At 44.6% G+C, this 56,369-nt stretch carries 59 protein-coding genes and 3 pseudogenes (1 of these 62 running past the window's edge); 29 read left to right on the plus strand and 33 right to left on the minus strand.

What is annotated here, in order from left to right:
• The 3 genes and pseudogenes from F6K57_RS14625 to F6K57_RS14635 form a co-directional block, all read right to left on the minus strand.
• Positions 1–119 (minus strand): annotated as a pseudogene (locus F6K57_RS14625) (segregation/condensation protein A); the annotation flags it as partial.
• Between the two features lie 427 nt (positions 120–546).
• Positions 547–940, minus strand: a pseudogene (tnpA, locus tag F6K57_RS14630) (IS200/IS605 family transposase).
• A 70-nt stretch (positions 941–1,010) separates the two neighbouring features.
• Positions 1,011–1,370, minus strand: a complete 360-nt coding sequence (locus F6K57_RS14635) for a LapA family protein (RefSeq protein ID WP_293068728.1) — start codon at positions 1,368–1,370, stop codon at positions 1,011–1,013.
• A gap of 324 nt (positions 1,371–1,694) precedes the next feature.
• On the opposite strand from F6K57_RS14635, the gene pdxH reads away from it, so the two are divergent.
• Positions 1,695–2,339 (plus strand): pyridoxamine 5'-phosphate oxidase, encoded by a 645-nt coding sequence (pdxH, locus tag F6K57_RS14640; protein WP_075904156.1) that lies wholly within the window; start codon positions 1,695–1,697, stop codon positions 2,337–2,339.
• Positions 2,340–2,509: 170 nt separating this feature from the next.
• Here the strand turns inward: pdxH and F6K57_RS14645 are convergent, their stop codons facing one another.
• The 3 genes from F6K57_RS14645 to F6K57_RS14655 all read right to left on the minus strand — a co-directional run bounded on the left by F6K57_RS14645 (position 2,510) and on the right by F6K57_RS14655 (position 6,297).
• Positions 2,510–4,570: a DICT sensory domain-containing protein gene (locus tag F6K57_RS14645; protein ID WP_075904158.1), complete on the minus strand. Its 2,061-nt coding sequence runs from the start codon at positions 4,568–4,570 to the stop codon at positions 2,510–2,512.
• 202 nt (positions 4,571–4,772) lie between these two features.
• Positions 4,773–5,552, minus strand: a complete 780-nt coding sequence (locus F6K57_RS14650; protein ID WP_293068734.1) for a photosystem II S4 domain protein — start codon at positions 5,550–5,552, stop codon at positions 4,773–4,775.
• A 238-nt stretch (positions 5,553–5,790) separates the two neighbouring features.
• The gene (locus F6K57_RS14655) at positions 5,791–6,297 is read right to left on the minus strand and encodes a hypothetical protein (protein WP_075904163.1); all 507 of its coding nucleotides are present in this window, start codon (positions 6,295–6,297) and stop codon (positions 5,791–5,793) included.
• A gap of 362 nt (positions 6,298–6,659) precedes the next feature.
• Here F6K57_RS14655 and serA point away from each other — a divergent pair, with 362 nt between their 5' ends.
• Together serA and prmA are read left to right on the plus strand one after the other, a co-directional pair.
• Positions 6,660–8,240: a phosphoglycerate dehydrogenase gene (serA, locus tag F6K57_RS14660; RefSeq protein ID WP_293068739.1), complete on the plus strand. Its 1,581-nt coding sequence runs from the start codon at positions 6,660–6,662 to the stop codon at positions 8,238–8,240.
• Positions 8,241–8,404: 164 nt separating this feature from the next.
• Complete coding sequence (gene prmA / locus F6K57_RS14665; RefSeq protein WP_293068742.1) at positions 8,405–9,301, plus strand: 50S ribosomal protein L11 methyltransferase; 897 nt, start codon at positions 8,405–8,407, stop codon at positions 9,299–9,301.
• A 15-nt stretch (positions 9,302–9,316) separates the two neighbouring features.
• On the opposite strand, the gene F6K57_RS14670 is transcribed toward prmA, so the two are convergent.
• The 4 genes from F6K57_RS14670 to F6K57_RS14685 form a co-directional block, all read right to left on the minus strand.
• Entirely contained in the window at positions 9,317–9,955 is a 639-nt protein-coding gene (locus tag F6K57_RS14670) for a HEAT repeat domain-containing protein (RefSeq protein ID WP_293068745.1), read from the minus strand.
• Positions 9,956–10,203: 248 nt separating this feature from the next.
• Complete coding sequence (locus F6K57_RS14675; RefSeq protein ID WP_293068748.1) at positions 10,204–11,040, minus strand: HEAT repeat domain-containing protein; 837 nt, start codon at positions 11,038–11,040, stop codon at positions 10,204–10,206.
• 324 nt (positions 11,041–11,364) lie between these two features.
• Entirely contained in the window at positions 11,365–11,853 is a 489-nt protein-coding gene (gene cpcA, locus F6K57_RS14680; protein WP_293068751.1) for a phycocyanin subunit alpha, read from the minus strand.
• A gap of 88 nt (positions 11,854–11,941) precedes the next feature.
• Positions 11,942–12,460: a phycocyanin subunit beta gene (locus F6K57_RS14685; RefSeq protein WP_293068754.1), complete on the minus strand. Its 519-nt coding sequence runs from the start codon at positions 12,458–12,460 to the stop codon at positions 11,942–11,944.
• A gap of 363 nt (positions 12,461–12,823) precedes the next feature.
• Between F6K57_RS14685 and F6K57_RS14690 the strand changes: the two genes are divergently transcribed.
• On the plus strand, positions 12,824–13,021 hold the full coding sequence (locus F6K57_RS14690) for a hypothetical protein (RefSeq protein ID WP_293025452.1): 198 nt from the start codon (positions 12,824–12,826) through the stop codon (positions 13,019–13,021).
• Here the strand turns inward: F6K57_RS14690 and F6K57_RS14695 are convergent.
• Entirely contained in the window at positions 13,011–13,745 is a 735-nt protein-coding gene (locus F6K57_RS14695) for a phycobilisome rod-core linker polypeptide (RefSeq protein WP_293025450.1), read from the minus strand. The two genes, F6K57_RS14690 and F6K57_RS14695, sit on opposite strands and share 11 nt — an antisense overlap.
• Positions 13,746–13,756: 11 nt before the next feature.
• On the opposite strand from F6K57_RS14695, the gene F6K57_RS14700 reads away from it, so the two are divergent.
• On the plus strand, positions 13,757–13,888 hold the full coding sequence (locus F6K57_RS14700) for a hypothetical protein (protein WP_293025448.1): 132 nt from the start codon (positions 13,757–13,759) through the stop codon (positions 13,886–13,888).
• Between the two features lie 29 nt (positions 13,889–13,917).
• On the opposite strand, the gene F6K57_RS14705 is transcribed toward F6K57_RS14700, so the two are convergent.
• Positions 13,918–15,333: a transposase gene (locus tag F6K57_RS14705; RefSeq protein ID WP_293025447.1), complete on the minus strand. Its 1,416-nt coding sequence runs from the start codon at positions 15,331–15,333 to the stop codon at positions 13,918–13,920.
• A gap of 55 nt (positions 15,334–15,388) precedes the next feature.
• On the opposite strand from F6K57_RS14705, the gene F6K57_RS14710 reads away from it, so the two are divergent.
• A complete protein-coding gene (locus tag F6K57_RS14710; protein WP_293025446.1) occupies positions 15,389–15,541 on the plus strand; it encodes a CopG family transcriptional regulator in 153 nt (50 codons plus the stop codon).
• 692 nt (positions 15,542–16,233) lie between these two features.
• On the opposite strand, the gene F6K57_RS14715 is transcribed toward F6K57_RS14710, so the two are convergent.
• From F6K57_RS14715 to F6K57_RS14725, 3 genes are all read right to left on the minus strand, one after another.
• Entirely contained in the window at positions 16,234–16,977 is a 744-nt protein-coding gene (locus F6K57_RS14715) for a phycoerythrobilin:ferredoxin oxidoreductase (RefSeq protein ID WP_293025444.1), read from the minus strand.
• Positions 16,974–17,711 carry a 15,16-dihydrobiliverdin:ferredoxin oxidoreductase gene (locus F6K57_RS14720; protein WP_293025443.1) on the minus strand — a complete coding sequence of 246 codons (738 nt, stop codon included), beginning with the start codon at positions 17,709–17,711 and terminating at the stop codon, positions 16,974–16,976. The genes F6K57_RS14715 and F6K57_RS14720 overlap by 4 nt, the downstream gene beginning before the upstream one ends.
• Before the next feature lie 319 nt (positions 17,712–18,030).
• On the minus strand, positions 18,031–18,291 hold the full coding sequence (locus F6K57_RS14725) for a hypothetical protein (RefSeq protein WP_293025441.1): 261 nt from the start codon (positions 18,289–18,291) through the stop codon (positions 18,031–18,033).
• A 398-nt stretch (positions 18,292–18,689) separates the two neighbouring features.
• Between F6K57_RS14725 and F6K57_RS14730 the strand changes: the two genes are divergently transcribed.
• The 3 genes from F6K57_RS14730 to F6K57_RS14740 all read left to right on the plus strand — a co-directional run bounded on the left by F6K57_RS14730 (position 18,690) and on the right by F6K57_RS14740 (position 21,698).
• Positions 18,690–19,937, plus strand: coding sequence for an RNA-guided endonuclease TnpB family protein (locus tag F6K57_RS14730; protein WP_293068761.1), 1,248 nt, complete (start codon positions 18,690–18,692; stop codon positions 19,935–19,937).
• A gap of 168 nt (positions 19,938–20,105) precedes the next feature.
• Positions 20,106–21,386: a nucleotidyltransferase family protein gene (locus tag F6K57_RS14735; protein WP_293068764.1), complete on the plus strand. Its 1,281-nt coding sequence runs from the start codon at positions 20,106–20,108 to the stop codon at positions 21,384–21,386.
• 186 nt (positions 21,387–21,572) lie between these two features.
• The gene (locus F6K57_RS14740) at positions 21,573–21,698 is read left to right on the plus strand and encodes a hypothetical protein (protein WP_293025437.1); all 126 of its coding nucleotides are present in this window, start codon (positions 21,573–21,575) and stop codon (positions 21,696–21,698) included.
• Here F6K57_RS14740 and F6K57_RS14745 read toward each other — a convergent pair.
• The gene (locus F6K57_RS14745) at positions 21,681–22,385 is read right to left on the minus strand and encodes a HEAT repeat domain-containing protein (protein ID WP_364302914.1); all 705 of its coding nucleotides are present in this window, start codon (positions 22,383–22,385) and stop codon (positions 21,681–21,683) included. The two genes, F6K57_RS14740 and F6K57_RS14745, sit on opposite strands and share 18 nt — an antisense overlap.
• Before the next feature lie 459 nt (positions 22,386–22,844).
• On the opposite strand from F6K57_RS14745, the gene F6K57_RS14750 reads away from it, so the two are divergent.
• The 3 genes and pseudogenes from F6K57_RS14750 to F6K57_RS14760 all read left to right on the plus strand — a co-directional run.
• Positions 22,845–23,489: a phycobilisome protein gene (locus F6K57_RS14750; protein ID WP_364302916.1), complete on the plus strand. Its 645-nt coding sequence runs from the start codon at positions 22,845–22,847 to the stop codon at positions 23,487–23,489.
• Positions 23,490–23,794: 305 nt separating this feature from the next.
• Positions 23,795–24,994: an RNA-guided endonuclease TnpB family protein gene (locus tag F6K57_RS14755; protein WP_293068766.1), complete on the plus strand. Its 1,200-nt coding sequence runs from the start codon at positions 23,795–23,797 to the stop codon at positions 24,992–24,994.
• A 119-nt stretch (positions 24,995–25,113) separates the two neighbouring features.
• Positions 25,114–25,632, plus strand: a pseudogene (locus F6K57_RS14760) (phycobiliprotein lyase); the annotation flags it as partial.
• Positions 25,633–25,650: 18 nt separating this feature from the next.
• Here the strand turns inward: F6K57_RS14760 and F6K57_RS14765 are convergent.
• Positions 25,651–25,785: a hypothetical protein gene (locus F6K57_RS14765; RefSeq protein ID WP_293068769.1), complete on the minus strand. Its 135-nt coding sequence runs from the start codon at positions 25,783–25,785 to the stop codon at positions 25,651–25,653.
• Between the two features lie 281 nt (positions 25,786–26,066).
• Between F6K57_RS14765 and F6K57_RS14770 the strand changes: the two genes are divergently transcribed.
• From F6K57_RS14770 to F6K57_RS14780, 3 genes are all read left to right on the plus strand, one after another.
• Positions 26,067–26,603 carry a phycobiliprotein lyase gene (locus F6K57_RS14770; protein WP_293068771.1) on the plus strand — a complete coding sequence of 179 codons (537 nt, stop codon included), beginning with the start codon at positions 26,067–26,069 and terminating at the stop codon, positions 26,601–26,603.
• A gap of 86 nt (positions 26,604–26,689) precedes the next feature.
• Positions 26,690–27,301, plus strand: a complete 612-nt coding sequence (locus F6K57_RS14775; protein ID WP_293068774.1) for a chromophore lyase CpcT/CpeT — start codon at positions 26,690–26,692, stop codon at positions 27,299–27,301.
• 345 nt (positions 27,302–27,646) lie between these two features.
• Complete coding sequence (locus F6K57_RS14780; protein WP_008184573.1) at positions 27,647–27,970, plus strand: hypothetical protein; 324 nt, start codon at positions 27,647–27,649, stop codon at positions 27,968–27,970.
• A 76-nt stretch (positions 27,971–28,046) separates the two neighbouring features.
• Here F6K57_RS14780 and F6K57_RS14785 read toward each other — a convergent pair whose 3' ends face one another.
• Positions 28,047–28,175, minus strand: coding sequence for a hypothetical protein (locus F6K57_RS14785; protein WP_293068777.1), 129 nt, complete (start codon positions 28,173–28,175; stop codon positions 28,047–28,049).
• Between the two features lie 426 nt (positions 28,176–28,601).
• Between F6K57_RS14785 and F6K57_RS14790 the strand changes: the two genes are divergently transcribed.
• The 8 genes from F6K57_RS14790 (at position 28,602) to F6K57_RS14825 (ending at position 34,476) form a co-directional block, all read left to right on the plus strand.
• Positions 28,602–29,135, plus strand: coding sequence for a bleomycin hydrolase (locus F6K57_RS14790; protein WP_293025422.1), 534 nt, complete (start codon positions 28,602–28,604; stop codon positions 29,133–29,135).
• 104 nt (positions 29,136–29,239) lie between these two features.
• The gene (gene cpeA / locus F6K57_RS14795; RefSeq protein ID WP_293025420.1) at positions 29,240–29,734 is read left to right on the plus strand and encodes a class 1 C-phycoerythrin subunit alpha; all 495 of its coding nucleotides are present in this window, start codon (positions 29,240–29,242) and stop codon (positions 29,732–29,734) included.
• A gap of 208 nt (positions 29,735–29,942) precedes the next feature.
• Positions 29,943–31,223 carry a HEAT repeat domain-containing protein gene (locus F6K57_RS14800; protein ID WP_293068781.1) on the plus strand — a complete coding sequence of 427 codons (1,281 nt, stop codon included), beginning with the start codon at positions 29,943–29,945 and terminating at the stop codon, positions 31,221–31,223.
• A gap of 153 nt (positions 31,224–31,376) precedes the next feature.
• On the plus strand, positions 31,377–32,225 hold the full coding sequence (locus tag F6K57_RS14805) for a Uma2 family endonuclease (RefSeq protein WP_293068784.1): 849 nt from the start codon (positions 31,377–31,379) through the stop codon (positions 32,223–32,225).
• Between the two features lie 203 nt (positions 32,226–32,428).
• Entirely contained in the window at positions 32,429–32,962 is a 534-nt protein-coding gene (locus tag F6K57_RS14810) for a phycocyanin subunit beta (protein WP_293025414.1), read from the plus strand.
• Positions 32,963–33,037: 75 nt separating this feature from the next.
• A complete protein-coding gene (locus F6K57_RS14815) occupies positions 33,038–33,526 on the plus strand; it encodes a bleomycin hydrolase (protein WP_287248232.1) in 489 nt (162 codons plus the stop codon).
• A 72-nt stretch (positions 33,527–33,598) separates the two neighbouring features.
• A complete protein-coding gene (locus F6K57_RS14820; protein WP_293068789.1) occupies positions 33,599–33,778 on the plus strand; it encodes a hypothetical protein in 180 nt (59 codons plus the stop codon).
• A 74-nt stretch (positions 33,779–33,852) separates the two neighbouring features.
• Positions 33,853–34,476, plus strand: coding sequence for a HEAT repeat domain-containing protein (locus F6K57_RS14825; protein ID WP_293068792.1), 624 nt, complete (start codon positions 33,853–33,855; stop codon positions 34,474–34,476).
• A gap of 218 nt (positions 34,477–34,694) precedes the next feature.
• Here the strand turns inward: F6K57_RS14825 and F6K57_RS14830 are convergent, their stop codons facing one another.
• From F6K57_RS14830 to F6K57_RS14865, 8 genes are all read right to left on the minus strand, one after another.
• Positions 34,695–35,909: a hypothetical protein gene (locus F6K57_RS14830; RefSeq protein ID WP_293068795.1), complete on the minus strand. Its 1,215-nt coding sequence runs from the start codon at positions 35,907–35,909 to the stop codon at positions 34,695–34,697.
• Positions 35,910–36,139: 230 nt separating this feature from the next.
• Positions 36,140–37,966 (minus strand): phycobilisome rod-core linker polypeptide, encoded by a 1,827-nt coding sequence (locus F6K57_RS14835; RefSeq protein WP_293027881.1) that lies wholly within the window; start codon positions 37,964–37,966, stop codon positions 36,140–36,142.
• Between the two features lie 351 nt (positions 37,967–38,317).
• The gene (locus F6K57_RS14840) at positions 38,318–38,521 is read right to left on the minus strand and encodes a phycobilisome linker polypeptide (protein WP_293027884.1); all 204 of its coding nucleotides are present in this window, start codon (positions 38,519–38,521) and stop codon (positions 38,318–38,320) included.
• Between the two features lie 191 nt (positions 38,522–38,712).
• Positions 38,713–39,474, minus strand: coding sequence for a phycobilisome rod-core linker polypeptide (locus F6K57_RS14845; protein WP_293027887.1), 762 nt, complete (start codon positions 39,472–39,474; stop codon positions 38,713–38,715).
• A gap of 129 nt (positions 39,475–39,603) precedes the next feature.
• A complete protein-coding gene (locus tag F6K57_RS14850; protein WP_293068800.1) occupies positions 39,604–40,398 on the minus strand; it encodes a phycobilisome rod-core linker polypeptide in 795 nt (264 codons plus the stop codon).
• A 156-nt stretch (positions 40,399–40,554) separates the two neighbouring features.
• Positions 40,555–41,349, minus strand: coding sequence for a phycobilisome rod-core linker polypeptide (locus F6K57_RS14855; protein WP_293068803.1), 795 nt, complete (start codon positions 41,347–41,349; stop codon positions 40,555–40,557).
• Positions 41,350–41,391: 42 nt separating this feature from the next.
• Entirely contained in the window at positions 41,392–42,183 is a 792-nt protein-coding gene (locus F6K57_RS14860) for a phycobilisome rod-core linker polypeptide (RefSeq protein ID WP_293068806.1), read from the minus strand.
• Between the two features lie 190 nt (positions 42,184–42,373).
• The gene (locus F6K57_RS14865; protein WP_293027899.1) at positions 42,374–43,243 is read right to left on the minus strand and encodes a phycobilisome linker polypeptide; all 870 of its coding nucleotides are present in this window, start codon (positions 43,241–43,243) and stop codon (positions 42,374–42,376) included.
• A 496-nt stretch (positions 43,244–43,739) separates the two neighbouring features.
• Here F6K57_RS14865 and F6K57_RS14870 point away from each other — a divergent pair, with 496 nt between their 5' ends.
• Complete coding sequence (locus F6K57_RS14870; protein WP_293068809.1) at positions 43,740–44,078, plus strand: hypothetical protein; 339 nt, start codon at positions 43,740–43,742, stop codon at positions 44,076–44,078.
• Here F6K57_RS14870 and F6K57_RS14875 read toward each other — a convergent pair.
• The 3 genes from F6K57_RS14875 to F6K57_RS14885 all read right to left on the minus strand — a co-directional run bounded on the left by F6K57_RS14875 (position 44,010) and on the right by F6K57_RS14885 (position 46,323).
• Positions 44,010–44,873, minus strand: coding sequence for a HEAT repeat domain-containing protein (locus tag F6K57_RS14875; protein ID WP_293068812.1), 864 nt, complete (start codon positions 44,871–44,873; stop codon positions 44,010–44,012). The two genes, F6K57_RS14870 and F6K57_RS14875, sit on opposite strands and share 69 nt — an antisense overlap.
• 29 nt (positions 44,874–44,902) lie before the next feature.
• Positions 44,903–45,133 carry an acetyltransferase gene (locus tag F6K57_RS14880; RefSeq protein WP_293068814.1) on the minus strand — a complete coding sequence of 77 codons (231 nt, stop codon included), beginning with the start codon at positions 45,131–45,133 and terminating at the stop codon, positions 44,903–44,905.
• A 332-nt stretch (positions 45,134–45,465) separates the two neighbouring features.
• A complete protein-coding gene (locus F6K57_RS14885; RefSeq protein WP_293068816.1) occupies positions 45,466–46,323 on the minus strand; it encodes a pentapeptide repeat-containing protein in 858 nt (285 codons plus the stop codon).
• Between the two features lie 139 nt (positions 46,324–46,462).
• Here F6K57_RS14885 and F6K57_RS14890 point away from each other — a divergent pair, with 139 nt between their 5' ends.
• Positions 46,463–47,056, plus strand: a complete 594-nt coding sequence (locus F6K57_RS14890) for a phycobiliprotein lyase (RefSeq protein ID WP_293068819.1) — start codon at positions 46,463–46,465, stop codon at positions 47,054–47,056.
• A gap of 121 nt (positions 47,057–47,177) precedes the next feature.
• On the opposite strand, the gene F6K57_RS14895 is transcribed toward F6K57_RS14890, so the two are convergent.
• Together F6K57_RS14895 and F6K57_RS14900 are read right to left on the minus strand one after the other, a co-directional pair.
• Positions 47,178–48,629, minus strand: coding sequence for a zinc ribbon domain-containing protein (locus F6K57_RS14895; RefSeq protein WP_293068822.1), 1,452 nt, complete (start codon positions 48,627–48,629; stop codon positions 47,178–47,180).
• Between the two features lie 445 nt (positions 48,630–49,074).
• Positions 49,075–49,200, minus strand: a complete 126-nt coding sequence (locus F6K57_RS14900; RefSeq protein ID WP_293068825.1) for a hypothetical protein — start codon at positions 49,198–49,200, stop codon at positions 49,075–49,077.
• Positions 49,201–49,450: 250 nt separating this feature from the next.
• Here F6K57_RS14900 and F6K57_RS14905 point away from each other — a divergent pair, with 250 nt between their 5' ends.
• On the plus strand, positions 49,451–53,341 hold the full coding sequence (locus tag F6K57_RS14905) for a filamentous hemagglutinin N-terminal domain-containing protein (RefSeq protein WP_293068828.1): 3,891 nt from the start codon (positions 49,451–49,453) through the stop codon (positions 53,339–53,341).
• A gap of 126 nt (positions 53,342–53,467) precedes the next feature.
• Here the strand turns inward: F6K57_RS14905 and F6K57_RS14910 are convergent, their stop codons facing one another.
• Positions 53,468–53,608 (minus strand): hypothetical protein, encoded by a 141-nt coding sequence (locus F6K57_RS14910; RefSeq protein ID WP_293029199.1) that lies wholly within the window; start codon positions 53,606–53,608, stop codon positions 53,468–53,470.
• A 362-nt stretch (positions 53,609–53,970) separates the two neighbouring features.
• Positions 53,971–54,138 carry an NblA/ycf18 family protein gene (locus F6K57_RS14915; RefSeq protein WP_293029202.1) on the minus strand — a complete coding sequence of 56 codons (168 nt, stop codon included), beginning with the start codon at positions 54,136–54,138 and terminating at the stop codon, positions 53,971–53,973.
• 504 nt (positions 54,139–54,642) lie between these two features.
• On the opposite strand from F6K57_RS14915, the gene F6K57_RS14920 reads away from it, so the two are divergent.
• The 3 genes from F6K57_RS14920 to F6K57_RS14930 all read left to right on the plus strand — a co-directional run.
• On the plus strand, positions 54,643–55,278 hold the full coding sequence (locus tag F6K57_RS14920; RefSeq protein WP_293029219.1) for a phycobiliprotein lyase: 636 nt from the start codon (positions 54,643–54,645) through the stop codon (positions 55,276–55,278).
• On the plus strand, positions 55,235–55,825 hold the full coding sequence (locus tag F6K57_RS14925; RefSeq protein ID WP_293029205.1) for a hypothetical protein: 591 nt from the start codon (positions 55,235–55,237) through the stop codon (positions 55,823–55,825). The genes F6K57_RS14920 and F6K57_RS14925 overlap by 44 nt, the downstream gene beginning before the upstream one ends.
• Before the next feature lie 365 nt (positions 55,826–56,190).
• Positions 56,191–56,369, plus strand: the 5' portion of a protein-coding gene (locus F6K57_RS14930; RefSeq protein ID WP_293029207.1) for a phycobilisome rod-core linker polypeptide. The gene runs 613 nt beyond the window's last position; the window shows 179 of its 792 coding nt (coding positions 1–179); the start codon lies at positions 56,191–56,193; its stop codon lies beyond the right edge, outside the window.

Genomic DNA, 56,369 nt, shown 5'->3' on the forward strand with positions numbered 1-56,369 from the left:
AGTGTACTTAGATAGCGGTCAATGACATCAATTACCTGAACATCCCATGGGTCAATTTCTCCCCGCTGTGCCACATCAATGAGAATAGCGATCGCTTCGGTAGCAGGTGTTGTAGTCATCTATAGGACCCGTGTCTATTGACTAACGATATATAGCCATGTCTTGTTCGATACTGTTGGTCAATTAACTGACGGCAGGACTTACACAAAACTGGGCACCAAACCCTATAACCTATAAGTACGCTTACTGACCCTACAGGTAGAGTTACTGCAGAAGTCCTGTAAGGGGTGATATCAACTCTGGTAGCATCGGTATTGTATTATTTGGAGGGAGGACAAATAGGACAACGAACATCAGGAAGCGTAAATTTTACCTCTTTAATTTTCACTCTTGTATAGACCTTGAATACAACCTCTGAAACAAAAAGGAATGATATGAACATACACCATAAATTGGCGATTTTTCGAGTTTAACTGGTAGCCTTTATATGCGCTTATGGCCAGGAAAGTTCACTGCTCACATATAAAAATTACTGGCGCTTTTGGTCTATTGGTCTTCTATGTACTTCTTAATAACTTCGATTAGCCCACCGCCAACCGTACAAATCAAATAGCTTTTAGTCCAAAGCGTAGGCAGTCTAGAGCGAAGTTGCGGTAATTATTTTCTGATCTCTTATATATAAGAATACATTTATTTTATATTTGACTGCTTTATAAACTCGAAACTTAGGGTTAACTTCCATAGCTTGATGTACATGGTCTGACATTACTTCCATCTCTAGAATTTATTAGTCCATGTTCGGGCAAGCTTCTATAGTTAACTCTTCGATCCTGGTTTCAAGGTTGCCTGTCAGAACTTTTTGTCTGTACTTAGAGCAAACTATAACAGGGGACTTAGAAGAGTAAACAACATTTTTGTTAGACTTATATTGCTCAGGCATTGAATTATATAGCTTATAGGGTAGATTCAGCTCCTTGACATTTTACCAATCCCCAATAGCGATACCAAAATTAGTCTAATAGTGGATTATCTGACAATGGGTCAGATGCCGATAAAAGCAACTGTTTCTGTTCAATCTCAATTTTGTATTGTTGAATGTCGTCTTCTAATTGTCTAATCTGTTCATCCTTTGAGTGTATCTGCCCAACCATTTTACGAGTTCCTAGAAAATTGATAAATCGCGTCCACAAGCTGAATAACCAGGCTATTACTGCTCCAAGCCACATGGATAGAATCAGTGCAATCGCCAAGGGAGCCTTAACCTGGATACCATCAATAATCCTAATGGAAACAGATTGGGTATTTTCCAAGCCAAATAAGACTAGTGCCAGACATAGAGCGAAAATCAGCAAAAAATTAATCTGTCGCATCAGCTTAATCCAAAACCGTTGCAGTTGCTTCCTACTTCTACAACAGATAACACGAAAATTCGGCTTTTTTAACTTGCCGATTACTGTAAAGTGCACAGGTGTCCCAACGCGCACAGGTCAAGGACATCTAGTTGGCACGGTCATAAAGTGAACTTTTTACCTCTTTTCCCCCCGCTGTTTTGGCGGGCTAGGGGAAGCTTGGATTAGCTCAGGTTATGACTGTGTGCAGTATAGCAGCAGTTGGAGTTCCCTTCAAGCCTACACCTGCTTGCTAGGGAGATCTAAAATATGCCACCAAAACTGGTCAATTGTAAGGCAAGAAACATGAATACTAGAGTAGCTGATTTCCGTAAGGAATACACATTGAAGGGTTTGAGTGAAACCGATGTCCAGCCAAATCCTTTCGAGCAATTCAAAATTTGGTTTGACCAGGCAGTAGCTGCTGAGTTGCCAGAACCGAATGCCATGACTATAGCTACAGCAACACCAGATGGCAAACCTTCCGCCCGGATGGTACTTCTGAAAGGCTACGATCAGCAGGGGTTTGTCTTTTACACTAATTATCAAAGTAACAAAGGGCAGCAGTTAATCGAGAATCCTTGGGCTGCCATCACCTTTTGGTGGGCTGAGTTAGAACGACAGGTAAGGATTGAGGGGCGAGTCGATAAGCTAACAGCCGCTGAGTCTGATGCTTATTTTAACAGTCGTCCCAAGGGTTCTCAGCTGGGGGCTTGGGTGTCAGATCAAAGTCAAGTTATTCCTAGTCGTGAGGTGTTGGAGCAACGGCTACAGCAACTGAACCAAGACTATGAAAATAAAGAGGTATCTCGTCCACCGCACTGGGGAGGGTTCCGGGTAATTCCATCAGAAATTGAGTTTTGGCAGGGACGTCCCAGTCGGCTCCACGATCGGTTGCTCTACAATCGTGGTGAGGATGGGGATTGGGTGATTAAACGATTGTCCCCTTAGTGAGCTGGTCTTCATTGTCTTGATGCAAAGCGCGAGTGGTTTGGGTTCTGTGTACGGAACCTGCGTTGGTAGTGCTAAAGATCTAGTGATTCGGCTAGGGTCTGGTCAAGGTAACAGGAGCTAAAATCACTACTTTTGTACCATCCCAAACTTTCATTATCTCGAATCCCCTAACGTTTACGCCGAGCTTTTGAGTGCTTTGACTTTGGAGTTTGGATAATGGGAACAGTAAAGTAAAACTGAGAACCTTGGTCTTTGCCAGCTGAATTTGCCCAAATTTTACCGCCCCAGCCTTTGACAATTTGGCGACAAATTGCTAAACCTAGCCCTGTTCCCCCAGTAGTTCGCCGCAGAGCACCTTCTTCTTGATAGAAGCGGTCAAAAACAGCTTCCAGCCGATTGGGTTCAATACCACGTCCAGAATCTTCGATAATAACTACTATCATGGAATTGTCCAGTGTTTGGATACTTATAGTTACTTCTCCTTGTGGGCTGGTAAATTTGCAGGCATTATCGAGAAGTCTAGCTAGAGTTTCAACTAGCCACTCCCCGTCGGCTTTGACTAATGGAAGGTTCTCTGGAACTTGAACCGATAAACTAGGTCGTTCATCTTCAGAACGGCGAGCGCAAACATTACTCAGGGAAAGGTCAATGCACTCTCTTAGGGAGAGGGATTCTGGGTGCCATTCCACACGACCACTTTCTAAGCGAGAAAGAGTAAGGAAGTCCTGAATCAGTTTCCGCATTCGTTCGGCGTCAGTGAGGGCAGTATTGAGCATCACCTGACGCAATTCTAGGGACATATCTGGCTCACTAGCTAGACTCTCAAGACATACTTGAATTGTGGAGAGAGGAGTGCGCAGTTCATGACCTGTAATCGCTACTAAATTGCTACGGGTGCGGTCAAGAGCTTCTAGCTGCTGATTCAAATCTTCTAGGTTGGCGTAGGCTTCGGCTTGAATCAAAGCTACACCGACTTGAGTTGCGATCGCATCCACTAAGGCTAACTCATCTTTTTCCCATTGATAAGGTTGGGACCCACAATGATGTATATCTAACATGCCCAATAACTGACCCTGATACAGCACTGGTACTTTCAGCCAAGAGCGAATGGCAAGCTCTTGGACTAGATTGTGCAAGGTTTTTGATCGTCGATTACCAGTTTTATTTCTGGAATTAGTACCGTTAATCCGAGGATCTGTCTGGGTGTCTTCTACATAAATCCGTTCTCCACTCTGGACAACCTCTTGGAATAGGCAATTGTCTTGCAATGGCCATCTCTTTCCTAGTGTGGGCACTAATGGTTCATCCCCCTTACTAGGGGGCTTTAAAAACTCATGATTGATGATAGTAGTGGTATCTGTTGCTTTACAGCGATAAATCAGACACCGTGATGCTTGAAGGGCTTTACCCAACTCTTGCACAGCAACTTCAAGAATGGCATTGGGGTCAAGGGATCGCCTAATGGCGTTGGAAATAGAATTGATCAGAGATTCTTTCTTTCCCTGAGCAGCAATGGAGCGATAGGCTTTGAGCAATTTATACTGACCTGCCTGTAGGTAAGTCACCAAACGCTGGACAAAAGGATCAGAATTGGCGGAACTTTGAGCTTGGTCGAGAAGGGATAGATTACTGGTGGAGTTTTGGGTTAATCGAGCACTAACTACTAATGAATCGTCTAAATACTGAGATTTGGCCTGTTCAATCTTAGCGCCTAGTTCAGGTCGGTAAATTTGAATGCGATTGAGTAATATCTCAGCTGCTTTTTGACTCACCGTCCGGTCAAATGTCCAGATTCCTTCAAAACGTCGGGATGAGTCCATTTCCCCATTGGTAACCTCTAGTATTGGTGTGGGTCGTTCTTGACAAATCAAACAGTTTGTGTAACTTCGCCCAATAACTACCAAATGCCATTCTTGAGAGAGGGTATCGTTGGGTTCAAATGCCACGGTTTCGTGATACTCTGAACTACTCTTAAATTCTGTTTCCGGTGCTGCTAGTACATAGACTTGGGGGGTCTGTTGAGCAATGCGTCGATATCGATGAGCTTCCTGACGGTAGAAACGCTCTCGCTGGAAGCTAGCAATGACCAACGGCTGCTCTGAGCCAGCTAATACCTGATCTTCCATGGCATGGGAAAGTGCGGTCAAAGAAGACTTAAAGTACACCTGTGACCGCAGTATAGGTATAGCTTGCAGTAAGCTTTGCAGCACGGAAGTCGTAATAATCATTAATTAATAAATTTTCATCACAAATCTTAGGTATTGTGGAAACCCCAGCTATGGGCAACGGGGAACGAAAAACCAGTCGGGGTCTTTAGTCCCAGTCAGGGTATTGGGTGCTGACAACCTATAGGCTTTTTATGTCTACCTTTCTCAATTTATCTTATAGACAGGAGATTGAACACAGCGAAAGTTGAAGCCCCACCTTGTTTCAGATGTATCGCGTTAATTCAACCCGATATCGTTGTTTTTTAGTAATACAGACATCCCCAACCTCCAAGCGTCCTTTACCACGAATGGCAATCAAATCTCCAGATTTGACTGTATAGCTAGATTGCTTGACCTCTTTCCAGTTAACCCGCACATCCCCAGTGGTAATGAAATCAACCATCTTGCTGCGGGACATACCAAACCCAGCTGATGCGATCGCATCTAGACGCATGGAAGCTTCTGTTGTTGTTCTGAGTTTCTTTTTCGGTTCCTTAACCTTGAGTTCACTCAAATCAATCCGTTGAGTTTTGACAGGTACCGAACGCACCTGATTTAAATTCAGTTCCAGAAACTCTACCAACTCTGGTACCACAATCACCTGAGCACCTCGCTCTCCCAAGACAATAATGTCCCCAATCTTTTCTCGCACCAATCCAGTTCCCAGAATTGCCCCCAAGAAATCCCGGTGAGTTGCCGTATCAAACAAAAAATTCCCAGCAATATCCAAACCCACCACTTCTACCTGAGATTTATCCAGAGGCAATTCCTCACGGGCGATCCCTAACCGTTGTCGTTCCGCCTGAGGATATCCTCCCCAAGCCAGCAATTGCACCTCTGTCAACCGTTCAAACTGCTGAGCAACCTCTACCAAAACTGGCGGTGATAGAAAATCAGTCAATACCACCTCCCAAGTCTTAATTGCTTGATCAGCTTGGTCAATCACACGAGCCACATCTTCTCGATTCTCTACACTTTTTAAAAGTTCTTCTCTAGGTAGCATTCCTAATAATTTGTTAAAGACGTTTGATTAATGGTCTAAATAATTATTTCCTCAAATTCTAATCAGGATTTAGCAATAGGTAATCAGTTTCGCATACTATCTATTACCCATGACTAACTCTAAAAGTTATCTTTCTTAAATTTTATTTATTTTTATTTACATTTAGTCTTTGTTACTTTGCCCTCTTTGCGCCTTTGGGATTTTTACCCCCAAAATAATTGCGCAACCCTTATATAGTCTAGAGGAACTCATACCTTTGAATAGTCTCCGGCTGAAACTGACGCAGAATTTTAGTCCCTAGCTCTGTCAAACTCTCGGATCCCTGAACAACAATTAAGTATTTTCCCTCATTCAGACGGTTCCGATAAGGCAGTGCATCACCACTACCAACACTCAACCCAACCCCACCTCCAACGAAAACGCTACCCATTGCTGCTGCGATCGCACCAAATACCCCTCCCAGGAGATGATTACCAATTTCACTAGAGAAGCCAAACAGTTTTATTTCAGTTAGCACATTGAACAGATAACCCGCCGCAAATCCAAAGGGAACCAACCAATATGCCATTCGTCGGGCTCCCTTGATTCCCTGTTGTTTGGGGTCAATGAATCCAAACTCATCAGCACTCTTATATCCTCTACCCAAGATACTTACTCGATCCATAGGTAACTCTTCTTTTTCCAAAGCAGTATAAGCTTCTTCTGCCTTAATGCGGTTGGGGAATACAGCAATCACATATTTCATCGCCACTTGTGCTGATTATCTACATTTAAAGTTTACTTGAACTCTTCCTTGAGCTCGTTTTGATCCCCCGCCTCAAGCAAAGGGGTTTTCAACAGTGAGAGTTTTGAGAAATTTTCCATGAAAGATGGGGGAAACTTAAAATCTTTTAGATCAGTAGCTATCCAGGGATACCTTTGCAGTTAAGATAGCATACTGCGGTCAAAGCTACTGAATGTGAACAACATAGACCTGTTCAACTACATTTCCTTGTAGTTAAGTGCTATTGGATGATGGTTCATCTCTAGTACTCTTGGGGTTGATCTTAGTTTTCCATGGAATAGCTCCAGCACCGTTTGTATAGCCCATTAACCTATCTCCTGGTCATGTCTAAGGTTCTTGTTTCTGACTCAATTGATCAAGCTGGCATTGATATCCTTTCCCAAGTTGCTGAGGTTAATTTCAATCCGAATCTATCACCGGAAGAACTATTGACAATTATCCCAGACTATGATGCTCTGATGATTCGTTCTGGCACCCGCGTTACCCAAGAGGTAATTGAGGCGGGCAAGCAACTCAAGATCATCGGTCGTGCTGGTGTTGGGGTTGATAACGTCGATATCCCAGCAGCAACTCGTCATGGGATTGTAGTGGTTAACTCTCCGGAAGGAAATACTATAGCTGCAGCCGAACATGCCCTGGCGATGATGCTAGCCCTATCTCGCCATATCTCCGATGCCAATCAGTCAGTTAAAAGCAATAAGTGGCAGCGTAAGCTTTTTATTGGCACAGAAGTTTACAAAAAAACCCTTGGTGTAGTTGGCTTGGGTAAAATTGGCTCCCATGTAGCAACTGTCGCCCGAGCAATGGGAATGAAGTTGCTGGGCTATGACCCCTTCATTTCGGTAGAACGGGCGGAACAGCTAGGTTGTCGTTTAGTGGAGATGGATTTGCTGTTGCAGGAGTCTGATTACATCACACTCCATATCCCCAAAACTCCAGAAACCGCTCATCTGATTAATGACGAAGCCATTGCTAAGATGAAGCCAACTGCCCGAATTATCAACTGTGCCAGAGGAGGCATTATTGATGAAGAAGCTCTGGCTAAGGCACTAAAAGAGGGTAAAATTGCTGGTGCCGCATTGGATGTTTATGAATCAGAACCACTAGGAGAATCCCCCTTGCGTGAATTGGGGAAAGAAATGGTTCTGACCCCCCACCTAGGGGCATCTACCACAGAAGCCCAAGTTAATGTTGCTGTTGATGTAGCCGAACAAATTCGGGATGTCCTCTTAGGCTTACCCGCCCGTTCAGCAGTTAATATTCCTGGATTGTCACCCAATGTGATTGAAAAACTCAGACCATACATGGAGTTGGCAGAAACTCTGGGTAACCTAGTTGCTCAACTGGCGGGGGGACGCATTGAATTACTTGATGTCCGATTACAGGGAGAGTTAGCTACCAACGAAAGCCAGCCCTTAGTGGTTGCTGCCCTCAAAGGCTTACTTTCCCAGGCACTGCGAGAGCGGGTAAACTATGTCAATGCATCCATTGAAGCAAAAGAGCGGGGCATTCGGGTAATTGAAACCAGGGATGCTTCGATGCGAGACTATTCTGGGTCCCTAGATCTATCAGCTACCGGTTCCATGGGGAAACATTCTGTAACGGGTGCTTTGTTAAATGATGGGGAAATCTACATTACCAGTATCGACGAATTCCCGATTAATGTTCCTCCCACTCACTATATGCTGTTTACCCTACACCGGGATATGCCGGGAATTATTGGTAAAATTGGCTCTCTACTGGGTAGTTTTAATGTCAATATTGCCAGTATGCAGGTGGGCCGCAAAATTGTGCGGGGTGACGCAGTTATGGTGCTTAGTCTAGATGACCCCTTACCGGAGGGAGTTTTGACAGAGATTATGAAGGTGCCAGGGATTAGGGATGCTCACACGGTAACTTTATAAGTTCAGTACTGAATACGTTCAGTACTGAGTGCTGAGTGCTGGGTGCTGAATATGGGGAAAAGGTTATAGGTACAAACAATCTTGCTCCTTAAGTGTAGAGCAGGTACCTCCCCCTGCTGACTCCCCACTCTTAAACTCAGCACTCTTGACCTCGGAACTAAGATATGGCAAACAGCTGGTGGGAAATTCAAATTTTGTGCGACTCTGCCTTAGAGGATTTAATCTTCTGGCGATTGGAGAAGTTTGGTTGTCGAGGAATGTCCACCCAGCTTAAGGGACATTCTCAACTAGTGCTGGCTCACTTACCCCAAATACAAGCACAGCTGTTGGATTTGGCAGCCCTTGCCCTTTGGGTAAATCAGGATGCCCTTACTGTAGGGCTGCCAGTACCGATAACTCGGTGGCACCTGATTGATGAGGAAGATTGGGCAAGTAGTTGGAAACAATACTGGGAACCCCAAGAAGTTGGCGATCGCTTTTTGATCTATCCCGCCTGGCTACCCTTACCAGACCCTTCCGAACGGATCTTGTTACGCCTTGATCCCGGAGCAGCATTTGGCACAGGTACCCATCCCACCACTCAGTTATGCATGGAAGCATTAGAGATGCGTCTAGGCTTCAGCAGTGATCACGACAATGTCGTAGCGGATATTGGCTGTGGTTCCGGCATTCTTTCCATTGCCTCGGTGTTGTTAGGGGCTAAAAAGGTCTATGGCGTGGATATTGACCCATTAGCCGTGGGTGCTGCCCGCAACAACCGCTCTCTTAACAACATGTCTGAGCAGGATCTGGTAATAGAACAGGGTAGTCTAGAAACCTTGTCTAAGCTTACTAATGGTGAACCAGTAGATGGAATCCTCTGCAACATTCTCGCAGAGGTGATTATTGATTTAATTCCACTAATGAATGCTATTGTGAAACCCACCAGCTGGGGAGTTATCAGTGGTGTGTTATTAGATCAGGTGAAACCGATTGCTGATACCCTAGAACAAAATAACTGGATTGTCGCCACCCTCTGGAAGCGTCAAGATTGGTGTTGTTTTAATATTCGGCGTTCCTGATTACTGATTAGTCATTCATGCAAGTTGTTGGATAGCCAGTTGGATACGGGTGCCCACTGTTACATCGGTTTCAGTCTTGAACATTTGCGCTAAATGAGTTTTGATAGTCTCAGCCAGATCCGGATAGGTGACCACTACAGCAGTAGCTAGACCTTGCAATCCTACTACGGAAGAATAACGAACTACCCATTCTGTATCTTGGCAGGTTAGCAGTAGTGTTTTAAAAGCTTGCTCTTGGGCAGCAGGAATTTTATCTTTAGGCATATCCTCCCAGTCCAGGTTGCCCAGACCTTTTGTCGCAGCTCGACGGACGCTCATAGCAAAGTCACTTTCAGCTGCTTCGATTAAGGTATCTAAGGCTCTAGGATCCCCAATTGCTGCTAGTGCGCGGATTGCCCAAGCTCTACCTCCGTAGTTATAGTCATCAATTAGGTTTAGCAATTGCGCTACTGCTGTTTTACCTAATCCCACTAGCCCACCGGCAGCTACTCCTGCTGCACCTGGGTTATTGTAGCTAAGAACTGCAATTAAAGTGGGAATCCCAGCCTCTAAACGGGCATTAGCTAGGGCTTTCACTGCTTTTACTAAGCTATAGGCAGAATCTGCCTCTTTCACAGCTCGAATTAATTCTTGGCCTTGAGTTGTGTTGGTCATGAAGGAGTCTAAGGTTGTTCGCTTAGCGTGGCCTTTTGGCCAAGGTTGTTTGCCCTAGGCGTTCCCTAGTGGTAGATTTAAAGCAAAAGGTAAAACCATCAAAACCCACCAGTGGCAGAGTAATGGTTAGATAAATGGTTAGATAAAATTGTTAGATAAATGATTAGATAAAATTATTTGAAACTTGATCCTTGATTCTTGAAACTTGATCCTTCATCCTTCATCCTTCATGCTTTAAACTTCACACTTCATAGAAGACCATCCATCAAGTTTATAATTTTAATTGCAGTCTCCGATAGGTAGCAACCATCAGTAGGATTGTTTTCTAAGTGATGCTCTAAAATTCCTTTGAGGGCGAGTAGCTTCAGATTATTTTCTGCCGAGGTCTGAGCGATCGCATCTGCTGCTGGTAAATAACCAATTGCCCCGAGATCGGAAAGAGCTGCCCGCCTCAGTAGCACTTGATCAGCTTTCAAAGCTTTGATTAAACGTTCAGCATAAGTAGGGTTTTGAGTTAGCTGGTACATCGCCCGTGCGGCGGCATACTGTTCCAACTCGTTGGGATGTTCTAGGAATACTTCAATTAGGTCAATGGCTTCGGTGGCACCAAGCTCCCCCAAGGCTTCGATGACAGCATTGTAGGGTTGGGCGAGGTGGGGACTTCCGAGTATAGGCTGGGCTGCTTCTAAACCTCCGTCTAGCAGTTTGATCAGCTTGGGAATACAGGCACGATCCCCTAACATCCCTAAAGATCGTACCGCTGCTTCCCTAACATAAAAATCGGAGCAGTCTAAACAATTAATCAGCGCAGGTACAGCTCGATGGTCTCCTAGTTTGCCCAATGCCCTGGCGGCATTTCGGCGCAGAGGATATCCTCCTAATTCTGTCTGGTTCTCCTGATCCTCTAGCGCAGCAATTAGGGCATCAATTGCCACTGGTTCCCGCACTCGGAACTTTCCTAGCCACCATGCTGCATAATAGCGAAGCCCCTGGTCGTTACCTTGTAGATTTGCGATGGCTTGCTCTACAGTTAAAGACTCAGAGTTATCAGTCTCAACATAATTCTCAAGACTAGGCTGCAACATGTTAACTTGCTAATTTAAACTTGTTAATTTAAACTTGTTAATTTTCATTTTACGCACGCTCCTGTCTCCTGTCTCCTCAAAAAACCTACCAATTTCTTACTTTATTCTTCATCATTGATCTGATTACTTGGTAGATATAGGGTACCTAAATCAATGGTGAGCATTTTTGATGCCATATTCCCTACTCCCTGCTCCCTGCTCCCTACTCCCTGCTCCCTGCTCCCTTTGCTATAGACAAACTGTATAGACAAAACAATGCCCGGAAAGGTCAGCAGACGCTAGTTCTTGCTAACACCTGCTGACCTTTCCAGGCCAAAAGAGCAATTAGCTCAGGGCGTTAATAGCGTAGTCAATGTAGTTATTTGCCTCATTAGCAGGCTGACCACTTAAACCATGGTTAGCCTTGATGTACTTGAGGGCTTCGATGTACCAGCTTGGAGAGAGCTCGAAGGTACGGTTGATTTCATCTAAACCAGCAATCAAGTACTCATCCATCGGTCCAGTACCACCAGCAACTAGGCAGTAAGTTACCATACGCAGATAGTAACCGATATCACGGGAGCATTTTGCTTTACCTGTATTGTCAGATGAGTAGTTTGATCCAGGCATGCTAGTGGTGTAAGGGAATTTGTTATACACCGCTTGGGCTGCACCGTCAGTCAAGGTTGAGGCTTTAGCAGTCAAGGCTTTTGCCGCTTCTAAGCAAGCTGTAGCCCGCTGGAATCGACCGAAGGCAGTCTGGATTTCTGTATTACTTAAAAAACGACCTTGAGCGTCAGCAGCAGCGACGGCTTCTGTAAGCGGGGTTTTCATTGTCTAGGTATCTCCCTAATATTTTGTCAAGTTTTCAAAAACGTTTGAAGTTGTGATTGTTAGACAGCAAGTGATATGCCGATACTTTTTAGGCAACCGCACCAGCTGCCTTATCGAAGTAGCTGCCAATTTCAGCCATCAGAGAGCTGCAATCACCAGGGGTGATGCCATTGGAGTCGTTAGCGATCGCAATCGCAGCGTCCTTCATCTTTTCTACACCCACTGCCACTGAAGCACCAGGAGTTCCCAGAGCTAGGTAGGTTTCCCGCAGACCATTCAGGCAGCGGTCTTCCAGCACACTAGCATCACCAGCAAAAATGGCGTAAGTTACATAGCGCAGGATAATTTCCATATCGCGTAAGCAAGCAGCCATCCGACGGCTGGTGTAGGCATTACCACCAGGATTGATCAACTGGGGTTGCTCAGCAAACAGGGAGCGAGCCGCGTTAGCCACAATGGTGGAAGAGTTGCTGGTAATGCGATTAACTGCATCCATCCGCTTGTTGCTGTCCTTCACCATAGCGCTAAGAGCACTTAGTTGGTCAGCACTAATGTATTGACCCTGGGCATCAGCCTGCGAAACAAGCTTAGTAAACGCATCAAACATTGACGGAATCTCCTAGGTTAGTTGGTTTTGTTTCAAAACGGGCTTCAGTTAAACAGACTCAGACTGAATCAAACTGAATCAAGCAGTTTGAAACGGGAAAGGCATAGAACATGCTCCAGCCACAGCTAATACTCCTATCTCTCTTTTTTGGTCTTTGTCCTAGTCTTTGTCCCATGAGTTTGGTAACAAAACGGATCGTTAAGAAAAATTACAAAACTTCACGTTTTGGTGAGAGACCTAGGAATGCTGTGTGTCAACCGGTTGGTTGGCTTTCGCCTGTCACTATTTACCCTTCAGGTAACTTTTATACAATGATGTCGAGCCTTTATTCGTTACATCTTGTTAAGAGTTTAAGATTTTTTGATGTCTGATTGCAATGGCAGATCAGAACTGGCTTGCCATTGCTACCCTGTGGATTTGCTCCACATTGGTGCTGGAAGCCTCTTGGTTGCTGACCTTCTGGTCAAGACACAGGTCAGCTGTTCACTCCTGCTAATTGCTCTAACTGTTAGCAGGTTAGTAACATTTCTTATCAAACCTACACTCAAAGCTACAGGCTGATAATACCCCAGGCGGCTAAGGCGATCGCCATTGTTCCCCCAAGTAAGACTACAGCCCCTGCCTTAGTGAGTACTCCTGCTACAAAGCGCACTGAGGCAGGAGGATAATAGGTTTTGAAACCAATTGGTTGGTATTTGAAGTAACCTAGCTGTTGCAGTTGGGTGCGATAGTCTTCCCCATAACGAGGCATCCGGGCAAAGGGTAGATCCCCTTGAGTACGCTGGGCTATGATCCGTCGCCGCTGATAAGGCACGGTGTGATCACCAAAGTTTTCCAGATACTCGTCGCTACCGAGCAGAGTATCAATAAAGTTTTGTAACCCATTAGTAGCCAGCACTATTGACCAAGCTAACTTCTCCCGCTCGCTGTAGACATCACGCCCCAAGATGCGTTGTACACACATCTGGACAAAACGGTAGTTGTTGTTGGTCTGATAATTGCGCTGCCAAAAAGGTTCAGATGTTGCTAGACCACGAATGAAATCGCGCACGGTGATTTGACCAAATCTCAGCTGTGATTCTAAAAAAGTTTGGCGGTTGCTTTTGAGAATCTGTTGTTCATGAAAAATCTGACCATAGGCTGCCCTAATCAATTCATCCATTTCCGATGGAGAGAGAAGATTAGCTGTAGTGTATAGTTTAGGCTGCTCATCTCCGGACACCTCATATCCAGCGACCCGCTGATTTTGGGTTGAGGGCGGATACTCTAGCAAAGGAATTGTCATTAATCACCTCTATGATCGTAAACCTAAGTCATCTTAGCATTCAGCCGTCAGCCGTCAGCCGTCAGCCGTCAGCCGTCAGTGGTCAGTCGTTGGCCAATGGCCACTCAAGTAGCGTGCGCTATGGGCATAAGCTGTTCATTTGACATCTCCCCCGGCTGAAGCACGGGGGATTCTACAAGGTTGTTACGAGGCGGGTTGAAACCGCGCCTCTATCGGCTTTCGCCGACGCTTCGCGAACACTTCTTGTGCGGTACGATCTATTCAGTGACTTGAAAATTTCATACCGGTGTGGGAGTGTCAAGCTCCCTCTACCCACCTTAGCTAGGTCTATATTTAGCTGTGTGGCTACTTTCCTGGCAATGTTGGCCGCACCATTGCAGTCGGCATTTACCAGGTATCCCTCAGAAGTTTTATACAAACCACGCCTTACCCGACATCCTGACGGAAACCACCCGTTGGGTTTTTCACCATATTTTGGTAATGGATCGTCGTCAAGGAAAGACGCTTTGCTGGTGTACGATTCCTCGGTAATTGTTAGTTTAATGCCGTACTCAGGGCAAAGTTGTTTCAGCCGTTCGATTAGTCTCTTGGTCGGGATGACTACGAAATTCTGATTGCCACGTTTGCCCATATTAGAACGGCTTTTCTGTCCTTCGTTCCAGCCGATAATTAGGTTTCCAATGCGATCATTTAAGCACCGATTGATAATGAATCTAGCAGCTTTGTTGATCGCATCCCGTATCTGGTTGTTTCGTTTCCGCTGCACTCGATCTAGCTTGGAATCCCAGTAAAACTCTGGTTTCCCCTGTTTGTACTTGGCGACTAACCGGCAGTACCCCTGATTCATTGACTTGAGTTTTCGACCGTCAATTATCAGGCTCTTGCCAAGGGTTGAAAGCCCAGTCAGCCAGTTCGTCCCGCCGTGATCAAAACTCCACGCTTGGGAATAGTCGAGGTTGGGGTTATCAGAGATTGGTTGCTTCTCGTCATCAATTACCCAGTCGATCCAAAGTTGCCCAAGGTACGGACGAACAGTTATCTGTTTTACCCAGTCCGGATCTATAAAGTCCGGCGGCTCCAGGGTAATCTCGGTGATCAACTCAGGTTTTGTTTCCTTGCTGATCGAAGGGTAGAACAACCCTGACTTATAACCAAGAGCTTGTCTAGGGAAAGTTACAGCTGCCAATCCGCCTTTCTTTCTGTATCTTGGCAGTTTTGGTCTATCGACTTTTCCCTTGTAATAATGGCCGACTAACTGATTGTAGCTATTGATTGATTCGGCTACAGTCTTGAGAGTTTGTTGTGCCGACTGAGCTGCCATCGCCTTATAGTGAGGATTCTCTTTTAGATTCTTGCAGAGTTCGGCATATTTGACACTGCATTTATAGGTTTTCCACCCATATCTAAGATCATCCTCTCGCCAGTAAGTCGTAAAAGCTTCTTCTTGCTGTTCTAACCAGGTGTAATGTTTTTGTTTGGAGTAATAGATAGCACAATTTACCAGACTATTCGCTTGTTGGCACTGAAATACCCAAAAAGCTTGCTCTTCCTCTGTCAAGTTGGCTTTTACTGGAATCGTCTTGTACATTTGATTGCCTCCTACTATAATCGGAACATTCGTGCGCGCAAATAGTATTCCAAAAATGAAAGACGAACGATTGATGATCCGAATTAATAAATTTGAAAAAATGCAATTAAAGCAAGAAGCAGAACGGCGTGGGATGACTCCATCTGAGTTGGTCAGAAGTCTAATAGCCAAATTTCCTGAACCTAAGCAGAGGGACACGGCGGGTTAAAACCCGTCGCGTCCGTTTCATCCCCTCCTTAAAAGAGAGGGGCTCTCACGTTCCCGGATGTTTTGGTAGCGTGCGCTATGGGCATAAACTCATAGCTAAAAGCTGATAGCTGATAGCTGATAGCTGATAGCTGAATGGTTACTCAGTTATAATCACAGATTTAGGGGATCAGCTTCATACAATCATAACTTTTTTTACGTTTCTTAATCAAAAAACATAATTTGTTATCTTAGGGAAATATAAAGTATGAAGTATCAAGTATTAAGTATGAAGTATTACGTAAGCTGTCGCCCATTTAAATAACCTTGTCTTGATCCAAAGCGCCAGTGGGGAGGGGCTGCATCAAGACAAGGATTTGAGATATTTTAAAAAAATTTGTTTCTGGCTACTGTTGGCCTTTGGCGCGATCGCTGCTATGGAGGAGGCTAAACTCTTGCCCCTTCAATTAAAAGCTCTAAAATTGTAGGAGTATCGAGTCAGGAGCATCGAGTCATAATAAATGGAATCAAGATAAATTATTTCCCAGTTACTTGGCAATTAATCAGAGTTTTATCAACAATAAAATTCTGTATTATTCCCATCAATTCTGTAGTCTTGTCCTGACTTCTGACTCCTGACTTCTGACTCCTGACTCCTGAAAAAACTAACCACTTTCTTACATCGAACTGAGGTTAATTTTTAACATCCTACGCTTAAGCCTTTGCCAGCTTCCGCTCTAGATCAAACAAGAAACCGTGGATGTACTCCTCAGTCCATTCACTGCCATAAAATCTCTGAAACATACCACGAGCTGGGTCTTTCTCAGCACGATAACCCAGATAACGCAGTTGAGCTTCCTTGATGGCTTTGAGATGCTCGGAATCAGTAATTAGTTCTGCCTGATCCACAAAATCTAAGTAAGCTGTCAGATAGTCCTTGAAGGCAGCAAACACCCGATTTTCCACTACTTCGGTTTCCTTAGGGCGTGTCCACAGGAAAGCTGGGGAAAAGAACGGTGTTGCTTCCTCAGGAAAGTCTCCTCCCCAAGGCAAATGCTGTTGATGAGCCTTGAAAATCGGTAGGATAGGTTCCGTGTAACGAGCTTGATAGGCTGGGTCATCTCGGAACAGGGGCTGCATATCCAAGGCAATCAGATGTCCACCAGGTAAGGTCACTAAGTCAGCCCCGAAGAAGGGGAGGTCATAGTTGAGGTGGGGGAAGATTACAAAATTGAGTACCTGTAATGCTGCTCCCCCCTGGACATGAGCAGCTCGAATTTGTCTGATTTTGGGTGCAGCAAAGCCATAACTGGTGGTCAGGACATCTTGCTGCTTTTTCCCTTTCCCCACTGTTGCGAATTTGCTTTCAAACCCAGGGGGAATGGGATAAGGCTGTAGATCAAGGCGCTCTTTTAGATATGCGATCGCGTAGTCTAGAAACGGCTGATAGAGAGTCATGTTTGGCTTTGACTAACGGCTAAAGGCATGGCATTTTCAAATAAGAACTCATATAAGAACTGCTCTGCCCACTCGGGACCAAAGTAGCTGCTGAACAGACCATGGGCTGGGTCTCTGTCGGCACTATACTGGTCGTAGTCTTTCTGTGCCTTAACAATGCGCTCAATATCTTCTGGCTCAGTTAGAGGCTCAGCTTGCTCCACCATTTGCCAATATAACGCCAAGTAGTCTTTGTAAGCCTCAAAGACTTCTGTTTTCACTGTCTCTAGGGAATCGATTTTGGCAAACAGTAGATACTTAGAGAAGTACTGGTTGGCATCATAAAACTTCATTTCTAAGTTTTGTGCCAAGTCCTGATAGCGATCGCGAATGACTCGCATCGGTTCAATATATTTTTCCTGATACGCTTCATCCCTGAACAATGGCTGAAAGTCTAGAACCACCAGGATCTTCTTTTTGCCAAAGGCTAAGAAGTCAATCCCTAGCAAAGGGAGATCGTAACAGTGACTGGGATATATCACACTGTTAAACACTTGAGAGACTGGTCCAACATCCATGTAGGTATAGCGAATCTTTCGCAATTCCGGGCATTGGTAACACCAGCTTTGAATAATTGCCCGATGTTTAGCGCGATCGCTTACCTGGCGTTCTAAGCCTGGGGGAATTGGTTGACTGCTTAAATCAAACCGCTTGAATAGCTCTTTTTCCAGATAGTCCAGGAAAGGCTGATACATTTATATTGCTCGTATACATAGTAAAACCCTTACTGAGCATAGAGTATCGCGATACTTCCTGTCTCATTTCTCCCAGACAAAGAAATAATCGTTAACATTTGGCTGATCTAACCTTTGTCTGAGCTAACCTTTGCCTGACTAAGGCACCCAAATCTACCTAAGGGGAAGCGTAAGCATTCAGCTAATCCACTACGCGCACCCTACTTGAGGTGCTATCAGCTAATCCGCTACGCGCACGCTACTTGAGGTGCTAATCCGCTAGGGGAAGAGTTTTTGAATAAGCGATGCAGCGCCGCCAAAGGGGTTTTCCACGGGGCTTTCAGCGATGCAGCGCGGACGCAGGTTCCGCAGGCAGCCCCTCCCCATGAGCGACTGCATCAAGACAACAGGTAAGCATTGGTTTAATCTCAGTGAAGTCACAGGCTGGAAGCTTATGCCACAAAGCTGACCGCTGACCGCTGACCACTGACCGCTGATCACTGGCCGCTGTTCGCGCAGCGTGCGCGTAGCGCATATGCTTATGGGGAAGCTTTCCTTGCCACCCTGTCAAAGCATTAGCAAGGAAAGCGCTGCCAGTCAATAGGGATTAGGTAAAGACTAATCCCTATTGTGTTATATGGCAAGGTACTTCATCAAAACTTTGCACACTTACTAGTTAAATGTACTGAAAACCCCAGTTTTTTCTGTAAGTAGTAAGTAAATAGTAATCAATTACTGAATAGATTATTTTAACAAAACTCGCGGAATTCCCCACCCTCTTCCAGGGTGTTGAAGTTACCGTAAGTAGAGGGTCGCCTTTATGGTTGGTCAGCTATGAGGAAAAGGGTTAAAACTGTAAGATTCGCGGCTCCACTCTACTAAGGCGCGCGTCTCTAGGATTGATAGCGAGACGATAGCCTAGTTTGAAAGACCCAAGAATTGACATGTTAATACGAAACACATATAATATTAACAAAGGTCGAGAAGCAGGTAAGCGTAGTGAAACACAAAGCCGTCAAAGTCAGAATCTATCCCACTCAAGAACAGGTTCAAATCCTTGCTCAACATTTTGGGTGTGCTCGTTGGTGGTGGAATTATGCGCTAAATCACTGTATAGAAACCTACAAGGAAACTGGCAAAGGTCTGAAACAATCTGCGCTCAACTCCATGCTTCCAAGACTTAAAAAAGAAAAAGAGACTGAATGGCTAAAAGAGTGTTACTCTCAAGTTTTGCAGTCTGTAAGCCTCAATCTTAGTCGCGCTTACCAGAACTTTTTTGAAGGTAGAGCAAAATATCCTAGATTCAAGTCATACCATCAGCGTCAATCAATTCAGTATCCGCAAAAAGTCAAGCAGGTAGGTGATTGTCTTAAATTCCCTGGGAAATTAGGGATTGTAAAAGCAGTAATTCATCGACCACTAGACGGAGAGATTAAGACTGTGACAGTCAGTAGGACTCCTTCTGGCAAATATCATGCTTCTGTGTTGATGGAATACGAGTCTGTTCGCGGAGCGGCTCTGAAAGAGCAAGGTACAAAACCGTCTGCGGATGGAAAAGTGATTGGTATTGATTTAGGTATCAAGGATTTTGCAATCACCTACGATGGCGAAAAGACCTCTAAGTTCAGCAACCCTAAGCACTTAGCGAAATACGAAAAGAAACTAGCCAAGAAACAGCGTATTGCTGCCCGGAAGGAAAAAGGTAGTAATAGGCGTGCAAAAGCCAAAAAGATTGTAGCTAAGGTATACGAACGGATTGGAAATGTCCGCCAAGACTACTTACACAAGCTGTCTAGAAAGATAGTCGATGACAACCAAGTAGTAGTAGTCGAAAACTTAAACGTCAAGGGCATGGTTCGTAACCATAAACTAGCTAAAGCAATATCTGATCTAGGTTGGGGAACCTTTGTAAATTTTATCTCCTACAAATGCGAAAAAGAAGGTAAAATGTTGGTTGAAATAAACCGGTGGTTTCCTAGTTCTAAGACTTGCTCTAATTGTCATTATCAAATCAAGGAGTTGCCGCTTGATGTAAGGACTTGGACTTGTCCGAGTTGCGGAACTCATCACGACAGAGATGGTAATGCAGCAAAAAATATCAGAGCAGAAGGAATCAGAATGCTATCCTCCTCTGGGACGGGGGAGGTCAACGCCAGTGGAGAAGAAGTAAGACCAAGACGTGGGCGTCCGTCCAAGTTAAGGCGTTCTTCCGTGAAGCTGGAAGCCCCGACCTCTACGTTCGCGTAGCGTGGCCATAGGCCAATTAGGTCGGGGTAGTTCACTTAATTACCTTTGAGCCGTAATTCGCTAATTTTCCCATTTTTTTTAAAGGGAAAATTAAAGTCTTAAGTGCCATTCTATCCGCCACATGGATGGTGGTGGTTTCTACAGCGCGAGTTTTTAGATTAACTTTGGATGATGACTTTAACCCCATTAACTAATATAGCATCAGTATCGATAACTAACCGAGAACTCCAAACTAAACCAGAACTCCAGTTACTCCTCTACTGTGTCCGAACCAGCATCGACGAAGCGACTGCTAAGTCTATCAAAGGTTTACTGCTTGAGCAAGACATCGACTGGACTTATCTGCTCAAAACAGCTCGCCGTCAGAAAGTCTTACCGCTGCTGTACCATAGTCTCAAAAATACCTGCCCAGACCTGGTTCCCCAGAACATCCTCAAACAACTTCGAGATTATTTCCAGCACTTAGTCGTACACAACACATTTCTCATTCAGAAACTACTCAACCTCCTGACTCTTCTGGAGAAACACGGAATTTCTGCTATCCCCTTCAAAGGGCCTACCCTTGCTGTTTCCGTTTACGGCAATCTGGGGCTGCGGCAGTTCGGTGACTTAGACATCCTGGTTGATCACCACGACATCCCGAGAGTTAAAGAATTACTCTTGTCTCAAGGGTATGAATTGCAAAAAGACCTGGGCTGGGAGTATCACTTTGTGGATAAAAAGAGTCGAGTTTGTATTGACCTTCACCAGGGGATTGTACCCGATTTATTCTGTTTGCCATTAGATTTTGAGTATTTGCGATCGCATCTTCAGCCTCTATCTCTTGCTGGTAAGACAGTCTCTACTATCTCGCCAGAACAGATGCTGTTAATTCTCTGTGTGCAATTGGGCAAAGACTGTTGTCACTGGAGTGTACGTCTGGCTCAGTTATGCGACGTTGCTCAACTACTCCGTACTCATCCCCAGTTAGATTGGCGCAGAGTACTGGCAGAGGCTCAAAAGCTCGGTTGTGAACGCATGCTCTTGCTTGACCTTTGCCTAGTCAGGGATTTGCTGGGAGTCACGTTGCCACAGATAGTCTTAAATAAATTGCAAGCCCAACCAGTCTCCCAATCCCTCGCTATCCAAGTACGATCACAGCTTTTCCGTGACCTTGAACAGCCACCTAAGCTCTCAGAAGCAAAAGGGTTTTGGGTCTTTTTCTTGTCTTACAATCATCGCTTCTACTTCAGCATGAGAGAGCGTCTGCATGACAGAGTAATGTACTGTCTCCATTGGCTAAAAAACAGTTTGTTTGTTACCGTCATGCCCAACGAAGCGGATTGGGCGTTACTCTCCCTGCCTAGAGTGCTGGCTTTCCTGTATTATCCAATCCATATAATACGGTTGTTAATTAAGCATGGCATACAACCAATTTTCAGAACTCATCACGAGCCGCACTCCTTGTGATACCGAGTTGCATTCAAAGATAGTAGATTGGTTGGATAGGGAGATGGGGAGATGGGGAGATGGGGAGATTGGGGGAAGAGAAAGTTGTACGTTTGAGCGCAACTTGGTATGAAATCTTTATCTGTCATTTTTATATAGCATTTCTCAGACTTATTAGGTAAATTCAATGTCTTGATGCAGTCGATCATGGGGGAACCCCCACAGGTAGGCGCTGCTTTGCTACTCCCTACTCCCTACTCCCTACTCCCTACTCCCTACTCCCTACTCCCTAAATCTGATCACCAAACCGATGCTCTAGAGAGAACTATCTAAAGCAGCAGCTACCACCCGATGCTCTTCATCCTTCATCAGTTCTCCCAATGCCGCTTTAGCATCGGGGGAATCAAATCGTTTGAGGGCACGGGCAACATGCATCCGAATACGCCACCATTGTGCATCTTTCAGAGCCAGAATTTGGTGCAATGCCTCAGTTTGCTTAATAGTACCAGCCAGTAAACCTAAGGCATCAATTCCTGCTTCTCGGACAGTTGGGTCTTCCCCTGCTAAGCCGCAAATACAAATAGTATAGAGTTCTTCTGGACAAGACATTTCCACCAAAGCAGCAAGAATGCTACGGCGCACCAGCCAGTGATCATCCTGTTGAAAGGTCGTGACCAGATGAGATATTGACACGTCTCCATACTTAGACAAGGAATTGGAAGCTTCTGCCCTTACATTGGGATCTGTATCAAATTGCATCAAATTTAACAACGCAGCATAGGACTCGTCAGTCCGTTTATTCCCAAGTCCCATGGCCACAAAGGAGCGCACTAAAAACTCTGGGTCCTTGAGTTTACTTGTTAGTAGGGGAACAGCTACATCTGAACCATACTCTCTCAAAGCAGTAAGTGCCCTGAGGCGATCCTGGGCATTTGGACTTTTGAGAGAGATTTCGATTTGGCGGATGTCCATAGCACTACAGAGCCAGCTTTTTTTACATTTCTTAATACCTTTAATCAAAGATTATCATAATTTAGTATAATTCTCATCAAGTGAACTAGCCTTAGCTACTAGGAGAAGCTAAGGCTAGTTCAGTTTATAGTTTTTGTTTTTGTTAACCGTTGCGTTGATGACATGCTAAGGTCAAGCCTAAGCATTCAGCCGTCAGCCGTCAGCCGTCAGCCGTCAGCCGTGAGCTAAAAGCTCACGCTACGCGAACAGACGTCAGCTAAAGGCTCACGCTACTTGAGGTGCTTTTTGGCACAGGTTTCGACGCTGGGACTTCACTCAGATTAAACCAATGCTTAGTTGTTTTATTCATAGGACTTACGCAAATCCCTCAATTTAACGCTACCTGTAGGGTGGGCAAAACCTTGCCCACCCTACCCATGGAGTCTGTCCGTAAGTCCTGATTCAAAAGCTGATAGCTGATAGCTGATAGCTGATAGCTGATAGCTGATAGCTGATAGCTAAATAATTATGGTCAACCTTGGCCTTTCGGCCACGCTATGCGAACAATCTGAAACCGTCAACCTTAAACAAAAATCAACCATGACGACTCAATTAAGCGACTATCTCAAAGAGCTAATTACCAAAGCCAGAATTGTCAGCTTTACCAACTGGCAAGACTCCTATCCCCCAGAGATTATCCAGCATTTCCAGGCAGCTGATGATCATGGTCGCTATCTTAGCGATGATGACTTGCACCATATTAAAGCCTGTTCACCAGATAAGGAGCCCTTAATCAATACAGCCAAATTTTTGCGGGATAACGCTTCTGATATTGTTTCCGAAGCCCGGGAAACCGTATTGGCTCAATATCCTGATATTACTAAACCAGGGGGTAGTCTTTATCCTGCCCCACGAGCAGAAGCCTGTTGGCGAGATTTTTGGCATTTCCTCCGTTGTATTACCTATGGAATTGCTGGGAGTAGCACCGAGTTTACTAGTGCTGAAGGACTGCACTATATGAACTTGTTGTACAAAGAAATGCAAGTTCCAATCCCCGCAATGGTATCAGGATTAGAACAGATAAAGGCAGCTAGTTTAAAGAGATTATCTGAACCAGAGACAATAGCAGATTATTTCGATCATTTAATTAATAAATTGAAACAATTTAGCTAAACCAATACCTCATAATTAAAACTATAAAAAATAGAATAGATATTAACAATTTAAAAATAGTTATTTTAAAATATTTTAATTAACAAAATCATGTCCATATCCAAATTTAACGAGATAGGGGGAGTTTGAGGGGGCGAAATTCCCCACCTTGTAAGAAGGTGGGGAATTTCGCCCCCTCAAAAACTTTTGCCGTTCGCACCTCAAGTAGCGTGGCCATAGGCCAAGGGTCGGCTTGGCCGAATCCCTTGACGATTTATCACGAATTGTATATACTGATATGTAGGTCGATAGCAAATGCAGAAAGAATGAGACATCAAGCCGTAAAAATCCGAATTTACCCCACACAAGAGCAAGTTCATATACTTGCTCAGCACTTTGGTTGTGCTCGTTGGTGGTGGAATTATGCGCTAAATCAGTGCATAGAAACCTACAAGAAAACTGGGAAAGGATTGTCTCGTTCTGCACTCAATGCTATGTTGCCAAAACTCAAAAAAGAAGAGAAAACCGTATGGCTAAAAGATTGTTACTCTCAGATTTTGCAATCGGTCAGTCTCAATCTTAGCCGTGCATATCAAAATTTTTTTGAAGGTAGAGCTAAATATCCTAAATTCAAATCATATCATCACCGTCAATCAATCCAATATCCACAGTACGTAAAACAGGTATGTAACTGCCTCAAATTTCCCGGAAAGTTGGGAGTTGTTAAAGCAGTAATCCACCGACCACTAGACGGGGAAATCAAAACTGTCACAGTCAGTAAGACTCCTTCTGGTAAATACTACGCCTCTGTACTGATGGAATACGATTCGAACGACACAAAGCCATCTACTAATGGTAAAGTGATTGGCATTGATTTAGGTATTAAAGATTTTGCGATCACCTACGATGGCGAAAAAACTTCTAAATTTGGGAATCCCAAGCATTTAGCAAAGTCCGAAAATAAACTGGCGAAAAAGCAGCGTATTGCTGCCCGAAAGAAAAAAGGTAGCAATGGACGCAAAAAGGCAAAAAAAATTGTAGCTAAGGTATACGAACGGATTGGAAATGTTCGCCAAGACTACCTACATAAGCTATCTAGAAAGATAGTGGATCAAAACCAAGTAGTGGTAGTCGAAAACCTGAATGTCAAGGGCATGGTTCGTAACCATAAACTAGCTAAAGCAATTTCTGATCTAGGTTGGGGAATCTTTGTAAACTTCCTCTCTTATAAGTGCGAAAAGGAGGGGAAGGTGTTAGTTGAGATAAACCGTTGGTTTCCCAGCTCTAAGACCTGTTCTAATTGTCATTATCAAATCAAAGAGTTACCGCTTGATGTAAGAGTTTGGACTTGTCCAAGTTGTGGAACTCACCACGATAGAGATGGTAATGCGGCAAAAAATATTAGGGCAGAAGGGATCAGAATGCTATCCTCCTCTGGGACGGGGGAGGTCAACGCCAGTGGAGAAGAAGTAAGACCAAGACGTGGACGTCCGTCCAAGTTGAGGTGCGAACCGTGGCGAATTTAATTCGCCTACGGAAAGCGCACCTTCGGCATTCTTCCGTGAAGCTGGAAGCCCCGACCTCAACGTTCGCGTAGCGTGGCCATAGGCCAAGTAGGTCGGGGTAGTTCACATACTTCTTTGATTGCTGCGTAGGAAGCTGGGTGGCACAACGTACCTATCACGATCTGACTCACCAGCAGGTAGAGCGCTCCCGTACAGAATTCACCATTGAACCCCTGTCTTCTCCCCTCAAAACTAAGGTGTTGATAGATAATCAGCAACCTGACTTACCTAATATCAATGACCTGTGTGGTTATCATCTTGGTTTCGAAACAGTTTCTGAAAAAGGTGAACGGGTGTCCCAACAACTGAATATGCTTTTTGTCCCTCAGGTCGAAGAATCAATGATTATAGAGGGAGATTATTTACGCGATCGCGCCTACGAAGAAGCTAAACCTAAAGTCGCTCATTTTAGCTTCGATACCAATAAACTAGAACTTTTGATGACCACCTACTATACCCGTGTGGTATCTGTTGATTCTATTAGCCTGATCAATCCCAACTTAAGAATCCGCAAAATTATTAATTACCAGCGTCCTCCAGAAAGCGAACCTCTAGACAAGGTGGTGCTAGTAGGATTTGGCGTGGAACAAAAAGTTTGATAATTAGCGTAGCATTTCTCAATTGGGTAAGGTACTTTCGTTCTGGGTTAATGGGAGTCGGGAGTCTTTAATAGGGAATAGGGAATAGGGAATAGGGAATAGGGAATAGGGAATAGGGAATAGGGAATAGGAAACCAATCCTGTGTACCTCATTACTATGATAAATGCTATAAATCCTGTTGATGGTTAACTGTAAACAGTTGACTGTTATGTTTTCGTTGATACTAGTTCTGGTTTCCACACATAACTGTCATAAAAGTTTACAATTACTAATGTTGAAGGATTGGAGCCACGGTGTATAACTGAAGGTGTAAATCCGGGTAAAGGCTCTAATTTACTAGGTTTGCGTAACGTACAACACCATTGAGCTGAGGATTCAGCTGCTATACGCAAACAAAATTGTTAACTTTTTTAAATCAAACTACACATAGCAAATGGAGCTTACTGAGTTTATAGAACGTTCTATTGGACGTTGGCGATCGCAACGCAGCGGTCATCACTTAGCGTTTAGTCACTTTGAGGAAATACGCTCAACTATTGATATCGTTGCCCTTGAGGCTGATGACTCAGCTGTGATTGACATTTGCAAACTATACGATATTGATCCCACAACTGCCTTGCATCCCTTTCGCATGAGTTGGGAAGGTGAATCAGATTGGGATGAAGAGGACATCCAGTCTGGGAGTTGCGTTCTAGTCCCTATCCCCGATCCTGAAAACCCCGATCGGGGAAAACTGCTCAGAGAGCAAGGCTATGCCGAGACCATTGCAGCAGTGGGCAACTATCACCTGACTGAAGATGGTACCTTCACTTTGCTAACGGAGTATGACCGAGCAGCTGCTGAAGAACGGATTTGGTTTGCCACACCGAATTTACGTTTTCGGGTTTCCTTGATTAAAACCAGTTCTGGTCAAGGGGTGACTACAGCCTCGTTTTCTTCAGAAATCCGCGACTTATCCCAATCGGGGTGAAAGTTAGCAGCTTGAACAGTTAAGGTCATAATTTAGATTTTTTTTAATCTTGTTTAACTCTAAGTTTTCAATAGATTAATACACTAATGTTGTCTAGTACTACCGATAAAACTACCAGTAATTTACTGACTCTAGCTAGTTGGATGGCTGGAGATTTTAGTAACCAAAAACAAGCGATTGATAATCCTCAGCTTTACGCTCACATTCATGTTTTCTTTCGCCCCTTGCCCTTTGATTTCTTTTCGGGTATTGGTTTCTACTCTGAGCAAGCCTATGACTATGATCTTTGGAGTCCCTACCGTCAGGGAGTCCATCGCCTGATTGATAAAGGTGATCATAGTTATATAGAAAATTACAGCCTTAAGGATCCAGTTCTTTATGCCGGTGCGGCACGAGAACTAGATATTCTCAAAACCATCACCCCTGATGCTATAGAACGTCGCTACAACTGTTCAATGATTTTCTGGCGAGAAGGTGACATGTTTCGTGGCAGTGTAGAACCCGGTTGCCAGTGTTTCATCCAACGTAATGGGCGTAAAACTTATCTGGTCAGTGATGTGGAATTGACTGAAACAACTTGGAACAGCCTAGATCAGGGTATGGATGTCAATACTCATGAGCACGTATGGGGCTCAGCAGCTGGTCATTTACGATTTGATAAACGGCAAAGTTTTGCTGACGAATTACCGGATTTGTAGCGCGGATTTGTAGCCCATATTTATCAGCAACAAGGGATTGGCTTTTAATACAAATACCAACAAATACTAAGTAAATTAGGGTAAGTAAAAAAATCCTCTAATCTAGACTACTCAAAATAACCAAACTTTTTGTTACCACCCGACAAACTTAAAAGTGGTATTTTATTGCTACTCTCTAAATAATTATTAAAGGGATTATTAGTTATTAGCCTAAAGCCTATAGGGTTTCTAAATGAATTGTGACAATTTTTGTTGTCTCTTCCCTACTCCCTACTCCCTACTCCCTATTCCCTTTGTTATAAAACCATTAACCGATAATCTTAATTACCAATAATAGAGTTGAGGATGATTTGTGTACAGCTAATGCTACCGCCAAAAGCTCAAAAAAAGATGCAGTGCTGGATTAGGAGCAGACATTTGATCTGCTCCGGTCACTTTTTTATCTTTGAGACGGTAGAATATACAACGGTTGAACGATTCTCGGAATGTGTCGAGAGTCTCGGAGGAAGTGTAATATCCGTTAAACCCATTAAAAAAATTTGGATTGGCTCCCATCGCCAAGTTATTTTGTATCAAGCTAAAGCGAGTTTACATACACCTCATCATGACCTCAAACAATACTGGATAAAATACGGGAGTTTCCGCACCAGATTTGATGAACGTTCGTGAACCCCCCCCACTGAACCAGTCTATAGCTAAGCATTCAGCCGTCAGTGGTCAGTAGTCAGTAGTCAGTGGTCAGTGGTCAGTGGTCAGCCTTTGGCACCTCAAGTAGGGTGCGCGTAGCGCATAAATAGCTGATCGCTGATCGCTGTTCGCTGATCGCTGTTCGCTGTTCGCTGATCGCTGTTCGCGTAGCGTGCGCGTAGCGCATAAGCTTATATAGCAGTCGCCAGGGCAGGCGCGGACATGACAAAAGTCTCAAACCTAAGTAAGCGCAAGAGTTTGACTTCTGACTTCTGACTTCTGACTTCTGACTTCTGCTATAGCTTAATGCTTACCAATTAGTTGACGTATTTTAGTCTTGGGTTAATTGGAGTAGGCAGTAATGGAGGATAATATATCACAGTTAGGTACATCCAATTATTAAGTTTTGTATATAGCTGCCGAGTCGGTTAACCGACTCCAGTGTGATCGACTGGTGACCTTGTGACGAATATTACAGATTATTACTTTGTTGTTAATAAATGAGACTGCGGTCCCCATAATCCGCTAATCATAATAATCAGCTGGTCAAATTTGATAAATGACAAGCAAGATAGCAAACTAGTTAAGTACCTTTAATTTTAAGGAGATCTCAATGCTTGACGCTTTTTCCAGAGCTGTAGTTACAGCAGATAGCAAAACCGCATGTCTAGGTGCTGGAGACCTGGCTGAACTAAAAGGCTTTATTGCTGATGGTAATAAGCGCCTTGATATTGTCAACATTATCGCCAGCGACGCCAGCTGCATAGTTTCCGATGCTGTTTCTGGCATGATCTGCGAAAACACTGGTTTGATTCAAGCTGGTGGTAACTGCTACCCCAACCGCCGCATGGCTGCTTGCTTGCGTGATGGTGAAATCATCCTCCGCTATGTGACCTATGCCATCTTGGCTGGTGATGCTTCTGTACTCAGCGACCGCTGCCTGAATGGTCTCAAGGAAACCTACAGCGCTCTGGGTGTACCCACTACCTCCACAGCTCGTGCTGTTGGAATCATGAAAGCGGCTGCAGTTGCTTTCGTTAACAACACCGCTAGCCAGCGCAAGTTTGAACTCACTTCCGGGGATTGTTCCTCCTTAGCTGCTGAAACTGCTGGTTACTTCGACGCAGTAGTTGCTGCTATCAGCTAGTCTTTCCCTTTTGCCTAAGATAACCAAGCTCCTGCCAAAGCGAGCTGGGAAAGCGAAAAGCTAAGTATAATCTTTGTCAAAACCCATTCAGGAGATATATAAAGATGAAATCAGTTATAACCACAGTTGTTACTGCTGCGGATGCGGCAGGCCGTTTCCCTAGCAGCTCTGACCTTGAGTCTGTTCAAGGTAGCCTGCAACGGGCTGCTGCTCGTATGGAAGCTGCTGAAAAGCTAGCAGCTGGCATTGATGCTGTAACCAAAGAAGCTGGTGATGCTTGCTTTAAGAAGTATCCTTACCTGAAAGAATCTGGTGAAGCTGGGGATTCTCAAGTCAAAGTTGACAAGTGCTACCGGGATCTCGGTCACTACCTACGCTTGATCAACTACTGCTTGGTTGTTGGCGGTACTGGTCCTCTAGATGAGTGGGGTATTGCTGGTCAGCGTGAAGTTTACCGTTCTTTGAACCTACCTACCCCTCCCTATATCGCAGCTCTTGAGTTCACTCGCGATCGCGGTTGTGCTCCTCGTGACATGTCTCCTCAAGCTTTGGTTGAGTACAAAACTTACCTCGACTATGTAATCAACTCCCTGTCCTAAGGAGATCACGGTTAAAATCCGTCGCTGATTGACTAACATTTCGATCAGCACCTGGGGACTCTTAGTACGTTGCTTTGCCTGAATTGGTTGAGTACCGTCAAAGAGTCCCCTAATTGTTTTGGGAAGTTAGGGGGGAAAACCAACTAAACTACTTAGTAAAACCTATTGTTAATTGCTAAATAACTACTAAATCACTACTAAATCACTGATGGATAAACGTTTTGCCAATATATTTAATTTGACCGAAGATCAAGCGATCGCACTTTTAAAGACCCCCTTAGAGCAGCTGGAAGACCCATCTGATCGCTATCTGGCTGCATCCCATTTAATTAACTTTGACACCGAGCGCTCAATCAATGCCTTGATGGAAACCGTGCAAGAGCAAAACTCAGAAATGTACCATCGTATCGCTCGACGCAAGGCAGTAGAAAGTTTAGGTCGTCTGAAAGCCTCTGTAGCCCTACCCATCATTCGCTCATGTCTAGGGGATGAGGATTGTTACACGGTGGAAAATGCTGTCTGGGCAATTGGGGAAATTGGTACTCAAGATCCGGAAATTCTCGAAGAAATTGCCCAGCTACTGGAGAAGCCAGGTCAGACTTATCGGGTGATTATCCAAACTCTGGCAGCACTGGACTATAAACCAGCCCTTGAGAAGATTAAGACCTTTACTAAATCCGATAATGAACCCATAGCCAGTGCTGCGATCGCAACGGTTTGTCGGTTCACAGGGGATACCACCGAAATGCACAAAGTGATGGCATTCCTACAACACTCTAGTGTCAATGCCCGACGAGCCTGTATTCAAGACCTGATTGATGCCCGATACTACCAAGGAATTCCGAAAATTGCCACCTGTCCCATTTCCATGGTCTTTCGAATACGAGGAATTCGCCTCTTGGCAGAGGCTGGGTTGCCAGCCGGTAATATCACCTTTGAGGAGATCGAACCATCACTCGATCAAGTGATTCGTGATCATCCTGATCACCTAGAGCTGGTTCATGAATATGACCAAATGCCCAGTTTAGAATTCTTGATTAACGAGCTATACCATACAGATTTTGGGCGGTGTTATCTAGGCAGTAAAACTCTGCTGAAGTTATCCCCAGATGCTGTCGCTGAAGCCCTACTGGCTACCTATGCTGACAAAGCCCATAACGATTATGGTGCTCACTACCATGTGGTCAAACTCTTAGGCTGGCTCAAATACGCTGATGCCTACGATTTGATAGTGGAAGCCTTACACAATAAAGCACCCCAGTTTCAAAAATCCCGTGCTGCTGCTGCTATTGCCTTGGGGAATTTAGGGGATAAACGGGCAATTCCCTTACTCAAAGACAGCCTCAATACCAAGATTTTTAACTTGAAATATGCCAGTTTAATCGCATTAGAGCAGTTAGGGGATACCAGTGGTCAAGAGCTGGCAGCTAATGATTCAGATTGGTTGATTCGGGAGAAAGCAGTTACTAAAGCAGTTACTAGTCATTAATCATTAGGATTAGTCATTAGTCACCTTGGAAGAGCGTCTTTAGTGTGCTAAGGACTAATCATGCTGTGGTAATTGGTAATTGGGATCGCCTATCACACGCTTTGCAGCCAGGATAATATAGAGAATTATCACCGCCATAGTCTAGGCCAGATCATGACTGAGACAGTACCTAGAGTCAAATTACCTCCGCCTTTCCCTGACCACACCCAGCTACCGGAGTCAGATGGTACATTTGTGAAAAACTTTCAAGAGCATCCCCAAAGCATAATTCTAACGGATTCGATTGGAGAGATATTACAACAGCGACATCCTGATGGACAATATGCTATTGGGCAAGACTGTGGTATCTACTGGCGAGAAACTGACCCACCTGAGAAAGGAGCCGAAGCACCTGATTGGTTCTATGTTCCCAATGTCCCTCCTCAGCTAGATGGTAAAATTCGTCGCTCCTATGTGGTGTGGCGGGAACATATAGCACCATTAATTGCTTTAGAATTTGCCAGTGGCAATGGGGATGAAGAACGGGACAAAACCCCGTTATCCCTCTCGAATCAAGGAGAAGTAACTAAGCCAGGGAAGTTTTGGGTATATGAGCAAATTATCAGAATTCCCTACTATGGTATTTATCAAATAAACAACGGCTCTCTTGAAGTCTATACCTTGGTCAGTGGGTTTTATCAGAAATTAACCCCTAATCAACGAGGGCATTATTCTATTTCACCGTTGGGTGTAGAACTAGGCTTATGGCAAGGAAGTTATCAGAATCAAACTCAACTATGGCTAAGGTGGTGGGATGAGGAAGGAAATCTGTTGCTGATTGGTGATGAACGAGCTGTTCTAGAAAGGGAAAGAGCTGAACAAGAGCGACAACGTGCTGAAGAAGCAGAGTCTATAGTTGAGCAGGAGCGCCAAAGAACTCAAGCCGCTTTAGCTAGAGCGGCTCGGCTGGCTGAGCAGTTAAGAGCAGCAGGTATTGACCCTGATCTTGACGATACGGTTTAGCACTTAAGCAAACAGTTAAAAGTTTATTGATACAAAAGTATACAATTAGACCGATAGAAGGAAATTTTTGTAATGTTTTGTTGCTTTGTTTCTCATAAATGGGACTAGAGTGTCAAATAGCTTTTATCGTCTAAATTGGTTAGTCAATTGATGAACGACAAGACCAATAATTTTAAGTCCTTGTTATTGATAAGGAGATTTTAATGCTAGACGCTTTTTCAAAAGCCGTAGTTGCTGCCGATTCCGCAGGTGGATTTGTTGGTGGTGCTGATTTAGAGGCTCTGAAGGGATTTGTTGCTGATGGCAACAAGCGCCTTGATGCTGTAAATTTTATTGCCAGCAATGCTAGCTGTATCGTTACTGATGCGGTTGCTGGTATCGTTTGCGAAAGCCCTGGTTTAACTGCTCCTGGTGGCGGTGTTTACACCAACCGCAAGATGGCTGCTTGTCTACGTGATGGCGAAATCGTCTTGCGTTATGTTTGCTACGCCGTTCTCAGCGGAGATAGTTCTGTACTGGCTGACCGCTGCTTGAATGGTCTTAAGGAAACCTACGCTGCTTTGGGCGTTCCCACTGGTAATACTGGCCGGGCTGTTGGCATCATGAAGGCTGCTGCTGTGGCTTTTGTTACCAACACTGCATCTCAACGCAAAGAGTCTGTTACTAGTGGTGATTGTTCCTCTTTGGCTGCAGAAGTCGGTAGCTACTTCGATGCAGTCGGCAGTGCTATTAGCTAGTCTCCCTGCTCAGGAGAATTTCAATTACACTGACCTTTTGCCGAAATCAATTTTAAGACAGGAGATATCTTAATTATGAAATCAGTGTTAACCACTGTTGTTGCTTCCGCTGACCTAGGAGGTCGGTTTCCTAGCGCTTCTGACCTAGAATCAGTTCAAGGTAGCTTGCAACGTTCTGCTGCTCGTATGGAAGCTGCTGAAAAGTTGGCAGGTAACTACGACGCTGTAGCTCAAGAAGCTGTTGATGCTATCTATAAAAAGTTCCCCAACGGTAGTGGTCGGGACATCGATGCAGGTACTCAGAAAGAAAAGTGCAAGCGTGACATCGTTCACTACCTGCGTTTGATCAACTATTGCCTAGTTGTTGGTGGTACTGGTCCTCTGGATGAGTGGGGTATTGCTGGCGCTCGTGAAGTCTACAAAGCTTTAGGTATCGATGCCGCTACCTATGTTACTGGTTTGACCGTCCTCCGGGATCGTGGCTGCGCTCCTCGTGATATGTCTGCCCAAGCCTTGGTTGAATACCGGGGTTATCTTGACTATGTAATCAACTCTATGTCATAGGATTATTGCTATCCACTTTCTGTAGTGGCTAGCTGCCTCTAGTACTTTCGACTGAAGGGGTATCTTGGCAAAGTGCTGTGCCTGAAACAGGTTCAGCACTTTGCTAAGAACCCCTTAGTTGTTGTGCTTGAAGCTCCTGATACCAAGTGGCATTCAAAGAGAGTAGATGGCTTGGATAGGGAGATAGGGAGGTGGGGAGATGGTGAGATGGGGAGATGGGGAGATCGGCGGAAGAGAAAGTTGTACGTTTGACCGCAACTTGGTATGACTCCTCGATCAAGAATGTCTACTAATATTTTTTTACTGATATTTACGAATATCTACTAATGTCTACAGAAGAGTTATATCAACAATTAAAAAATAAAAATCCTAAACTCCGACAAAGAGCGATGCGGCAAATTGCAGCAGAGCGCACCGAGAATACTATTTCTGAGTTGATGGCAATTTTGGGTGATGAGGATGTGGTTTATCGGCGAGCAGCAGTGCAAACTCTAGGTGTGATTGGTCTTGATGCTGTACCGGTATTGGCAGAAACCTTAACAACTAGTGAAAATAACACCGTACGGGCTAGCTGTGCAAAAGCGCTGGCTTCGATCGCTCTTAACTACTCAGAAGAAACTTTCCCAACTGTCGGCTTGCAGGGTCTACAAACGGCCCTTAAAGACCCAGATCCCGTTGTAAAAATATCAACAGTTGGCGCACTGGGAACCATTGGTCCACCCGCTTTTGAAGCCCTAGTGGCTGCTTTGGACATCGACGATATTGCGCTTCAAGTTACTGTGCTACAGGCTCTAGGTTCCTTAGGGGATGAGAGAGGTATGGAAGTGCTATCTGCTGCCGCTGAGAATCAGGAAGCCGACCCCTATATCCGAGAATCAGCAGCTAGTTCGATATCACGCTTGGAACAGATTATCAACTTTGGTTCATCCAGGAAAGCATCTGGAGAATAATACCAGAATAATTATAGCAGAAGTCAGAAGTTTGAAGTCAGAAGTCAGAAGTTAAACTAGCTTTGTATCTAGGTTTGAGGAAAAGTGACTGTCCTACACTAGGCTTCGACTGCTATAAGAGAATTATTTGTTGTCATTAAAACCCAAAATTATCCCCAAAACTATCAACGAAGAAAGCCAGGGGAATTGACATAATTATTTATGCCTTCGGGCAATAGCTAAAACAATCTCCGGTTAAGCCTCTTGTTGAACTCTGTTTTGCCAATGGTTGCCCAACGCTTTAACTCAGAAATGTGTTTTTGTAAAGTTGCAATACGCTCCTCTTGCTCTTGATTATGCTGTTTCAAAGACTCATAACTCTCGGGAGCTTGATTAGCCGGAGATTCTTGTTGAGATAACTGACGCTCTAACTCAGCAATACGCTTCCCTTGCTCTTGAGTTTGCTGCTGTAGAACCTGATTACTTTCTACTTGTTGGGTCCCCTGAGATTGTTGCTCAGCTAGCTGCTTCTGTAACTTCTTAACCAGATTAGATTGCTGTTGTGCCTGCTGTTGCAGAGTCTGGTTACTCTCTACCTGTTGTGTTGCTAGAGATTTTTGGTCAGCTAACTTCTGTTGTAAGTCTTCAATCACATTAGCTTGCTGTTGAGCCTGCTGTTGTAAAGACTGATAACTTTCTGTCTGTTCAGCAGTTTGAGATTTTTGGTCTGCTAACTGCTTCTGTAATTTCTTAACCAGATTCCCTTGCTCTTGTGCCTGCTGTTGTAAAGACTGATAGCTTTCGGTTTGTTCAGCAGTTTGAGATTTTTGGTCTGCTAACTGCTTCTGTAATTTCTTAACCAGATTAGATTGCTCTTTAGCCTGCTGTTGTAAAGACTGATAGCTTTCGGTCTGTTCAGCAGTTTCAGATTTTTGGTCAGCTAGTTGCTTCTGTAATTTCTTAACCAGATTCCCTTGCTCTTGTGCCTGCTTTTGTAAAGACTGATAGCTTTCGGTCTGTTCAGCAGTTTCAGATTTTTGTTGAGCTAACTTCTGCTGTAAGTCTTCAATCAAATTAGCTTGCTCTTTAGCCTGCTGTTGCAAAGACTGGTAATCTTCTTGGGATACACCAGAACCACCAGGCTCAGACACATCAGCTTGTAGCGGTTGCTTACCCTCTATAACCTGAATCTTGGTTTTAGATGTTGTAGTTCCATTGTTGGAGGATGTTTCCTTAGCCTCCGGTGGATTTTCCAGGGCAATGGTCATACTTGCCTGCTGGCATGCGATCGCAATATTACCTCTGGCGATACGCTCAATTAGTTCCGAGCGGGACAATCCAGTATTCTGAGCCATCTGAGTCAACAAGCCAATGCCTGTAGGGGTCAGGGATATCCCCACCTTGGACTTACTTTCTGAATACTGGCTAGCAGTTTTACGGCTTTTCTTGGCCATTGGCTTTTCCTCCGGATCGGCTATTTAAAGTCTATATATTTTACTGTTAAAAGTACCTCTTTAAAAGCTTAAGTTAGAAGCTTTAGTTAAAAGCTTGTATTTCCCAGGTAGTTGTTGATGGTTGACCGCTGTCATTCAACTCTCAACAGTCAACCGTCAACAACCCACACATTTCTATGGCAACTGGCGATAGAGCTAATCCCAGCTCTAATAAGTACTAAGTTTTTCCTCTAATAACTACGAGGACGCCACTTATTCAACCGCGCTTCTGCAATCATAGCTAAACGCCGCTGATCAGCAACCTTTTCTTGTAAGGTAGCAATTTCCTGGGCCTGTTTTTCAGACTTTTGTTGGAGAGCTTCATAACTGTCTGGCTCTACAGTCGCTGCTGCCATGGGGATTGGGGGTGCCATGGTGGTGAAACCACTACCACCATTGCTCGAAGAACTGTAAGACTGCCATTTGCTAAACTGTGATTCTCCAAAGCTAGCCAATGGTCGTAAGTCTGCCAACTGTTTCTGCAAGCTTTCCAGCAGTTCTTCTTGCTCTTGGCATTTCCGTTCGATGGCTTGATAGGCTTCTGAGCGTTCTTTCTCAGCTCCTGCGGTAGCTTGCTTCGGTTGGATTTTGGGCTTGAGTACTTCATCCAATAAGGCTTGGATATCAGTAACTGGGGCAAGCCCAAGGGGATTATTGTAAATAATCGATTTATTAAGCCTTGATGGATTCCCTGACAAATTGTCTTTATCAGAGCTAGAAACGCTGGGCATCAGCACCAACATGTTAGTAAACCCAAGCAGCTTTTTGCCTGTTTGGGTTTTATAGCCCCGGTAAAAGGGTACAGTATCCTCCCCAAAGACCTCTTGGTACTCGTCACTATCGATATAGGAATCAATATCCGCCTCGAAACCTCCTTGATCCAGTACTTGGCTGTGATAGAAGGTCTCAGAGTAGTCATCAGGAGCACGACCGAGCAAATGCTTAAAATTCAGCTCGATTGACCGGTAGCGGGGACAGATATCAAAAAACCTTGACCGATACAACTCTGACTTGGCAACCTGACGCACAAACTCACGGACAGTGATTTGGCCCCGCTTGATCTGGGATTCGGGGACAATCAGCCGTTCACTGTCCATAACATGGGCATTTCCCAAAACCTGACGGTAGACTGCTCGAATCACCGTCTCGATTTCTGCTTCCGAGCGACCTGGCCACAGCTCAATCGGATCAATTTGTTCCCAGGCTTGATACTGGCGTTGCCAGGTTTGAGTCGTGTTTTGCTCGAGTTTTTCAGCTTCTGTAAGAATCTTAGGTGCTATTTGAGTGTCTGTGGGACTTGCTGGTTGGGCTTTTTTGAGACCTAGAACATTAGCCAGGAGTTTATTGACATCTGTGGGTTTTACTACATCACCAGCTCCAGAAAGCGGCTCCATATTACTGGGGCTATTGGTCATCAGGGACTGATTCAACCGAGACCAATTCCCCCGCCAAACAGTGCCTTTATCACTACCAGACGCACCACGCAACAGTTTTAAGATATGGGTAAATCCCACTGTACTCTTGCCTATCTGGGTTTTGTAACCTCGATAATAGGGCACCTGGTTTTCCCCAAAAGCGATCTGGTATTCTTCGCTATCGATATAAGAATCGATTTCAGTCTCATAACCCCCTTGATCAAGGATCCTCGTATGCTCAATAATTTCCTCATAGCTTTCGGGAGCTCGACCAAGGAGATGCTTGAAATTCAACTCAATGGCTCGGTTACGAGGGCAACTGCTGAAAAATCGGGAGTAGTAAAGCTCAGATTTAGCCACTTGCCGCACAAATTCCCGGACAGAAATTTCTCCGTTTCTAAGTTGGGATTCGGAAACGGTGAGCCGCTCACTGTCCATGACATAGGTATTCCCCAACACTTGCCGATAGACAGCCCGAATCACAATTTCCAGTTCTTCTTCAGAATGACTAGGCCACAGTTCAACTGGGTCTGTTTCTTGAAATGCTGCCACCCCTAATTGTGCGGCGCGTGTCAGTACAGGATTTATAAAACCAATTACCATCTAAAAGACCTCCCAATCCATTGTTGTTAAACAAAGTTAATCAACAACTAATAAACAACTTTTTTACGAAGACTACCTTTTTCAATTCAATAGTATTGATCACTTAATGTCCAAAAAAAAAATTGATTGAACACTATATTAATTGAACACTATAAGTATTAATTTATTTTTGATTAAATTGTTTAAGGTGACGCTTTCCATATCATCTTGGTTGACTGACACGCTAGTTGCACTTAGAGATTTAATTGACTGTTGACTGTTGACCATTAACAGTCAACAGTCAACAGTCAACAGTCAACAGTTAAACGAAAAAATCTGTACGGTGCAGTAGTCAGCTCAACCTACTTTGTTTTAACTAACGTGGACACTAGTAACCTTACCACCCATACGGCTAATGTTCTTCATTGCCTCAGCTATACAGCTATAAGGAACCTTCGTCGTATAGTTACTTGTGCGCATTACATCTTGGCGACACAGACCTGTTACCTCTAGTACAACTGTGCGATCGCTATAATCACTCAGAGTGCTACTTCCATCTGTAATCATTCCTGACATCGGTAAAGTACCTCCAATTTACTAAGTTGTGAATTAAAAAACGGTCTATCCAACTGCCAATAGTTGACCAGTAGTTTAATAGCCAATAGTGTTAGTTTTTAGAAATTAGCTGTTGATTGCTCACAGCCTATTTCCAAAAACTAACATCTACATACTTAGCTCATATCAACTACTGAATCCTGACAGTCAACCTAACCTATTTCAGTAATACTGACAATTTTGCTGCCCATTTTGTGCATATTTTGAATCCTCGCCGACAACTGGTCGTAACCCACCTCATAGCTAGCATTACTCCGCTTGAAGCGAGAACCAACACCAGCTTTAGCGACAGTAATCTTAAAGCGTTTGCCTGTATTGGTGTAAGTACCTGAACCTCCAACAGGAGCAGTAATCTTGGTAGACAGATTAGCTCCTAAATCACTAATCAGCTTGGCTTGGTTACTGCTATCACTAGTAGCATCTCCCCGCATCAAGCAAAACGTCCGATTAAATCCTACGTTCTTAATCCCAACTTCGGTATTATTACTACGAGGATAGGGGACAATAAACTCACCAAAACTCAACTGATACTCTGCGCTATCGATATAAGAATCGATTTCAGCGTCGTAGCCAGCAGTGTTATAAATTAGAACATGTTCGGCAATTTCTGCCTGTTCCTGGGGAGCACGACCTAGAAAATGCTTGTAGTTGAGCTCAATGAAACGATACTGGGAAGCAGAATCAAAAAACAGGGACTTATACAAGTCTGATTTAGCGACCATGCGCACAAAGCCCCGTACACTGATGTCCCCATTGCGCAGCATCGCTTCAGCACTAGTTAAGCGATCGGATTCCAGCAAGTGCTGGTTACCTAGAACCTGTTTGTAAACTGCCCTAATCACTGTCTGCAGATCATCTTCTGTTGCACCAGCACGCAACTCTATCGGGTCAGCATCTATTACCCAAAGTGACATTTAAATTCCTCCTAGATTCTTTACTCAGATTTAGCTGACTTACACAGCTATTCACTTATCAGTTACCAGTTATCAGTTACCAGTTAACAGTTTTTCTTTTTACTGATAACTGATAACCGGGCTACTGGATCAAGTTAACTCAGTAATACTGAGAATCTTGCCACCGCCTTTATGAATACTCTTGACTTGTTCAGAGAGTTGCTCGTAGCTAACCTGATAGTTCAGCTGGCTACACTTATTCAACCGGGCTACACCAGCGCATGTGGAAACAGCAATCTGGTAACGCTTGCCAGTATTGCCATAACCTGCACCATTTCCAACAGCTGGAGCTTTAATTTGTGGAGATATATTAGCAGCTACAGAAGTAATTAGCTGGGCTGGTTTTCCACTATCACTGGTAGGAGAGCCTCGCAGTAACGAGAACATCCGATTAAAGCCCACATTCTTAATTCCAGGTTGGCTACGGATGCTGCGGGGGTAGGGAACGATGTTATCGCCAAAATTCTCAAGATATTCGTCACTATTGATATAGGAATCGATTTCCGCTTCGTAACCCTGTTCATTGTAAAGGCTGACGTGCTCAGAGATTTCAGCTTGATCTAGAGGAGCACGACCCAGCAAATGCTTGCAATTAAGCTCAATGAACTGATAGGGAGAAGACCCCTCGAAAAATCGGGATTGATACAGGGCTGATTGAGCCACCATGCGCACAAAGCCACGGACACTAATATCCCCATTGCGCAACATTGATTCCCCATTGCTGATTCGCTCGCTATCCATCAGATGGGCATTGCCCAAAACCTGCTTGTAAACAGCTCGAATTACCGTCAGCACATCCTCTTCAGTAGCATAGGGTCGCAGTTCTACTGGGTCACCTTCAAAGGCATCTAGACCAAGGGTGGCTGATACCGTTAAATTCCCCATTCTTATTTCTCCTAAACTCAGTTTGATAATGATATAATCGTTCGTTAAACCTAGTTTGAGGTAATTTCCCCAAACCTAGGGTCAGCTATTAAGGCGCTATTAAGCAATTATTAGCCGACCCTGAGTTTATATCAAATGGTCAACGTTCAACCAGCATTACAAAACTTCAGTAATGCTGATAATCTTTCCACCACATTTATGAATGTTTTGAAATTGTTGAGACATTTGACTGTAGTTAACTACCCGCTCTGTCTTGCTAAACTTATTGAGTCGAGCAGCAGCAGTTGAGGTAGAATAGACAATCCGGAACCGCTTGTCGGTGTTACTACTAGCTGCACCATTGCCAATCGCTGGCGGAGTGATTGTCGTGGACATATTCGCAGCCAAAGAGGAAATTAACTTTGCCTGTGTATCACTGTCACTGGTAGGAGAGCCCCGTAGCAATGAGAACATCCGATTGAACCCTTCAGTTTTGATCCCCACTTGGGTGCGGATAGACCGTGGATAAGGGACGGTGTACTCACTAAAGTTTTGAATGTATTCGTTGCTATCGATATAAGAGTCGATTTCAGCGTCGTAGCCCTCTGTATTATATATTTGGACGTGTTCAGTAATCTCTGCCTGGTCCTGGGGAGGGCGTCCTAACAAGTGTTTGAAGTTCAGCTCAATGAACCGGTACTGAGAAGAACTGTGAAAGAACAGTTTCTTATACAAATCAGATTTAGCAACTACCCTGACTAACTCACGCACTGTAATATTGCCATTCCGCAGTTGGGCTTCAGCACTAGAGAGCTGATCGCTCTCCATGATATGTTCATTGCCCAAAACCTGCTTGTAAACGGCTCGAATTACCGTTTGTAAATCATCTTCAGTGGCAAAAGGCCGTAATTCTAATGGATCACATTCAAAGGCATCCAAGCCTAGAGTCGCTGAGCGAGTTAAATTTCCCATTTCTATCTCTCCTTTAAAACTTCCGAAAAAAAACCCCAGACATTAGGAGATTTCTGTAATGCTGACGATTGTCCCACTAGTGCGATTAATCCGCTGAATTTGGGGTGTCATCTTGCTGCCAGGAACAATGTACTCAGTGGTACTACGACGGCGACGACCGCTGTACATGGCACCCCGCACGACAATTTTGAACATCTTTTCGGTAGCATCAGCATAAGCGGCAGCACGACCACCTGCCAGTGGCACAATTTTGCTGGTGCTATTGGTAGCAACTGCTTCTACCAAGCAAGAGCTTTTTATGGAGCTATCAACTTCTGAATGACCCCTTACCAAGGAGAGGGTACGGTTATAACCCACCTGCTTTTGGCCGATTTGGCTACTAGCACCACAATAGTAGGGTACGGTATCATCCCCAAAATTAGTTTGGTACTCGTCACTATTGATGTAAGAATCAATCTCAGCATCGTAGCCCTGCTCAATACAGATACGGATGTGTTCCGAAATTTCTGTCTGATCTAGGGGAGCACGACCCAATAAATGCTTAAAGTTCAGCTCAATAAATCGGTAAGGCGCACAGGATTCAAAATACCGAGCGCGATAGAAATCTGATTTGGCAACAGCCCGCACAAATTCCCTGACAGTGATGCTGCCATCGCATAATTGCGATTCAGCACTCACCAGCCGCTCACTCTCCATAATGTGGGGGTTGCCCAAAACTTGACGATAAACTGCCCGAATTACAGCTTGCACTTCATCAATGCCGCTAGTAGGCCATAGTTCAAAGATGGTATCTGAATCTAGACCAAACTTGGCAGTAGGCGCTGTACTGACCATTTAAATTTCTCCTTGCAAAAAACTTATTCAAAATAGAGGGGATTTTCCTTGCCAAAACAAAGTAACCAACCCTTCATTGCACTGCACCTCTACCTTCTTTGGCAGCAAACTAGTTGGCTTGCTGCCAAAGCACGCAGAAATACACGAACTTTTCCAGATTAGAAACTTTTGAATCCCGATTGAATCCTAATTACACAACGGTGATGCTGGCAATCACGCCACCCTGCTTATGAATCCGCTGGTACTCTTTGGAGAGCTGATCAAACGGAACCAGGTAGACCTGGTTACTGCGCCGGAATTTGGATACCCGATTCACTGCACCAGGGGACTTATAGCCAGTTACCTCAATCCGGTACACCTTACCTTCAGCAGTAGCTCCAGCACCATGGCGAGTTCTGGCACCCAATGGGGTTTCTTGGAAAGACCAGCCAGATACACCACCAGATGGCGGAACCACTGCTGTCGGAATTTCTTGAATTACATTCTTATTTAGACAAGGACTCTTGCCAGCCAAGCTCCCTTTGAAGTCGCTACTAGATGCTCCTCGCAACAGTTGGAACATGTGGGTAAACCCAACCATCTTCTTGCCTGTTTGGGTTTTGTAGCCTCGGTAGAAGGGAACTGTGTCTTCCCCATAGACTTCCTGGTACTCGTCACTGTCGAGATAGGAATCAATCTCTGCCTCGAAGCCCCCTTCATCCCAGATAATACTGTGAGCCTTCATCTCATCGAAGCCATCGGGAGCCCGACCAAGTAAATGTTTGAAATTCAGCTCAATTACTCGGTAGCGGGGGGCTTTATCGAAAAACCGGGAGCTGTAAGCATCGGATTTCGCTACTGCCCGCACAAATTCCCGAACGCTGAGTTCACCTAGTTTAAACTGAGACTCTGGGACAGCCAGTCGCTCACTTTCCATGACATAAGCATTGCCCAAGACTTGCCGATAGACCGCCCGAATCACGGCCTCAGCGTCCTCGCTTGAGATACCTGGCCACACTTCAATTGGATCTGTGTCTTCAAATAGGCCGACACCTAGCTGTGATGCTGGTCCGAATGCCATTAACAGATTCTCCTAGATAGCAACAAATTTTTTAATCAGGGTTTTCTCAGGGTGTTTAAAAAACTTTACAAGCTTTTAAACAATAACATAACCTCTCTCGCCAATCCTGATTAAGGAATCTTGGGAGCTCATAGCTCCTGTGAGCGAGATTGTGTCAGTGTTTTACACCTTCACACATTTATTTATACAATGCCCTGATCACCCTAAATTATCAAGATTTGTAAACTTCTGGGATTGCCTGTGATTGAAACTGACGACTATCTTAGAAAGTATGAATTATAAAGTATGAATTATGAAGTATGAAAACTTTGATTGTTTTATAGTGTATTTATCACTTTGGTGAGGTACAAATTTTTTTGATTATAGGGAACAGGGAACAGGGAACAGGGAACAGGGAACAGGGAACATAAAAAAATTATCTGTACCTCATAAATATGAGAACAGCTAGATTTCTGATTTTTTTTAAGCTACCCTAGACGGAACACCCAGGGGAACCTTGGCCAAAAGGCCACGCTACGCGAACAACCTTGGCCAAAAGGCCACGCTACGCGAACAACCTTGGCCAAAAGGCCACGCTACGCGAACAACCTTGGCCAAAAGGCCACGCTACGCGAACAACTCTTCAACCTTCAACCTTCAACCTTCAACCTTCAACCTTCAACCTTCAACCCTTCAACCCTTCAACCTTGGCCAAAAGGCCACGCTACGCGAACAACCTTCAACCCTTCAACCCTTCAACCCTTCAACCCTTCAACCCTTCAACCCTTCAACCCTTCTGAATTTGTGCGATCGCTACCTTGACCAGTTGGCGAATTTCCTCTCGCTCATCGGATAACTTGGCTGTTAAGGCAGGTAAAGCCGCTTCATCCTTCAGCTTCCCTAAGGATAAGATTGCCCTCCGCCTCACTTCTTGGCTGGGGTCTTCCAGTAACGGTATTAAATGGGGAACTCCTAGCTGGGGGTCAAGTTGACTCACCGATGTCGCTGCTTCTGCACGAACATTGACAGATTCATCTTTCAGTGCTAACAAAATAATTTCTTGAGCCTGGTCATTCCCTGGTTCATGCACCAAATTAGCGATCGCTCCGACTACTGCCATCCGCACATCTTCCGATTCGGAGTGGATTGCCTGATAAAGGTGCTCAGCTGCGTCTGACCCAATGAAAGCCAGTGCCCAAGAGGCATGACCTTTGGCAGTTTGGGGATAATCGGCTGATTCCAACACCTCAATCAACTTTGGCACAGCCGCTTCTCCCATTCTGGCTAAGGCTCCAGCTGATGAACTCTTGACCACTGTATCCTCATCATTTAACAAAGCATTGATCAGGGTAGGAACCGCCTGGGGATCCCTGATTTTTGCTAAAGCCTTGCCACAGGACCTCCGCACCACCGGGTTTGGGTGATTAGCTAGTGCTTCGAGCAAAAACGGAGAAGCTGGCTTACCAATTTTGCCGAAGGCTTCCACGAATCCCAGTCTGACCATCCCCCGGCTATCAGCCAGGGATTCAACCATTTGTTTTAACTGTTGCGCATTAGTAATATTAAAGTTTCCTTCAGCAAGTTGGCTATTGACATCAGCCAGCAAACGGTCAGTTTCAGAGGGAGCTGGTGGTTGAGTTTCCGTAACCATGGGTAATTCAGTTGCTTGAGTCAGTTGCTTCAGGATGATGGCAAAGAGGATTCCTGGGGGCGGAGATTTTCCAGAGCAGCGTCAATCTTTACAATTTCCGGGTGTTTTTTGATATGCTCCATGACCGCTTTTTTAGGCAATTTCACCTTCTGGGCCATTTTCATCACATCATTAACGAGTCTTTCCCGATATTTCTCTAGTTCAGTAATAACTTCCTCAATTTCTGCCGCTGATGGCTGGGATTCTTGAATTTCAGACATTTTGGTAACCTTCTTAAATCGTGATTATTATATAATAAGCTGACAAGTTACAGGTTACAGGTTACAGGTTACAGCTTTCAAGTTACAGGTTACAAGTTACAAGTTACAAGTTACAGGTTACAAGTTACAGGTTACAGGTTACAGGTTACAGGTTACAGGTTACAGGTTACAGGTTACAGGTTACAGGTTACAGGTTACAGGTTACAGGTTACAGGTTACGGGTTTGAACGGTTTAACCTTCAACCTTCAACCTTCAACCTTCAACCTTCAACCTTCAACCTTCAACCTTCAACCTTCAAAGGTTCAACCTTCAACGGTTCAACCTTCAACCTTCAACTCTCATGACTGGCTCCTAAACTTTCCCGAGTATGACTTCGAGTATAGGGATTCCAGGTGTCTAGATCCTTAAATGGTTGATTCAAAAGCATCGAACGGGTGGCTTCACTGATGCCTTGAGCCATGGTAAAGTCAGCCCCAGCAATATTTTGTACATGGTTTAAATCTGCTCCAGTCAGGTCGGCCCCTCGCAAATCCGCTCCCTCCAGCTCCACGCCACTCATACGGGCATTACGCAAGCAAGCCCCGGTCAGCAAAGCCTTCCGTAAGTTGGATCCACTCAAAGCAGCATCCTGCAAATTAGCACCGGTTAAATCCGCTCCGCTGAGATAGCCTCCTATTACTCTAATCCCTTGCAAGTCAACTCCCCTCAGATTAGCGGTATTGAGAAAAGCACCATTGAGATTAGCACCAGGCCCAACAGCACCAGAACTTTTGTAGCGAAATCCTTCTGGCCAAGTAGTTTCCCGGTCATACAGGGCTACTTGTAGGTTGGTTTCATTTAAGTTAGCCATCGTCAAATTAGCCTTCCTTAAATCTGCCCGGTTTAAATACGCCCCTTCCAAATCAGCTCCAGTCAGGTCAGCGCCAGTCAGGTCAGCTCCCCTGAGATCAGCTCCCCTCAGATTCGCTTCCCGCAAAATTGCCTGACTAAGATTAGCCCCAGTCAGGGTAGCTTGGCTCAAATTAGCTTTCTGTAGGTTAGCACCACTGAGGTTAACCTGGTACAAGTCTCTCTGACTCCAATCGATGCCCTCAAGATTAGCATCAGAGATATAGTCTCCGGCTTGGAACCGTTTTAAGATATCCATAGCTTGGTTGTTAGTGCGATCGCTTAACCGAGTTTGAATCATTATAATTTGTAAACTCTACCTGGAACTGCCAAGGTTAGTCTACCGTTCTGGTGGGAACACAGGGTATTAAAAACAATTACTATTTCTAGGGTAGGGGCTAGCTCTACCCATCTATCACTATCTGGAGGTTTAAGCAAAAATGCGACTCAAGCCACCCATGACCATGATGGACTTCTTTCGGAAAAGCGAGGGCAAGTGGTTTACTCAACGCACAGTTCATCACTTTGATAACGCTGCCGATGAATCGGGAGAATCCAATCTGATTGTTCAAGTCATCGAAAAAGATAACCCTAAAGTCCAAACCGTTTGTGACCTCCAAAAGATTGACCCAAGCCAGGCGATGGGGGGAGCGAGCTTTATGTGGCAAATCAATTTAGATGACCGGGAACCAAATTCCAAATATGCGGCAATTTTGATTGATGTTCCAGATGATGAAACTAAGCTTAGTGGTAAACTCATTCGAGACCAGGGCTATGTGGAAAGTATTCCGGTAGTGAGTCGGTATTGGTTTGGCAAAGACGGCATCCTCACCATTGATACCAATTACCAGAATAATCAGGGTCAAGAACGTTGTTGGTTTGTCACCGATGATTTTCGTGTCCGAGTCAGCACTGTGCGCATGATGAATGGCGTCAATCTCATGACCTATTGCTCTGAACGCCGTTGTGTTTCTAGGGAAATGCTAGAACAAATGATTGAAACTAATCGCGCTAGAGCTATGGGATACTCTTAAACCGTAATAAATCGTAATAATCCGGTACAAAACGGTCAAGGTTCAATCTATTGTGGTCCGAGTGAGAAGTGGTCATTCAGCAATTGGAGTCAAGCCTGCCACTTATCTTTCTGGACGTTCCTCAAATCCCGTTGAGGAGTTGCTTGAAAGCCCGAGTTTTACTATGCTTGCAGTTAAGCCAACCCAGCTCAACTGCATCTAGCAGACTCAGTCCCATCCCTTCCAAGAAACGCGCGGTACGACGCAACAATACTGCCTGCACCTCGGTTTTACTCATGTACCGGGTGATTTCCTTATCCGTACCCCTAGCAAGGACATTTTTGGCAGCATTGTAGTCAGCCTGCAACACGACCCCATTAAATCTGGTAAAACTGTCCCCGCTTCTTTTGCCCAATAGGGTTCCGGTCACGGAGTCAATTTGCGACGTGTAACTAGGCTGAACTTCTGTAACAACCGATCCAGTCCAATTAGCCCACTTCTGTAAAGAGTCCCGTAATTTTCCCTTCATCCAACTATTAAGTTTACGGGACATGGCCTTAGACTGGCGTTTATTTCTAATCGGCTGTGTTAAATTTTCGGCAAATACTTTTAGTGATTCGCCACCAAAAACAGACTTAGAAGCTGCTCCTATAATGGCTTTAATTTCTAATTGATCCTGCCTATAACGCTTATTTTCTGTTTTTCTGGTTAAATTATTTTCTAGTATCCGAGCCGACTTTGCTGGATCGGTTTTTTCTAATTTTCTATGGAGTGCCCAGAGTTTCCCTCTGTTTCTATTTTTCGCACAAATACGATCGGATTTCTTGGTGGTTACTTCGCCCAACTCCTTACCATGAGCCTGGCCATCTGAGTCATAGAAAGCCTCAGTGTATCCCTTGTCCAATCCTAGGCTCCGACGTTTGACAGGGATTTTTACTTGGCCATGGTCTACTAAAAAGTGAACTTCAAACCTTGATAATGATTGATTGTAGATTAGTCTAATCTGTCCTTTTATTTTACGATTAGACCGAACAATTATTTTATTTCTTTTTCCTCTCCTTAGCCCAGCTAACTCTAACTGGTAAGTGTTACGATAGAGTCTCCGACAGTTATAGCCTCCCTGCTGATAGACTATCTGGTTTTTGACCCAAGAATGTCCCCGTTGAAACTCCTTTCTAACAAACCTATGGAGAAGGGGGCTATCCAAGAAAGCTAAGCTTTTTAGTTGTTTGCAAAGCTCTTTTATTGTCTTCTGATTATCTTTTCCAGGGAACCTTTTGTAAACCTTTTTAATAACAGCATCAGCACAAGCTGCCTGTTGAGCAGTAATGGCTTTTGCTACATCACTGACCGTCCATTCCATCAATTTCGCTGGCAGTCCCAGGGTATCAGGAGTCCTAAAAATTCTGACCTCTGGATAGGCTTTTTTCCAATCAAGACCCCAATGACTAATACTACCTAGCTTGTTGTAGGATTCAGACCTGACGATGCCCAGTTTTTTCATGGTAGACAGCAACTCAGCCTGAACCAACTCACTCATCCCTATGACAGGAACGATTTGAGTTGATCTCTTTTTTGCTGTGTCTACTTTCATAGGGCTTAGTTAGATCTGAATCCTACACTTCAATTATACTATAGCGCTAGTAAAATGTCAATGTCCGAATTGTGGTATTAAATACCGATTTATCCCTATTTTTAGGGGTCTAAATGCGAGGCGGCGCAATAATATAGCAATTATATGACTTGTGAGGTACACAATTTCTAGATTTTAGGGAACAGGGAACAGGGAACAGGGAACAGGGAAGAGATAAGATTGAATAGGGATGCGCTGCATTGAAACAGGGAATCAACGTCAAATAATACTGTACCTCATGAGTCCTATAAACGCTATAATTAAGTCATTGAAATAATAATTCAGAAATGATTAGTAGGATTATAAATAACCATTAGTTTATGACGCACGCCAATTTATCTTAAAAGTTACTAGACAATAAACTATTCATACTCCTGAGTTATGAATCTTAACTCGTGACATACTCCTACACTGACTCTGCTCTTACAGAGCCGCTTCGCGAACGAGTGAGCGTGTAGGCTTCTTGCCAACTCCACCCAACGGTATCGGCTTTCGCCGACGCTGCGCGAACGGATACAAGGCCTTTGGCCACGCTTTCGCCGTAGGCGACGCTGCGCGAACGCGAACGGCAAGCTTTATTAACGACACGGGATGCCCCTCCGCGCCGGAACAATACAATAAGTTCTATTTTTTAGGAACGTAGGTGACTGACAAACCAGCATTTAAGGCCTTTGGCCACGCTTTCGCCGTAGGCGACGCTGCGCGAACGCGAACGGCTTTGTTTCTCAGTACATATATTATAGCAATTTTATAATACCCTGTGCAAAATTCATCCCACACCTATGCTACGCATTAGCTGTGGGATGAATTTTGCCGGACAGCTAAATCTGAGCATACTTGCTCAGATCACTCCCAAGGTTAAGTATAGGAGGCGAAGTGAGATGAAAATAGTGCGATCGCTAGTAATTTTTGGTGGCATCAGTCTGAGTGGATACTATGGGATTACCCATTCAGTAAATCCTGCTCTGGCTCAGATTGTTCCGGATAATACCTTGGGGGATAATCAAACTCTAGTTAAACCAAATGTAGAGGTTAAAGGACTTCCCGCTGACTTAATTGAAGGTGGAGCAACCAGAGGGGATAACCTATTCCATAGCTTTTCTGATTTTAATGTTGGGGACTTGCAGCGGGTTTACTTTGCCAATCCCGCTGGCATCAATAATATTCTCAGCCGGGTAACCGGTAGTAACATCTCCAAGATCTTCGGCACCCTGGGAGTAGATGGTGCCGCCAATTTGTTTTTGCTCAATCCTAATGGTATTGTTTTCGGAGCCAATTCCCAATTAGATGTAGCCGGTTCCTTTGTCGGAAGTACCGCTAATAGTATAGTTTTTGGTAATGGCACCGAGTTTAGTGCTACCAATCCCGAAGAACCACCCCTGTTAACCATTAACATAACTCCCGGATTGCAGTATGGAAAGACCGGATTGCAGTATGGCCAGAATCCGCCTCAGCCGATCGTAAATGCTGGCAATTTGGCTGTGGGACAGGGACAGAATGTCACCTTAGTTGGTGGCAGTGTGATCAGCACTGGAGATATCCTAGCACCAGGGGGTGAGATTAATCTAGTAGCGGTTCCGACTGAAACGTTAGTGCAGTTGGGGCAAGCTGGACAGATTTTGACACTATCGACTCCAACGCCATCAATAGAATCTAATTCTCCCTCTGTTACTGAATTTTTAAGTACTTTGGACGATGACACCGGCGTAACAGTTTCCAGTGACGGTCAGGTCACACTTACCGATTCCGGTACTATTGTGCCACTTGAGCCAGGAACCGTGATTATCTCTGGTGCCCTAAACGCTGCCAACCTCGCTCCAGGAAAAACTGGAGGCAAAGTAACGGTATTAGGGGATCAAGTTGGCTTGTTTGACAGTGGCTCCATTGATGTTTCTGGAAACAGTAGTGGTGGAGAAGCACTAATTGGTGGGGATTTCCAAGGTCAAGGACAGCTGCCATTGGCCACAGCTACCTATATCGGTCCTGACACCACCATCAATGCTGATGCCGTTAGCAACGGTAATGGTGGTCTGATTGTGATTTGGTCGAATCAATCTACTCGCGCCTATGGCACCTTAACCGCACGGGGGGGAGCGCAATCGGGCAATGGCGGTTTAATCGAGACATCTAGTGCCAATTTTCTGGATGTGGCTGGAATCAAAGTCGATGCTAGTGCTCCAAATGGTTTAGCAGGAACCTGGTTACTTGACCCGAGGAATGTTACTCTTGGCTTTGCCGATACATCCAATGGCACCTTTGATAGTAATTCCAATATCTTCACTCCCACTGGGGATGATGCCGTGGTGAATATCCCAGATATTGAAGCTCAACTCAATGCTGGCACCAATGTCACCATCACTACTGGAACCACAGGCACTCAGGAAGGAAATATCACTGCAGATGGCTTTGGCATTACCAAAACTACACCAGGGGAAGTCACTCTAAGTTTGCAAGCGGCCAATGATATTTCTCTCAAAAACTTTGGAATAAATGCCGACAGTGGTTTCCTGAATCTAGTCCTGGAAGCGGATAGTGACAACTCCGGTAGTGGTGATGTGGAGTTGATGAATGGGGGAATTGATACTGGAGGAGGAGCAGTCACCATTACTGCGGCTGGTGCGATCGCATTGGAAAGGATCGGAATCAACAGAAATAACAACCGTAGCGTACAGGCACCACCGATTACGGTGATCAGTGGTGAATCCATATCCCTCAAAAGTGCTGGAATCAATAGCCTCACCTCTGGGGATAATGGAAATGCTGGAGACGTTATCGTTCAAACCGGTACCCTTACCATAGAAGAGGCGGGGATTGGTAGTAGGACAGACGGTAAGGGGGATGCTGGCAATATCACTGTTACTGCTGCTGACTCAGTTGTGGTCACAAACAACAGTGGTATTAGTACGAACACTCAAGATAAGAGTACTGGGGATGCTGGAGAGATCACCATCACCACCGGTTCTGTATTATTGGAAGGCAAGGACAATGGTTTTGGCAGCAATACTCAAGACAATAGCAGTGGGGATGCTGGAATAATAACCATAACTGCTGACTCACTTGTGTTCAGAGGAGGCAGTGGTATTGGTACCAACACTCAAGATAAGAGTACTGGGGATGCTGGAGAGATCACCATCACCGCTGGTTCTGTATTGTTTGAAGGCCAGGATAGTGGTCTTGGCAGCGATACTAAAGACAATAGCAGTGGGGATGGTGGAACAATAACCATTACTGCTGACTCAGTTGTGTTCAGAGAACAAAGTGGTATTGGTACCAACACAAGAAATAACAGTACTGGGGATGCTGGAGAGATCACAATCACCGCCGGTTCTGTATTGTTGGAAGGTCAGGGCAATGGTCTTGGCAGCGAGACTCAAGACAATAGCAGTGGGGATGCTGGAAAAATAACCATTACTGCTGACTCACTTGTGCTCAGAGACGTCAGTACTATTGGTACCAGAACGATTAATGAAAGTACTGGCGATGCTGGCACAATAACAATTAATGCTAAATCTCTAGTACTGGAAAACCAAGCAAATATTAGAACCAACACTGAAGATCAAAGTACTGGCAACGCTGGAAAAATAAAAATTACTGCTGACTCCATCTCCCTAGAAAACAATAGTAATATTGAAAGTACTACCGAAACTACTGGCGAAATAGGAACAATCGAACTCAATGCCAACTCCATTTCCCTATCAGACAGCAGAATTACTACAGCTGTCGAGGAAACAGCAGTTGTTGACTCTCAACCAGACCCAGAGCCTAACATCATCATTCAGGGAAGCTCGCTGTCCTTAACCAATAACGCTCAAGTGACGGCTAGTAGTTCTGGCCAAGGAGATGCTAGTGACATCTTGGTGGAGGCTGACTCTATCTTCCTTGAAGAAAGTAATATCTCTACTGAAACTGTTAGCGGAAATGGTGGCAATATTATTCTCACGCTACAGGATTTATTAATATTGCGCGATGGGAGTCAAATCACCACCAGCGCCGGTACCCAAAACCAACCGGGAAATGGTGGCAATATCACCATTACTGCGGATTTAATTCTTGCCTTCCTCGAAGAAAATAGCGACATCACCGCTAATGCCTTTGATGGCAACGGCGGTAATATAGATCTTACCGCTCAAGGCATCTTTGGGTTCAACTTCCCGGATCAACCAACTGACTTGAGTGATATCACCGCCAGTTCTGAGCGTGGTGTAGACGGTGACATAGACATCAATATCCTTGGGGTTAATCCCTCTCAGGGTTTAGTAGAACTCCCCACTACTGTAGTTGACCCTTCCACACTGATTGCTGCTAGCTGTGCTGACACTGTCAAAGTGGCATCGGATGATTCCAAAGGGGATGAATTCATTGTTACTGGACGGGGTGGCTTACCTCCGAGTCCCCTTGACCCAATCATAAGCCGAACTGTAATAGCAGATTGGGTAACCTTAGATAACTCGGCAACAGAAAATTATCAGAGTCAACGTCATTCTCCGGCTGCTAGGGAGGAGTCGGCTCGAAAGGGTCCAAGGCGGCGGATTGTGGAAGCTCAGGGTTGGCTGATTGGTCCTGATGGTACTGTTATTCTCACCCCTTTCCCTACCACCCCCGAGACCTGGGCTAACTCTTGGCGCAAATCCCCTTCTTGCGAGGATCTCAGGAGAATTAGTAATGGCTCCTAGGGTTAATCCTTTGGTGGGCAGTGCTTAGCAAGCCTTTGGCCAACTTGATCAATCGGTCTGAGCCACTGCCCACCCTACATCTAGCTCTTTGGTGGGCAGTGCTTAGCAAGCCTTTGGCCAACTTGATCAATCGGTCTGAGCCACTGCCCACCCTACATGAAGTACTTTGTCACGGGTTGGTTGCCCAATTTTGCCTAAGTCCTGATTGACCTGAAAGGGAGGATAATGGCAAGTGACGTAAAAATCGAGCACTCCGAATCCTATCATCTGTGCTAGAATTCGGAGGTAGCTTAAGAGCAGCAATATGCAAGCTGGTTCCTAGTCTTAATTCAAGATTGTAAATTCCAGCCATTAACAGCCAAGAGTTCTTGGTAAGTATTCCTTGACTATCTAATTCCCTAACTATATCAGTGTTCCTACTTAAGTCGAAATTTCTAAAATATACTATCATATGGTAGTAGCGCGGCCAGGGCTGAAGCGCTACGATGGCTATTAGCAGGTTCAGATCAGCAGCGAAGGTTTAGATTATAGGCGTTCCCATGCCAGTGTAGATTCGTCGAATGTAGGTACGACTGAGGCACCCCTTAAAACAAGTCAAGCAAAGTGAAACCTTCGCAGCTAATTAAGAGTTAAGCGTTTTTGAGTAGATGGCGGAATAGATTCTCCTTAACCATCATTTGACGCAAAACTTCCAAGAGATAGGACTGAGCCTCCTCCTGGCTCAACAGCTTGACTTGGTCTTGGTAGATTTTCATCTGGAACTGTTGTTCCAAACTTAGCTTTCCAGGCATTTCCATAGGTTTACTCCTAAGCTTACATACGTTGATTAGGGCAGGCGGACGAGTGTTCCGACTGCTCTTTTTTTTGGCCGTTGTTAATCAATCTAACACACATATAAAATACTGTCGATTCTGTCAAGCAATAAGTAATTAAAGATACAAATTGTAATAAAAATCCGGAAAGCGATGATTTGCCCTTGTGCCTGTATGTCTGATGGACTTAGATCAAGTCCGATTGAATACCGATAATAAAGAAAATTGATGGTGTAACGGAGTGATAGGGTGATTTCGATTAAGAGTAATTATTCGGACATCATAGTTACGCCAAACCTGAGGCCAAACCCAACTATATAGTGGCACAATTGCATTTAGTATCAGTATATGTAGCGTAGCAGCGGAAATCCTGATGGATTGGGCATGGATCCCTTGTTTGGAAAAATCTCAGGAATATGCAAAAATTCAAGATTAAGTAAAATTTAAGTAAAAACTCGGTAAACCAAATACCATAATATGGATCCAATTATTGATGCCATGGAATTTTTCCAGCTCAGTGCTGGCAACTGGCGATCGCAACGCACAACCCACCACCTAGCCTTCCGACAAGCAGAGAAGGGAGAGTTGGATATCAATGTAGCCACCTTAAAGGCTGATCATCCCCAAGTCATTGAGCTGTGTGAGCTTCATAAGATTAACCCAAGTTTGGCAGCAGGTGGAGCTTTGGTCAGTTGGCAGGGTACAATGGCTTGGGATCAGACTGATGAGGGTCACAAAGACTCGACGGTGATGGTGGTGGTTCCAGATGCCGATTCTCCTAGACATGGGAAGTTATTGCGGGAAAAAGGTTACGCGGAAACCATGCCAGTGGCTGGTCTTTATCAGATGGATGCTCAAGATGGGCTAGTGCTGATTACTGAATATGAAACCATGAGTGCTCATGAGCGTTTCTCCTTTATCACTCCATCTCGGCGGATGCGTACAAGTATAGTGAAACGTTTTGGTGGATTTAGCAGCGCATCATTTTGCATCGAAACCCGGATTGACTCTAATCTAGAGAATTTAGAGAATAGGGCTAATACTGGGTCTAATATTGGGGTGACATCTCAACAACAACAAAATGTCTTGGCACCGGAAGAGTATTATTCAATCTTGGGGTGGTGATTCCACCATCAGCGATGATCCGTTAATCCGGGGCTACCAGTATCTGAATGCGGTGGGTCAGCTGGCTTTAGACCCAAGTATGGTAGAGATCACTGATCATGCTAAAGAACGCGATCGCATTTATACCTGGATTGGCAATCACATTGATGCCATTAATGGAGAACTCCAGACTTGCTTAGACGCCTGTCATAGCTGCTATCATGATTCCCTATGCCGCCCAATGCGGATTTTGGCAACCCCTTTAGGGGAAAAGTTTGGTATTGATGGCTTTTGCAACATCTTAGCCACTCCGGCGGTGATATTAATTGATGTCGGACGCATTGCACGGTCTGATTGGTTAAGTATTGTCATCCATGAATATGCCCATGCTCATTTAGGTGCCCCTGGTCACGATCAGCGTTTTTTTGAGGTCATTTCCCATCTCTGTTTGGGTCTGGGATTAAAACCCCCACGTTGGCAGGTAAATCTCGAAACTTACCTGCGGGATTGGCCAGAGTGTCCATCCAAGACTAATTCACTGTCTTTTTGGATGGGGTATGGATGCTAGGAGCGATCGGCTATTGTCTAATTGTTTGGTCTAATTATTTCGGGCTATTTTAATAAATATTAAAAATTATTGCTTTGAGTAACGTTTTCCTTAATCAAAATTAATAACCTATTAGTGATTAAGGTGATTAAGTTAAAGGGGGACACACAGAGTAATCACACAGAGTAATCACAAAAGCAAGAAAAGGGTTAGTTGATTAACCCATAACTATTGACGATTGACTATTGACTGCTGTCCCGGCTATCAGTGGTCGCTCTAGAGATTGAAATATCGATTAAACTATAATTTTTTTACAGATTGACACGGGATTCATTATATATTTGATTAAGGTTTGTAAGATTTTCTAAGAATACGGAGATAAAAACGTGGCTATTCCTTTACTAGGCTACGCCCCTGTGACGCAGAATGCGCGCATAGATGGGTATGAGATACCAGGAGAAGAGCAACCCAGAATTTATTCCACTGAAAACTTGCTCTCCCCCGGAGACATGGATGCCCTAATCGAGGCAGGATACCGTCAGATTTTCTTCCATGCCTTTGCTTC

The organism is Moorena sp. SIO4A5, assembly GCF_010672005.1.
Classification (GTDB): Bacteria; Cyanobacteriota; Cyanobacteriia; order Cyanobacteriales; family Coleofasciculaceae; genus Moorena.

What these genes read in the sequence shown, in the direction of transcription:
- F6K57_RS14885 (WP_293068816.1), bottom strand. Translation starts at nt 46,323, where the DNA reads ATGATTCAAACTCGGTTAAGCGATCGCACTAACAACCAAGCTATGGAT.
- F6K57_RS14770 (WP_293068771.1), top strand. Translation starts at nt 26,067, where the DNA reads ATGGAGCTTACTGAGTTTATAGAACGTTCTATTGGACGTTGGCGATCG.
- F6K57_RS14750 (WP_364302916.1), top strand. Translation starts at nt 22,845, where the DNA reads ATGGTCAACCTTGGCCTTTCGGCCACGCTATGCGAACAATCTGAAACC.
- F6K57_RS14785 (WP_293068777.1), bottom strand. Translation starts at nt 28,175, where the DNA reads ATGCGCTACGCGCACGCTACGCGAACAGCGATCAGCGAACAGCGAACA.
- F6K57_RS14670 (WP_293068745.1), bottom strand. Translation starts at nt 9,955, where the DNA reads ATGACCAACACAACTCAAGGCCAAGAATTAATTCGAGCTGTGAAAGAG.
- F6K57_RS14780 (WP_008184573.1), top strand. Translation starts at nt 27,647, where the DNA reads ATGATTTGTGTACAGCTAATGCTACCGCCAAAAGCTCAAAAAAAGATG.
- F6K57_RS14690 (WP_293025452.1), top strand. Translation starts at nt 12,824, where the DNA reads ATGTCTGATTGCAATGGCAGATCAGAACTGGCTTGCCATTGCTACCCT.
- F6K57_RS14775 (WP_293068774.1), top strand. Translation starts at nt 26,690, where the DNA reads ATGTTGTCTAGTACTACCGATAAAACTACCAGTAATTTACTGACTCTA.
- F6K57_RS14875 (WP_293068812.1), bottom strand. Translation starts at nt 44,873, where the DNA reads ATGGTTACGGAAACTCAACCACCAGCTCCCTCTGAAACTGACCGTTTG.
- F6K57_RS14845 (WP_293027887.1), bottom strand. Translation starts at nt 39,474, where the DNA reads ATGTCACTTTGGGTAATAGATGCTGACCCGATAGAGTTGCGTGCTGGT.
- F6K57_RS14830 (WP_293068795.1), bottom strand. Translation starts at nt 35,909, where the DNA reads ATGGCCAAGAAAAGCCGTAAAACTGCTAGCCAGTATTCAGAAAGTAAG.
- F6K57_RS14840 (WP_293027884.1), bottom strand. Translation starts at nt 38,521, where the DNA reads ATGTCAGGAATGATTACAGATGGAAGTAGCACTCTGAGTGATTATAGC.
- F6K57_RS14790 (WP_293025422.1), top strand. Translation starts at nt 28,602, where the DNA reads ATGCTTGACGCTTTTTCCAGAGCTGTAGTTACAGCAGATAGCAAAACC.
- F6K57_RS14755 (WP_293068766.1), top strand. Translation starts at nt 23,795, where the DNA reads ATGAGACATCAAGCCGTAAAAATCCGAATTTACCCCACACAAGAGCAA.
- F6K57_RS14860 (WP_293068806.1), bottom strand. Translation starts at nt 42,183, where the DNA reads ATGGTCAGTACAGCGCCTACTGCCAAGTTTGGTCTAGATTCAGATACC.
- pdxH (WP_075904156.1), top strand. Translation starts at nt 1,695, where the DNA reads ATGAATACTAGAGTAGCTGATTTCCGTAAGGAATACACATTGAAGGGT.
- F6K57_RS14720 (WP_293025443.1), bottom strand. Translation starts at nt 17,711, where the DNA reads ATGTATCAGCCTTTCCTGGACTATCTGGAAAAAGAGCTATTCAAGCGG.
- F6K57_RS14805 (WP_293068784.1), top strand. Translation starts at nt 31,377, where the DNA reads ATGACTGAGACAGTACCTAGAGTCAAATTACCTCCGCCTTTCCCTGAC.
- prmA (WP_293068742.1), top strand. Translation starts at nt 8,405, where the DNA reads ATGGCAAACAGCTGGTGGGAAATTCAAATTTTGTGCGACTCTGCCTTA.
- F6K57_RS14695 (WP_293025450.1), bottom strand. Translation starts at nt 13,745, where the DNA reads ATGACAATTCCTTTGCTAGAGTATCCGCCCTCAACCCAAAATCAGCGG.
- F6K57_RS14825 (WP_293068792.1), top strand. Translation starts at nt 33,853, where the DNA reads ATGTCTACAGAAGAGTTATATCAACAATTAAAAAATAAAAATCCTAAA.
- F6K57_RS14915 (WP_293029202.1), bottom strand. Translation starts at nt 54,138, where the DNA reads ATGGAAATGCCTGGAAAGCTAAGTTTGGAACAACAGTTCCAGATGAAA.
- F6K57_RS14815 (WP_287248232.1), top strand. Translation starts at nt 33,038, where the DNA reads ATGAAATCAGTGTTAACCACTGTTGTTGCTTCCGCTGACCTAGGAGGT.
- F6K57_RS14650 (WP_293068734.1), bottom strand. Translation starts at nt 5,552, where the DNA reads ATGCTACCTAGAGAAGAACTTTTAAAAAGTGTAGAGAATCGAGAAGAT.
- cpcA (WP_293068751.1), bottom strand. Translation starts at nt 11,853, where the DNA reads ATGAAAACCCCGCTTACAGAAGCCGTCGCTGCTGCTGACGCTCAAGGT.
- F6K57_RS14835 (WP_293027881.1), bottom strand. Translation starts at nt 37,966, where the DNA reads ATGGTAATTGGTTTTATAAATCCTGTACTGACACGCGCCGCACAATTA.
- F6K57_RS14635 (WP_293068728.1), bottom strand. Translation starts at nt 1,370, where the DNA reads ATGCGACAGATTAATTTTTTGCTGATTTTCGCTCTATGTCTGGCACTA.
- F6K57_RS14740 (WP_293025437.1), top strand. Translation starts at nt 21,573, where the DNA reads ATGGGGGAACCCCCACAGGTAGGCGCTGCTTTGCTACTCCCTACTCCC.
- F6K57_RS14850 (WP_293068800.1), bottom strand. Translation starts at nt 40,398, where the DNA reads ATGGGGAATTTAACGGTATCAGCCACCCTTGGTCTAGATGCCTTTGAA.
- F6K57_RS14910 (WP_293029199.1), bottom strand. Translation starts at nt 53,608, where the DNA reads ATGATAGGATTCGGAGTGCTCGATTTTTACGTCACTTGCCATTATCCT.
- F6K57_RS14685 (WP_293068754.1), bottom strand. Translation starts at nt 12,460, where the DNA reads ATGTTTGATGCGTTTACTAAGCTTGTTTCGCAGGCTGATGCCCAGGGT.
- F6K57_RS14890 (WP_293068819.1), top strand. Translation starts at nt 46,463, where the DNA reads ATGCGACTCAAGCCACCCATGACCATGATGGACTTCTTTCGGAAAAGC.
- F6K57_RS14925 (WP_293029205.1), top strand. Translation starts at nt 55,235, where the DNA reads ATGTCTTGGCACCGGAAGAGTATTATTCAATCTTGGGGTGGTGATTCC.
- cpeA (WP_293025420.1), top strand. Translation starts at nt 29,240, where the DNA reads ATGAAATCAGTTATAACCACAGTTGTTACTGCTGCGGATGCGGCAGGC.
- F6K57_RS14710 (WP_293025446.1), top strand. Translation starts at nt 15,389, where the DNA reads ATGAAAGACGAACGATTGATGATCCGAATTAATAAATTTGAAAAAATG.
- F6K57_RS14895 (WP_293068822.1), bottom strand. Translation starts at nt 48,629, where the DNA reads ATGAAAGTAGACACAGCAAAAAAGAGATCAACTCAAATCGTTCCTGTC.
- F6K57_RS14675 (WP_293068748.1), bottom strand. Translation starts at nt 11,040, where the DNA reads ATGTTGCAGCCTAGTCTTGAGAATTATGTTGAGACTGATAACTCTGAG.
- F6K57_RS14800 (WP_293068781.1), top strand. Translation starts at nt 29,943, where the DNA reads ATGGATAAACGTTTTGCCAATATATTTAATTTGACCGAAGATCAAGCG.
- F6K57_RS14655 (WP_075904163.1), bottom strand. Translation starts at nt 6,297, where the DNA reads ATGAAATATGTGATTGCTGTATTCCCCAACCGCATTAAGGCAGAAGAA.
- F6K57_RS14810 (WP_293025414.1), top strand. Translation starts at nt 32,429, where the DNA reads ATGCTAGACGCTTTTTCAAAAGCCGTAGTTGCTGCCGATTCCGCAGGT.
- F6K57_RS14855 (WP_293068803.1), bottom strand. Translation starts at nt 41,349, where the DNA reads ATGGGAAATTTAACTCGCTCAGCGACTCTAGGCTTGGATGCCTTTGAA.
- F6K57_RS14715 (WP_293025444.1), bottom strand. Translation starts at nt 16,977, where the DNA reads ATGACTCTCTATCAGCCGTTTCTAGACTACGCGATCGCATATCTAAAA.
- serA (WP_293068739.1), top strand. Translation starts at nt 6,660, where the DNA reads ATGTCTAAGGTTCTTGTTTCTGACTCAATTGATCAAGCTGGCATTGAT.
- F6K57_RS14735 (WP_293068764.1), top strand. Translation starts at nt 20,106, where the DNA reads ATGATGACTTTAACCCCATTAACTAATATAGCATCAGTATCGATAACT.
- F6K57_RS14865 (WP_293027899.1), bottom strand. Translation starts at nt 43,243, where the DNA reads ATGGCATTCGGACCAGCATCACAGCTAGGTGTCGGCCTATTTGAAGAC.
- F6K57_RS14905 (WP_293068828.1), top strand. Translation starts at nt 49,451, where the DNA reads ATGCTACGCATTAGCTGTGGGATGAATTTTGCCGGACAGCTAAATCTG.
- F6K57_RS14880 (WP_293068814.1), bottom strand. Translation starts at nt 45,133, where the DNA reads ATGTCTGAAATTCAAGAATCCCAGCCATCAGCGGCAGAAATTGAGGAA.
- F6K57_RS14700 (WP_293025448.1), top strand. Translation starts at nt 13,757, where the DNA reads ATGATCGTAAACCTAAGTCATCTTAGCATTCAGCCGTCAGCCGTCAGC.
- F6K57_RS14705 (WP_293025447.1), bottom strand. Translation starts at nt 15,333, where the DNA reads ATGTACAAGACGATTCCAGTAAAAGCCAACTTGACAGAGGAAGAGCAA.
- F6K57_RS14765 (WP_293068769.1), bottom strand. Translation starts at nt 25,785, where the DNA reads ATGAGGTACACAGGATTGGTTTCCTATTCCCTATTCCCTATTCCCTAT.
- F6K57_RS14645 (WP_075904158.1), bottom strand. Translation starts at nt 4,570, where the DNA reads ATGATTATTACGACTTCCGTGCTGCAAAGCTTACTGCAAGCTATACCT.